This is a genomic window from Hymenobacter taeanensis, from assembly GCF_013137895.1.
Classification (GTDB): Bacteria; Bacteroidota; Bacteroidia; order Cytophagales; family Hymenobacteraceae; genus Hymenobacter; species Hymenobacter taeanensis.
In genome coordinates this window covers 419,588-477,258 of the sequence record NZ_CP053538.1, presented here as the reverse complement: position 1 = coordinate 477,258, position 57,671 = coordinate 419,588, and the positions used below count along the sequence as shown (strand labels likewise).

General features: G+C 54.2%; 45 protein-coding genes and 1 pseudogene (2 of these 46 running past the window's edge). 23 read left to right on the top strand and 23 right to left on the bottom strand.

Annotated features, from left to right (window positions below):
• On the top strand, window positions 1-1,321 hold the 3' portion of the coding sequence (locus HMJ29_RS02010) for a M14 family metallopeptidase (protein WP_171589913.1). Its footprint begins 1,283 nt before the window's first position; the window shows 1,321 of its 2,604 coding nt (coding positions 1,284-2,604); its start codon lies off the left edge, out of view; its stop codon occupies window positions 1,319-1,321.
• Window positions 1,322-1,387: 66 nt separating this feature from the next.
• Here the strand turns inward: HMJ29_RS02010 and HMJ29_RS02005 are convergent, their stop codons facing one another.
• The 3 genes from HMJ29_RS02005 to HMJ29_RS01995 all read right to left on the bottom strand — a co-directional run bounded on the left by HMJ29_RS02005 (window position 1,388) and on the right by HMJ29_RS01995 (window position 3,954).
• Window positions 1,388-1,741, bottom strand: a complete 354-nt coding sequence (locus HMJ29_RS02005; protein WP_171589912.1) for a hypothetical protein — start codon at window positions 1,739-1,741, stop codon at window positions 1,388-1,390.
• 127 nt (window positions 1,742-1,868) lie between these two features.
• Window positions 1,869-3,104, bottom strand: coding sequence for an S-adenosylmethionine:tRNA ribosyltransferase-isomerase (locus HMJ29_RS02000; RefSeq protein ID WP_171589911.1), 1,236 nt, complete (start codon window positions 3,102-3,104; stop codon window positions 1,869-1,871).
• Between the two features lie 70 nt (window positions 3,105-3,174).
• Window positions 3,175-3,954 carry a class I SAM-dependent methyltransferase gene (locus tag HMJ29_RS01995; RefSeq protein WP_171589910.1) on the bottom strand — a complete coding sequence of 260 codons (780 nt, stop codon included), beginning with the start codon at window positions 3,952-3,954 and terminating at the stop codon, window positions 3,175-3,177.
• A 215-nt stretch (window positions 3,955-4,169) separates the two neighbouring features.
• Here HMJ29_RS01995 and HMJ29_RS01990 point away from each other — a divergent pair, with 215 nt between their 5' ends.
• Together HMJ29_RS01990 and HMJ29_RS01985 are read left to right on the top strand one after the other, a co-directional pair.
• Window positions 4,170-4,745, top strand: a complete 576-nt coding sequence (locus tag HMJ29_RS01990; RefSeq protein ID WP_171589909.1) for a hypothetical protein — start codon at window positions 4,170-4,172, stop codon at window positions 4,743-4,745.
• A 115-nt stretch (window positions 4,746-4,860) separates the two neighbouring features.
• Entirely contained in the window at window positions 4,861-5,616 is a 756-nt protein-coding gene (locus tag HMJ29_RS01985) for a hypothetical protein (RefSeq protein WP_171589908.1), read from the top strand.
• A gap of 7 nt (window positions 5,617-5,623) precedes the next feature.
• Here the strand turns inward: HMJ29_RS01985 and priA are convergent, their stop codons facing one another.
• From priA to rpsF, 6 genes are all read right to left on the bottom strand, one after another.
• Window positions 5,624-8,167: a replication restart helicase PriA gene (priA, locus tag HMJ29_RS01980; RefSeq protein WP_171589907.1), complete on the bottom strand. Its 2,544-nt coding sequence runs from the start codon at window positions 8,165-8,167 to the stop codon at window positions 5,624-5,626.
• A 206-nt stretch (window positions 8,168-8,373) separates the two neighbouring features.
• On the bottom strand, window positions 8,374-10,416 hold the full coding sequence (locus HMJ29_RS01975; RefSeq protein ID WP_171589906.1) for a thioredoxin domain-containing protein: 2,043 nt from the start codon (window positions 10,414-10,416) through the stop codon (window positions 8,374-8,376).
• Between the two features lie 88 nt (window positions 10,417-10,504).
• Window positions 10,505-12,901 carry a GSCFA domain-containing protein gene (locus tag HMJ29_RS01970; RefSeq protein ID WP_171589905.1) on the bottom strand — a complete coding sequence of 799 codons (2,397 nt, stop codon included), beginning with the start codon at window positions 12,899-12,901 and terminating at the stop codon, window positions 10,505-10,507.
• A gap of 225 nt (window positions 12,902-13,126) precedes the next feature.
• Window positions 13,127-13,570, bottom strand: a complete 444-nt coding sequence (gene rplI, locus HMJ29_RS01965; protein WP_171589904.1) for a 50S ribosomal protein L9 — start codon at window positions 13,568-13,570, stop codon at window positions 13,127-13,129.
• 96 nt (window positions 13,571-13,666) lie between these two features.
• On the bottom strand, window positions 13,667-13,918 hold the full coding sequence (rpsR, locus tag HMJ29_RS01960) for a 30S ribosomal protein S18 (protein WP_045687822.1): 252 nt from the start codon (window positions 13,916-13,918) through the stop codon (window positions 13,667-13,669).
• A 9-nt stretch (window positions 13,919-13,927) separates the two neighbouring features.
• Window positions 13,928-14,302 carry a 30S ribosomal protein S6 gene (rpsF, locus tag HMJ29_RS01955; protein WP_135432176.1) on the bottom strand — a complete coding sequence of 125 codons (375 nt, stop codon included), beginning with the start codon at window positions 14,300-14,302 and terminating at the stop codon, window positions 13,928-13,930.
• Between the two features lie 414 nt (window positions 14,303-14,716).
• On the opposite strand from rpsF, the gene HMJ29_RS01950 reads away from it, so the two are divergent.
• The 18 genes from HMJ29_RS01950 to HMJ29_RS01865 all read left to right on the top strand — a co-directional run bounded on the left by HMJ29_RS01950 (window position 14,717) and on the right by HMJ29_RS01865 (window position 39,900).
• Window positions 14,717-16,060, top strand: coding sequence for a cytochrome c3 family protein (locus HMJ29_RS01950; protein WP_171589903.1), 1,344 nt, complete (start codon window positions 14,717-14,719; stop codon window positions 16,058-16,060).
• 159 nt (window positions 16,061-16,219) lie between these two features.
• Window positions 16,220-19,276, top strand: a complete 3,057-nt coding sequence (locus HMJ29_RS01945) for a TAT-variant-translocated molybdopterin oxidoreductase (RefSeq protein WP_171589902.1) — start codon at window positions 16,220-16,222, stop codon at window positions 19,274-19,276.
• 76 nt (window positions 19,277-19,352) lie between these two features.
• Window positions 19,353-20,813: an NrfD/PsrC family molybdoenzyme membrane anchor subunit gene (nrfD, locus tag HMJ29_RS01940; protein ID WP_244678711.1), complete on the top strand. Its 1,461-nt coding sequence runs from the start codon at window positions 19,353-19,355 to the stop codon at window positions 20,811-20,813.
• A complete protein-coding gene (locus tag HMJ29_RS01935) occupies window positions 20,806-21,330 on the top strand; it encodes a DUF3341 domain-containing protein (protein WP_171589901.1) in 525 nt (174 codons plus the stop codon). The genes nrfD and HMJ29_RS01935 overlap by 8 nt, the downstream gene beginning before the upstream one ends.
• Entirely contained in the window at window positions 21,330-22,064 is a 735-nt protein-coding gene (locus HMJ29_RS01930; RefSeq protein ID WP_171589900.1) for a c-type cytochrome, read from the top strand. The genes HMJ29_RS01935 and HMJ29_RS01930 overlap by 1 nt, the downstream gene beginning before the upstream one ends.
• A gap of 6 nt (window positions 22,065-22,070) precedes the next feature.
• Window positions 22,071-23,408, top strand: coding sequence for a quinol:cytochrome C oxidoreductase (locus HMJ29_RS01925; RefSeq protein ID WP_244678710.1), 1,338 nt, complete (start codon window positions 22,071-22,073; stop codon window positions 23,406-23,408).
• Window positions 23,409-23,710: 302 nt separating this feature from the next.
• Entirely contained in the window at window positions 23,711-24,568 is an 858-nt protein-coding gene (locus HMJ29_RS01920; RefSeq protein WP_317240821.1) for a cytochrome c oxidase subunit II, read from the top strand.
• A 25-nt stretch (window positions 24,569-24,593) separates the two neighbouring features.
• On the top strand, window positions 24,594-26,453 hold the full coding sequence (locus HMJ29_RS01915; RefSeq protein WP_244678709.1) for a cytochrome c oxidase subunit I: 1,860 nt from the start codon (window positions 24,594-24,596) through the stop codon (window positions 26,451-26,453).
• A gap of 122 nt (window positions 26,454-26,575) precedes the next feature.
• Window positions 26,576-27,694, top strand: a complete 1,119-nt coding sequence (locus tag HMJ29_RS01910; RefSeq protein WP_244678708.1) for a COX15/CtaA family protein — start codon at window positions 26,576-26,578, stop codon at window positions 27,692-27,694.
• Window positions 27,695-27,747: 53 nt separating this feature from the next.
• A complete protein-coding gene (cyoE, locus tag HMJ29_RS01905; protein ID WP_171589899.1) occupies window positions 27,748-28,599 on the top strand; it encodes a heme o synthase in 852 nt (283 codons plus the stop codon).
• 145 nt (window positions 28,600-28,744) lie between these two features.
• Window positions 28,745-29,332, top strand: coding sequence for a cytochrome c oxidase subunit 3 (locus HMJ29_RS01900; RefSeq protein ID WP_171589898.1), 588 nt, complete (start codon window positions 28,745-28,747; stop codon window positions 29,330-29,332).
• A 24-nt stretch (window positions 29,333-29,356) separates the two neighbouring features.
• On the top strand, window positions 29,357-30,130 hold the full coding sequence (locus HMJ29_RS01895; protein WP_171589897.1) for a cytochrome c oxidase subunit 3: 774 nt from the start codon (window positions 29,357-29,359) through the stop codon (window positions 30,128-30,130).
• Window positions 30,131-30,204: 74 nt separating this feature from the next.
• Complete coding sequence (locus tag HMJ29_RS01890; RefSeq protein ID WP_171589896.1) at window positions 30,205-30,546, top strand: cytochrome C oxidase subunit IV family protein; 342 nt, start codon at window positions 30,205-30,207, stop codon at window positions 30,544-30,546.
• 3 nt (window positions 30,547-30,549) lie between these two features.
• Window positions 30,550-31,212 (top strand): SCO family protein, encoded by a 663-nt coding sequence (locus tag HMJ29_RS01885; RefSeq protein WP_171589895.1) that lies wholly within the window; start codon window positions 30,550-30,552, stop codon window positions 31,210-31,212.
• Window positions 31,199-31,753: a DUF420 domain-containing protein gene (locus HMJ29_RS01880; RefSeq protein ID WP_171589894.1), complete on the top strand. Its 555-nt coding sequence runs from the start codon at window positions 31,199-31,201 to the stop codon at window positions 31,751-31,753. The genes HMJ29_RS01885 and HMJ29_RS01880 overlap by 14 nt, the downstream gene beginning before the upstream one ends.
• 109 nt (window positions 31,754-31,862) lie before the next feature.
• Window positions 31,863-32,123: a hypothetical protein gene (locus tag HMJ29_RS01875; RefSeq protein ID WP_171589893.1), complete on the top strand. Its 261-nt coding sequence runs from the start codon at window positions 31,863-31,865 to the stop codon at window positions 32,121-32,123.
• 288 nt (window positions 32,124-32,411) lie between these two features.
• Window positions 32,412-36,062, top strand: coding sequence for a sensor histidine kinase (locus tag HMJ29_RS01870; protein ID WP_171589892.1), 3,651 nt, complete (start codon window positions 32,412-32,414; stop codon window positions 36,060-36,062).
• 67 nt (window positions 36,063-36,129) lie between these two features.
• The gene (locus tag HMJ29_RS01865) at window positions 36,130-39,900 is read left to right on the top strand and encodes a DUF8818 domain-containing protein (RefSeq protein WP_171589891.1); all 3,771 of its coding nucleotides are present in this window, start codon (window positions 36,130-36,132) and stop codon (window positions 39,898-39,900) included.
• 20 nt (window positions 39,901-39,920) lie between these two features.
• On the opposite strand, the gene HMJ29_RS01860 is transcribed toward HMJ29_RS01865, so the two are convergent.
• On the bottom strand, window positions 39,921-40,787 hold the full coding sequence (locus HMJ29_RS01860; protein ID WP_171589890.1) for a hypothetical protein: 867 nt from the start codon (window positions 40,785-40,787) through the stop codon (window positions 39,921-39,923).
• A gap of 20 nt (window positions 40,788-40,807) precedes the next feature.
• Entirely contained in the window at window positions 40,808-42,928 is a 2,121-nt protein-coding gene (locus HMJ29_RS01855; protein ID WP_171589889.1) for a beta-N-acetylhexosaminidase, read from the bottom strand.
• Window positions 42,929-43,061: 133 nt separating this feature from the next.
• Here HMJ29_RS01855 and HMJ29_RS01850 point away from each other — a divergent pair, with 133 nt between their 5' ends.
• Window positions 43,062-44,861 carry a hypothetical protein gene (locus tag HMJ29_RS01850; protein ID WP_171589888.1) on the top strand — a complete coding sequence of 600 codons (1,800 nt, stop codon included), beginning with the start codon at window positions 43,062-43,064 and terminating at the stop codon, window positions 44,859-44,861.
• Window positions 44,862-45,015: 154 nt separating this feature from the next.
• Here the strand turns inward: HMJ29_RS01850 and HMJ29_RS01845 are convergent, their stop codons facing one another.
• The 8 genes and pseudogenes from HMJ29_RS01845 to HMJ29_RS01815 all read right to left on the bottom strand — a co-directional run bounded on the left by HMJ29_RS01845 (window position 45,016) and on the right by HMJ29_RS01815 (window position 52,478).
• On the bottom strand, window positions 45,016-46,371 hold the full coding sequence (locus HMJ29_RS01845; RefSeq protein WP_171589887.1) for a DUF58 domain-containing protein: 1,356 nt from the start codon (window positions 46,369-46,371) through the stop codon (window positions 45,016-45,018).
• On the bottom strand, window positions 46,368-46,919 hold the full coding sequence (ybiA, locus tag HMJ29_RS01840) for a riboflavin biosynthesis intermediates N-glycosidase (RefSeq protein WP_171589886.1): 552 nt from the start codon (window positions 46,917-46,919) through the stop codon (window positions 46,368-46,370). Before ybiA ends, HMJ29_RS01845 begins: the two co-directional genes overlap by 4 nt.
• The gene (locus HMJ29_RS01835; protein ID WP_171589885.1) at window positions 46,920-48,002 is read right to left on the bottom strand and encodes an AAA family ATPase; all 1,083 of its coding nucleotides are present in this window, start codon (window positions 48,000-48,002) and stop codon (window positions 46,920-46,922) included.
• Window positions 48,003-48,166: 164 nt separating this feature from the next.
• On the bottom strand, window positions 48,167-48,409 hold the full coding sequence (locus HMJ29_RS20800) for a DUF4350 family protein (protein WP_495524964.1): 243 nt from the start codon (window positions 48,407-48,409) through the stop codon (window positions 48,167-48,169).
• 334 nt (window positions 48,410-48,743) lie between these two features.
• Window positions 48,744-49,457, bottom strand: a pseudogene (locus HMJ29_RS20795) (hypothetical protein); the annotation flags it as partial.
• A 9-nt stretch (window positions 49,458-49,466) separates the two neighbouring features.
• Window positions 49,467-50,336, bottom strand: coding sequence for a DUF4129 domain-containing protein (locus HMJ29_RS01825; RefSeq protein ID WP_171589883.1), 870 nt, complete (start codon window positions 50,334-50,336; stop codon window positions 49,467-49,469).
• A gap of 64 nt (window positions 50,337-50,400) precedes the next feature.
• The gene (locus tag HMJ29_RS01820; RefSeq protein ID WP_171589882.1) at window positions 50,401-51,465 is read right to left on the bottom strand and encodes a hypothetical protein; all 1,065 of its coding nucleotides are present in this window, start codon (window positions 51,463-51,465) and stop codon (window positions 50,401-50,403) included.
• 44 nt (window positions 51,466-51,509) lie between these two features.
• Window positions 51,510-52,478 carry a stage II sporulation protein M gene (locus HMJ29_RS01815; protein WP_171589881.1) on the bottom strand — a complete coding sequence of 323 codons (969 nt, stop codon included), beginning with the start codon at window positions 52,476-52,478 and terminating at the stop codon, window positions 51,510-51,512.
• Between the two features lie 109 nt (window positions 52,479-52,587).
• Between HMJ29_RS01815 and HMJ29_RS01810 the strand changes: the two genes are divergently transcribed.
• A complete protein-coding gene (locus tag HMJ29_RS01810; RefSeq protein WP_171589880.1) occupies window positions 52,588-53,313 on the top strand; it encodes an RDD family protein in 726 nt (241 codons plus the stop codon).
• Window positions 53,314-53,380: 67 nt separating this feature from the next.
• Here the strand turns inward: HMJ29_RS01810 and HMJ29_RS01805 are convergent, their stop codons facing one another.
• The 4 genes from HMJ29_RS01805 to HMJ29_RS01790 form a co-directional block, all read right to left on the bottom strand.
• Window positions 53,381-55,366, bottom strand: coding sequence for a DUF4394 domain-containing protein (locus tag HMJ29_RS01805; protein ID WP_171589879.1), 1,986 nt, complete (start codon window positions 55,364-55,366; stop codon window positions 53,381-53,383).
• Between the two features lie 240 nt (window positions 55,367-55,606).
• Window positions 55,607-56,317: an SDR family oxidoreductase gene (locus HMJ29_RS01800; RefSeq protein ID WP_171589878.1), complete on the bottom strand. Its 711-nt coding sequence runs from the start codon at window positions 56,315-56,317 to the stop codon at window positions 55,607-55,609.
• Between the two features lie 74 nt (window positions 56,318-56,391).
• Complete coding sequence (locus HMJ29_RS01795) at window positions 56,392-57,102, bottom strand: energy transducer TonB (RefSeq protein WP_171589877.1); 711 nt, start codon at window positions 57,100-57,102, stop codon at window positions 56,392-56,394.
• Window positions 57,103-57,253: 151 nt separating this feature from the next.
• Window positions 57,254-57,671 carry the end of a bifunctional GNAT family N-acetyltransferase/carbon-nitrogen hydrolase family protein gene (locus tag HMJ29_RS01790; protein ID WP_244679348.1) on the bottom strand. The gene runs 1,205 nt beyond the window's last position, so 418 of the gene's 1,623 nt are visible here — the last part of the coding sequence; its start codon lies beyond the right edge, outside the window — the gene reads right to left on this strand; it ends in the stop codon at window positions 57,254-57,256.

Here is a 57,671-nt window from a genome sequence, read left to right as displayed (position 1 = left end):
CTTTGCCACTAAGCGCAGCAAACTCAAAGGCTTTGATTACACCACCGGCAAAACCGACAACGTGCAGATTGAGCCGCACGATGTAGTGGTGAGCATGTACCAGCCCAAATCAACGCTGGTAAAGGTGCTGTTTGAGCCAAAATCAGTACTCGAAGACTCCCTGACCTATGACCTCACGTCATGGTCCTTGCCCTATGCTTTTGGCTTGAAAGCTTACGCCCTGAAAAGCCGGGTTGAGGCAGCTGGCTCGCAGCCGTCGGCTGCAACCGTAAAGGGAAGCGCGGCTGCGCCCACAGAGCGCCCATACGCCTACCTGGCCCGCTGGAACAGCCTGCAGGACGTGCGTTTTCTGGGGCGTTTGCTGCAGCAGGGCGTGAAAGTTCGTGTGGCTGAAGAGCCGTTTGAAACCGAAGGCCAGAAGTATCAGCGGGGTACGGTTGTTATCACGCGTACCGGCAACGAGGGCCTCGGCGCCCGGTTCGACCAGCTAGTGCGGGCCCAGGCCGACTCTGCGGGAGTTGTGGTGCAAGCTGTGCAGTCGGGCTTCTCTACCAGCGGCGGCGACTTAGGCTCACGCTCAGTACGACCCATTAAGCAGGCAAATGTAGCTGTGCTTGCCGGCCCCGGCGTAGATGCCACAGCTTTTGGCGAAGTATGGCATTTCTTCGAGCAGCAACTGGGCTATCCCATTACGGTTATCGGAACAGACTACTTCAGCACCGTACCGTTGGCAAAATTCGACGTACTTATTCTGCCGGATGGTAGCTATGCCGATATTCTGGCGGAGCGTAACCTGGAAAACGTGAAAGCCTGGGTGCGGGCTGGTGGCAAGCTGGTAGCCCTGGAGGGGGCTTCACGCTTCCTGGCTGGCAAAAAAGATTTTCTCCTGAAAACAAAGCCCGCTGACTCTACAGCAGCCAAAAAGGCCAGCCCATACGCCGCACTGCGCAAATATGCCGATGCAGAGCGGGAGCAGATTGGTGAGCGGGTGCAGGGCAGCGTTTACCGCGTTCAGCTCGACAATACGCACCCCTTGGCTTTCGGCTACGGCGACACCTACTACGCTCTGCTACGTGATGTGCCCAATTACCGCTTCATGCCCACTGGAGGCTGGAACGTAGGCGTACTGAAGAAGAACAGCTATGCGGCTGGTTTTGCGGGCAGCAAAGCCCAGCGCGTGTTGAATGATACGTTTGTGCTTGGTACCCAGGATTTAGGCCGGGGCCAGGTAGTTTACCTCGGCGACAACCCTCTGTTCCGGGCCTTCTGGCAAGGGGGGAAGCTGCTCTTCGGCAATGCCATTTTCATGGTAGGCCAGTAAGGGCTCATCCAACACAAAAAAGCCCCGCTGCGTTGGCAGCGGGGCTTTTTTGTGCGCAGTTTAAGACTAGTCTACTACGTCTTCGGCTTTGTTTTTCACGGCTTTGGCGCCCTTCTTCACGGCGTGGCCGGTTTTCTCAGCGCCTCTTTTTACTACGTGGCCTGTTTTCTTGGCCCCACGCTTAACGGCGCTGCCAGTTTTCTCGCCTACATATTGAGCGTCTTCTTTCGTGTTGTGAATTTTTTCGCCAGCTTCCGTACGGCCCGTCTGCGATTCTACTTTCATAGTACCATTATCGCGGGTAGTAACGGTGGTTTTGGCACCAGTAGCATCATCTTTTGCTACGGTTTTGGTATCGCCCTGGGCGAAAGCTGCGGTAGAAAAGGCTACGGCAGCAACTATCATCAGTATCTTTTTCATGACAAAAAACAGGCTTGGTAAAATAAACCTGTGTCCTTATACGCTGCTCTGCGAATAAGTTGCTTTTGGAAAAAGGAGTGATGCAAACTGCCAAAGATAACCCTAGGCCACTCTAAGCTTGAGATGGTTAAGGAAGCAGCAAAGAACTGTCGCCGTAGCTCAGAAAGCGGTAGTTATTTTCCAAGGCATGGGCATACAAGTGCCGCCATTCAGGGCCAACTAGGGCGGCCACCAGTAGGAGCAGAGTGCTCTCCGGCTGATGGAAGTTGGTAATCAATCCTTTGATTAATCTGAATTGATAGCCGGGCGCAATTAGTAGCTGCGTAGTGGCGTGTAGCTCTTCTGCTTTTGTGCTTTCCAGATGCGTAAGCAAGGCCTGCAACGCGGCTTCGGCTGGAATGTCGGCAGTGCCTTCATAGGGTTGCCACTGGCCTACGTGCCAGGTAGGCGCTTGCTCTGGTTGCTGCACCAGTCGCGCGCCCAGCCAGTACAGGCTCTCCAGAGTTCGGAGGCTGGTAGTACCCACTGCCAGAATAGGCCTAGGCCAGTGCCCGAGCAGCTGACGGAGGGTGGCGGCAGTTACGCTAATGGGCTCACCGTGCATAGGGTGGCCTAGCATCTGGCTGGCTTTTACTGGCTGAAAGGTGCCCGCTCCCACGTGTAGCGTTACGCGCGCTGAGGCAATGTGGCGCGCTTGCAGCTCGTCCAGAACGGCATCAGAGAAATGTAGGCCAGCAGTAGGCGCGGCCACAGCACCTTCGTGGGCGGCGTAAACAGTTTGGTAGCGCACCGCGTCTACATCGGTATCTGGCCGGTTAAGGTACGGCGGCAGGGGGAGGTGCCCTGCTGCCCGCAGCACCTCAGCAAATGGCAGGCCAGCAGGCTCCCAGCTAAAACGAATAAAAGCAAATCCTTCGCCTTGCTCCAGCCGCTCCGCCGTGAGTAGCGCTGGTTGGCCGTCAACGGAAAATTCCAGCAACACAGGACCCGCTTTCCAGCGTTTACCGTTGCCCACCAGGCATTTCCAGACGCAGCTGCCCGTTTGCTGCATGGCGGGCTCGATGGCTTTGTGCGGAGCCACTGGTTCCAGGCAGAACAGCTCTACCAAGCCACCGGTAGGTTTGTGCGCAAACAAGCGGGCCCTCACCACTTTCGTGTCATTAAACACGAGTAGCGCATCAGTAGGCAGCAGGCTGGGTAGTTCCTGAAAACGGCGGTCTTCTATCTGGCCGGCGTTGTAGTAAAGCAGACGCGACTGGTCGCGGTTAGCCAACGGCTCGGGCGCAATTCGCTCAGGTGGCAGCTGGTACGTAAAGTCTTGGATGGAAAGCTGGCGAGGATCGGGGGCGGCAGAGGCAGACATGCCACAAAGGTAGGGCACCTAGGCCACTCCTGCTGGCAAAACGAACCAACTCACAACACGCCGGCCTAGCTTACTGCGCGCGGCGGAAAATCAGTAAGTGCTGCTGAGGCAGCGTCTCGATGGTATCAGCCAATACTAGGCCTATGGCAGCCATTTCGCGCTTAGCCTGCTCCACCGACATTTTATGAATGCGCTTGATGGGCACCTCCGGGTCTTCGGCCCGGTATTCTACCAGCGCCAGCCGGCCCGTAGGAGTGAGGGAGTTACGTACTGCGCGCATCATTTCCCGCGGGTGGTCAAACTCGTGGTACGCATCCACAATAAGCACCAGATCCACACTATTAGCGGGTAAATTAGGATTTTGAGTGGTGCCTAGCACTGGCTCTACATTTGGCGCATTAAACTTGGCCTTGTTGGCCTGCAGTGCCGTGAGCATCTCCGGCTGAATATCTACGGCCAGTACCTTGCCCTGCGGTACCAGGGGGCTCAGGCGGAACGTGAAATACCCAGTGCCGGCGCCTATGTCGGCCACTACATCAGTGGGCTTTAAGCGTAGCTCCCGCAACAAAATATCGGTGCCCTCTTCCTGCTGCCGGTCCGACCGTTCTAGCCAGTCAGAGCCCTCGTGCCCCATTACGTGCGCAATCTGGCGGCCCATATAATATTTGCTGATGCCGTTGAGGTCTTTGGGAGCCCGGCGCTCATACCCGCTACTGTCGGGGGCCACACTGGTTTGCAGCGGAGAGAGCTGAGCGGCAGTGCTTTCAGTAGGTGGTTGGGTACATGCTGCCGCAGATAGCAACAAACCAGTGGCACTTACACGCAAAAAAAACAGAAGGGAAACAGGCATACGCACAGCGCAATTAAATGGCGAATGGACTAACATCCTAATTCATTGAAGCGTTCGAATTGCCTTATGCAAGATGCGTCTCAGCAGTGCACATGTGAGAGCTATCCTCTTTAATTATGCAAAATGCCGAATATTTAATCTGGCTTTTTATGGCCAATTATTACTTTAGCCCGTAGAAAACGCGTTTGACACACATTCATCCAATTTCCTTTTCTATGAAACACCTATCCGGATTCCTTCACAAGCTGACTGCCGTAGCTGCCGTAGCCGTAGCTCTCACGAGCTGCAACCGTGCTGAATATGCTATGCTACCCAAGTCGTCTTCGGCTTACCACGGTACCCAGCGTGCTACTATCGTAACACCTGCACCCGCTACCACTCCTAGTGCAGAAGCAGCTGTTTCGAATGAGCCAGTAGCCGCCGTTACGCCCGAAGCACCAGTTACTGCTGTCGCTCCAACTACGCCTGCAACTCAGCGGGCTGCTGCAGCTTCTACTCCTGCCAAGGCTCCCGTTGCTGCCCCCAAGCTGAACGCAGTGCAGAAAGCACTGGTACAAAACATGGTGAAGAAAGCCGATAAGCTGGCTGCCAAGGCTCAGGTGATTAAGAAGTCGGAAGTTGCCTCTAAAAAAGACGCAAACGCGCTAAGCCGTAACATCAAGCTCGGTATTATTCTGCTGCTAGTTGGCATCCTGCTTGGCATCTTCGGCGGAATCCTTGCCGTGCTCGGAACCATCTTTGCCGTTATCGGTATCGTGTTGATCGTTCTAGGCCTACTCGACGAAGTTTAAGAGCTCCTGCTTACAAACAAGAAGCCCCGACTGCCAGCGCAGTCGGGGCTTCTTGTTTGTAACCTAACTTACTCTAGTTTAGAATATTATTTATTCGTCTGGATTACCTCAATTTATGCGCAGAAGACTGATCATTATTCTCTTATCTAGTCAGCTAATTGGCTGTCAATCTGCGAGAATCTTTAAACTGCCTGTTACTGCGCCTATGTATGACAGGAATGCTCTCGCTCAGCCAATACCAGTTGTTTCGCCTATACTAACCGCTGAGTTGCCTCCGGATGAAGTGACGGCTAGTACCCGAAAAGCGAAAATCAGCACTGATATCAAGCAAACTTCTTTAACCGTATTACCCCCTGATACCACTATAAAGCAACCTTCGGTAATGCCAACCATTACCGATTTCAAGGTTGATCCGGCTACTACTATTGTTAACGCTGTGGGAGGGGCTGTAGCGCTGACAGGGGCAGTATTGATGATCGACGGGGCTCTAAGTGACCCTCCACAAACCGAGTGGGGCGGCTTGACCCATGCGATTCAAGGTATAGCTGGGTTTTTTCTGTTCGGACTTGGAATAGCTTTAGTGTTTTTTCAGGGTAAAAATGGACGGCACCGTTTGTTGAAGCAGGCTCTGAAAACGGGAGTGATGCCTGATTCATTGCCATCGACTATGCCTGTAGCTGTTCAACCTGAAACAACCATTCCTGCAGTCAAACAACGGAATCGTAGTCGGAGAAGGGTAGGCATTAGTTTACTAGGTACTGGAGTTCTCTTGGCAATAGTGAGCTTATCGATCAATTTTGCTTTTATTCTTACGGCTATCCCAGTTGCTATAATTGGCGTGGCTTTGCTCCTTACAGCCAAAAAAACCTAAGGCACCTTTACATAGGGTCTACATCAGCCGCAATGCGGGCTTGTTTAAAGTCCTTATGATCACGCACTAGATTTATAGACTCCAGAATATCAGCCTTAGCTGACCGAAGCACCGTATGCTCACGGCTGAGCTTAATGGTGATTTCCTGAAGGTAAAAGTTTCGGATTCGGAAGATGTAAGGAGCTTCAGGACCCAGCACAGCCTCGCGGCCCAGCCTATCCACCAACTCCTGAGTTAGCATGATGGCGGCCCGCTCAGCCGCCACGGGGTCCATGTGTTTTACCGTGAGGCGAATTACCCGCATGAAAGGTGGGTAACCGTGCTCACGCCGTTGCAGAATCTCGTACTCGTAAAACTCCAGGTAATCATTCCGGATTACCTTATCAAAGATTACCTGTTGCGGGTCGCCGGTTTGAATAATTACCTTGCCCTTCTTGCCTTTACGGCCTGCCCGTCCGCTTACCTGCACAAACATCTGGAAAGCGCGTTCATGGGCCCGGAAATCGGGATAGTGAATGATGCTGTCGGCGTTGATGATACCTACCAAACTCACGTTGGCGAAGTCTAGGCCCTTTGTCACCATTTGGGTACCCACCAGCACGTTGGTGGTTTGCTTCTCGAAGTCAGAGATGATCTGCTGGTAAGAGTTCTTGGCGCGGGTGGTATCCAGGTCCATGCGCTGTACGCTGGCGGCCGGCAGCATAATCTTCAGGTCGTCCTCCAGCTTCTCAGTGCCAAAGCCCACTGTTTTAATGTTGCGCGAGCCACAGGCCGGGCATTCTATCGGCATGCGGTCGTGGTAGCCGCAGTAGTGGCAGCGCAACTCGTGGGCGTGCTTATGGTAACTGAGGCTCACGGCGCAGTTTTTACACTTCGGAATCCAGCCGCAGTCGAGGCAGTTAATGAAGGGCGCGTAGCCGCGGCGGTTTTGAAACAGGATTACCTGCTCCTTGGCGGCCAACTTGCGCTCCATCTCCTGCATCAGCTCCGGCGTGAAATGGTTGAGCATGGTCTTTTGCTCCCGCGATTTGCGGGTGTCCACTAATTCAATTTCCGGTAGACCAGCCTCCCCAAAGCGCTTGGTCAGCGACACCAGGCCGTAGCGCCCTGTACGGGTCTGGTAATAGGTCTCTACGGAAGGAGTGGCCGAGCCCAGTAGTGTTTTAGCTCCCTGAAAATTCGCCATCATCAGGGCTACCTCGCGGGCGTTGTAGCGCGGAGCCGGGTCGTACTGCTTGTAGCTCGATTCGTGCTCCTCATCTACAATCAGCAGCGCCAGATTATCGAAGGGCAAGAATACCGATGAGCGTACGCCCACCACTACCTGAAACCGCCCCGAAAGCACGCCATTCCATACTTCTACCCGCTCATTGTCGGAGAACTTGGAGTGATATACGCCTAGCCGTGAGCCAAACACGCGCATCAGGCGCGTTACAATCTGGGCAGTAAGGGCAATTTCGGGCAGCAGGTACAGCACCTGCCCGCCGCCTTCCAGTGCCTGTTGAATCAGATTGATATATATCTCGGTTTTGCCGGCACCCGTTACGCCGTGGAGCAGCACAATGTCTTGGGTCTGAAACTGCCGCATGATGTCGTCGTGTGCCTCCTGCTGGGCTTCACTCAGCGTGAAGTGCATATTAGCGGCCTCATCATCGTCCATTGGAAAGCGCGACACGATAACGTCGAACTGCTCAAGCACACCGTTCTTGATGAGCGTATTCACGGCAGAAGGGGAGAGGTGGGGCGCACTGGTTAGCGCAGCCTTCTCTAAGCCTTTGTGGTTAGCGTGCTCATTCTGGTATACCGGCACCCGCTGCAGGTACTGCATGAGCACATCAAGTTGCTTGGCTTTAGAAGCCAGCTGCGCAAATAGTTGCTCCAGGGCCGCCTCAGCCACATAATGATGCGCTAAGCGTACTTTCTTCACCACTTTAGGCGAGTACTTATCAGAGAGATGCTCGAAAAGGAATACCACATCCTTCTGCATCAGTGACTTGATGTACTTGTGGAAGGAGGCAATGCCCAACAGTTCACCAACCTCGGTGAACGTCATGGACTTGCCCTCTTCGCCAGTGCTCAGCGCCTCCACAATCTTCTGCTCCTGCTCGCTTAGTGGGTATGGGTTCGTTTCGGCTTCAAATGCCGGGTGAAGCTGTACCCGGCTCTCCGAGCTGAGTTTAAGCGCAGCCGGCAACGCGGCATTAATTACCTCACCTAGCGTACACAGGTAATAGTCGGCCATCCAGCGAAACAGCTTCAGCTGGGGCTGAGTCACTACGGGTGCATCATCAATAAACTCGAGGATGTACTTCGCCTGGTAGTTGGCAGGCGGCGTCTCGTGCACCGCGGCCACAATGCAACTCAGCGTTTTCTTGGCCCCAAACTGCACAATAACCCGGCCCCCAATCACCACCTGGTCGTTTAGCTCGAAGGGGACACGGTAGGTGTATAGTTTGGGCAGCGGCAACGGCAGAATTACGTCCGCAAACAGCGTAACGCGGTCGGCTGCCGGTTCCGGCTGCGGCTGAACAAAGTCAAACGTGAGGCTCAAAAGAAATCAGAAACAGAATGCGAATAGTAAAGATAGACGGCTAGCCTCAATGAAGTGACGAGCTATCTACGATTTGCGTAGGCCAGTTCTATATAGCTGGCCTACCATAAGTGCCCGCTAGGCCACTCTAAAAGCACTACGCTGACCAAGGTTGTGAAGTGGCCTGGCTCTGTTAAAAGTGCGTCTATAACTCCTGAAAAAACACACTAGGCCAGTTGAGCCAGCGCCTCGGCCACCGAGTGCACCGGCTGCTGACAAGTTCGGTTATAGCACACGTAAATGGTTGTGCTATTATGACGGGCCTCGCGGTTAGCAAGCAACGGTAGCTCACTAGAGCTGCTGGTGCCAGCCAGCACTACGTTAGGCAGGTAGTGCTGGCTCAGGTTCGCTCTGAACCGTGCGGCCTCCGGGCCCACAATGGCTACTTCTGCCGTGGGGCGTAGGCGAGCCGCATAGAGGGCTGCCCAGTTAGCAAGGTTGTGCGGTTCTTTCACCACCAGCTCGTGTACTTGTTGTAGTATAAGTCCGGCTAACTCGGTGTAGCGCTCTTTTTCTAGGTGGAGGCCTAGGCGGTGCAGGTTATGCGCCATCACGGAGTTAGACGCCGGAATAACATTGTCAAAAAGCTCCTTTTTGCGGGCTATTAGCGCTTCGCTCCGAGCGTTGGTATAGAAGAACTGGTTTTCAGTGGGGTCGAAGAAGTTTTCCAGTACGTAAGCCACTAACGCGTCGGCTTCATGCAGCCACTCCTCTGCAAACGTAGCCTCATAGAGGCTGATGTAGGCCTGTATCAGCAGGGCATAATCTTCCAGGAACGCATGAATGGTAGCATGCCCATTCTTATAGTTGCGGTATAGCTGGTTGCCTAGGCGTAGGTTCTGTTGCAGAAATGCGGCGTTTCGTAGGGCTAGTTTTAAAAACTTAGGCTCCTGAAAAGCGCGGTAGGCATCAATCAGCCCTTGTAGCATAAGCGCATTCCAGCCCGTCAGAATTTTATCGTCAAGGCCCGGGCGTAGGCGGCTTTCTCGCGCCTGGAGGAGTTTGTGCTTCCAACCAGAAACCAAGTCAGCCAGAACGCTGGGTGCAAGCTGATGATGTTGCGCAAAAGCCTTGTCAGACTCTTGGCGGTGCAAAATGTTACTGCCATGCTCCCAGTTGCCCAGGGCAGTGCAGCCATAATACTCGCTGGCCAACAGCTCCTCATCACCCAAAACTGCCTGTAGCTCCGCTCGGGTCCAGATGTAGAACTTGCCTTCCTCGCCCTCGCTGTCTGCATCAAGTGAAGAATAAAAACCACTATTGGGGCTCATCAGCTCACGCTCCACAAACCCAACTATACCGTAGGTCACTTGCCGGTAAAGCTCATCCTGCGTGTGTTGAAAGGCCTCTGCATACAGGCTAAGTAGTTGGCCATTGTCATAGAGCATCTTTTCAAAATGCGGCACCAGCCAATTTTCATCAACTGAATAACGAGCAAACCCGCCGCCTACCTGATCATGGATACCGCCCCAGGCCATTTCGCGCAATGTAAGGTGCAACTGCGCCAAAAGGGCATCGCTGTTGGTTAATGCGTGGGTGCGGAGCAGAAAACGCCAGATGCTGGGCATCGGGAATTTTGGCGCTCGATTAATTCCGCCTTTCTCATGGTCGAAGCGGGCGGCCAAGTTGTAGACGAGCAGCTTAAACTGGTCGTCGGAAAGACCAGCATTGGTAGCTGGCAGGCGGTACTTGTCCAGTTCACTTGCCTGAAGTACTTGCGCAAACTGATCTGCTGAAGCGTCCAGCTCGGCACGGTGCTCTCCGGCATAGCCCCGGCCAATACTTTCCAGCAGCTGCACCCAGTTACGGGGCTGAAAATACGTGCCGCCGTAGAAAGGTTTGGCCTCTGGGTTCAGAAAGACGTTCAGGGGCCAACCACCCGCCAGCCCCATAGCCTGCAGCGCATCCATGTATACTTGGTCTACATCGGGCCGCTCCTCCCTATCTACCTTTATGCAGATAAAATAGCGGTTCATTACCGCTGCTATCTGCGGGTTCTCAAACGACTCTCGCTCCATCACGTGGCACCAATGGCAGGCTGCATATCCAATGCTCACCAAAATCGGTTTTTGCTCTGCCTGTGCTCGTGTTAAAGCCTCTTCACCCCAAGGGTACCATTCTACAGGGTTATGGGCGTGCTGAAGCAAATACGGGCTGGTTTCCTGCGCCAAGCGGTTGCTGAAGCCAGGAGAAGAGATGGGTGTTGACATGCAGTTGAGGCAGGTTGATAAATAGAAAACCCGGCCACCAGGAGCCGGGTTTTATAATATCATGCATAAAGTCAGAGGCTAGGCCACTTTACTCGCTAGGCTCTGTTCCCGAGCCAGGAGTAGGTTTGCGGCGGGGTGGCCTAGCACGCTTGGGGGCCGGAGCCTTAGCTTCGGGAGTTGCCGCACCGGGTTCTGGCGCTGGGTTAGCGGCCTTTTTGCGGCTTCTTGAGGCCTTTGGCGCTGGCGCTACGTTTTCAGGAGCAGCCGCAACAACTGGTGGTTCCGGTGCTGGGGTAGCTTTGGCTTTCCGGGGGGGGCGCTTCTTGGGAGCAGGGGCGGCTTCTGGTGCTTGAGGCTCTGGGGTAATTGCCGCTGCAGGCTGGGTGCTTATTTCTGGCTGAGAAGTGGCTGTTGTTGCTGGCTTGCGCGGCGCCCGCTTCGGCCGTGGCTTTGGCGTGGTAGCTGAGGCAGGAGCGGGTGCTTCCGGCGCGGCACTAGGTTCTACCGCTTCACCCTGCGTATCAAGAGCAGGGGCTACGCTTTGTGGCGCCGCAGCGGCCGCAGACTCTGCCGCAGCGGCCACGCGGCTCTGGGCGGCGTTGCCACGGTTGCGGCTGGCACCTCCCCGGTTACGAGAGCGGCTTTTAAGCAAAGCCGATGATTCTTCAGCGCCGGGCATTTCCGAGGTAAGCGCGGGCAAAGGGGAGGGCGTAGGTTCTACAGCTACAGAAGGGCGTTGCTCCGCGGTAGGCGTCACTTCCGGATCAGTGGAGGCCGTATCCTCGGTATGAGGAACTGCATACAGCGCGGGACGGGTGCCCCGGCGTGGTTCTCGCTCCTGCTGCCGGCCTTTTCGCTGTGGTCTGTTACGACGGGAATTACGCCCACCTGACTCAGCCGCGTCTGGAGCTTCAGCATCAGCTGCCGGGGCCTCCTCAGTCGCGAGGGAGGGCTCCTCCTGCAAGGCAGGTTCTCCTACTTCAGCCGTGCTAGGCCTGTTCATCTTCCCAAATAACTCAGCCTCGGAGATGTAGGTAATGCCTTCTGTGAAGGGGGCCGGTTCTGAGTCGGGTTCCGTCTCTGTCGCCTGCTCAACAGTGGGTTGCTCAAGCGAGGCATCTATGGCCGTAACGGCGATACTGGCTTCAGCTTCGGCCGCCAAGCGTGCTGCCTTGCGCTTACTGCGCTTAGCTCCACCCCGCGACCGACGCTTTTTCTTGCGCACAGGAGTTTCACCATCCTGGGCAATGGCATCAGCTTCTTCCTCTGCTAGTTCTTCATCAGTGGCATACTCCAAGTCTACACCAGAGTAGGCCGATTCATAGGCCTCTTCTGAATCGGGCTCAGCTACTTCGAGCTCAGCCGCATCCTCTGCCTCAATGAGGAGGCCACTGCCTTGGCTGAGCAGCTCTGCCCGGGCAGTGTCGCCTTCCTCTAGCTGTTCTTCATCCTGGTACTCATCTTCGTCTTCTTCCTCCGGCTCTGGGGCTGGTGGGGGAGGGGGCAGGGGGAGAGCCGCTAGTTCTCTCTCAACGTGTAGCAGCTCCATCCGAACATCGGCCTGCGCGCTGAGGCGTTGCAGACGGGCGAGAGTGCTTTCTAAAAACTGCCTGTGCTCGGGTGCCGCAATGTGCAAGGGCCGGTGGGCTAGTGCCTGCCGGATACTTTCCCATTCTTTCTTGAACCGGCCGAAAGCTGTGTCAAGATAAGTGCGGGTAAACCGCTCCCAAATGTAGTTTTCTGCTACATCTGAAGGATGCAGCATATCCGAAGCATAGAACCGATAATCCCGCAGATCATCTACTAGCAACTCGTAAGCCGGGAAGTAAGAAACATCCGGTAACAGCTCGCTCAGATAGTGGCACGCTACACGCAGCATGGATTTGCTTACCGAGCTGAGAGGCAAGGTCTCCTTCAAGTGGCGCACTGGGCTAACCGTCAGGATAAAGCGCAAACGAGGATTTATGCGCCGCAAATACGCGTGTGTTTCCGCAATGGCCGCAATAATTTCATCGGCTGTCAGCAGCTCTTTATCAAATTTCTCGGCTGGTACCTTATGGCAGTTGCTGATAATTTCATCCGTTTCGCGCAGGCGGTAAGCGTAGGCCGTCCCCAATGTTAGCACTACGGCATCAGCCGTGGCCAGGAATACACCCGTATCACGCACTATGCTCTGGATGCGCTGCAACAGGTCAACCGGGGAGTCGGCACCCAGGGTCGCGTGCAAGTCGTAGCTCTGCCAGCGGCCACGCGCTTCCACGAGGTGCTGCTGCCAGTCCATGTCTTCGCCGGCGGCTGCCCGAAGCAACTTGCACGCTGACACCGGATTGAAAACAGTACCAAAAGGATTTACCAGTGTTGCCACCTTAAAATCTGCTAACCGATTTCCAATCGAATCTGAGAAGCACGAGCCTATCGTCAGTACCCGCGCAGAGTGCGGCAACTGTTGTGGATGAGGCGTAAGGGGTAATTCAGTACGAAACATTTCTCCTTGATACGGCCCTAAAACGGCCAACGGACAGGCAACCTACTTAACATCGTTCGTTCAACCAAAATCACGCAACTATACATGAGTACGTTGGTTAGGGAACAAACACCATTAAATAGAAATATTTGAAGCCCGATGAAGTAAACTCTCACAGCTTACCGGTGAGAAAAAAAAGCCCGGCTACTCAAGCAGCCGGGCTTTCTCAGATGTAAGCGGAATAGCTTATTCAGCTACTACGTTGAAGCGTACTTTGTGTTTTACTTCGCGGTGCAGATCAACTGAAGCGGTGTACTCACCAACTGCGCTGGGCTCCGAGTCAAACGAGAGACGCTTACGGTCTACATCGATGCCCTTAGCTTTCAGTGCGTCGGCCAACTGTAGCGTAGTGACCCGACCGAAGATACGGCCGCTTTCACCCACTTTAGCAGGAATGTCCAGTACCACATCACCGATTTTGTCAGCTACTGCTTGAGCATCAGCTTTCACTTTTTCAGCTTTGTGAGCAGCCTGACGTACGTTCTCGGCTACAATTTTCTTGTTGGTTTTGTCGGCTAGGATAGCCAGACCCTGCGGGAGCAGGTAGTTACGGCCGTAGCCAGGCTTTACAGTAACGGTGTCGTTCTTGTAGCCCAGACCTTTAACGTCGTCTTTCAGAATTACTTCCATGTCTTTATTGAGTTGCTAGCTGCAAATTGTTGGTTGTTGATCGACTGCAAAAAGCCCCGACCGGCAACTGACAACTGACAACTAAACACTGACAACTTATTTCAACGAGTCGGTTACGTAAGGCATCAGCGCCAGGTGACGGGCTTTAGCCACGGCCTGAGCTACTTTACGCTGGAACTTCAGGCTGGTGCCCGTGATGCGACGGGGCAGGATGCGGCCCTGCTCGTTCACGAACTTCAGCAGGAAGTTCGGGTCTTTGTAGTCTACGTACTTAATGCCATTTTTCTTGAAGCGGCAATATTTCTTGCGCGTATCCTGCTTGTGGATTTTTTCGTTGGCGAGGCTCATCTTTCTAACTTACTGGGCTACGGCTTCCGATTGTTTTGCTTTCTGCTGGTTCATCTCGCCCTTCCGACGACGCTCACCGTAAGCCACAGCGTGCTTATCCAGAACCGTAGTCAGGAAGCGAATTACACGCTCGTCGCGACGGAAAGCCAGCTCCAGCGTGTCTACGATGTTGCCCGAACCGGTGAACTCCACGAGGAAGTAGTAGCCAGTGGACTTCTTCTGAATTGGGTACGCCAGTTTCTTGAGGCCCCAAGCTTCAGTGTTGATAATGTCGGCGCTATTTTCCTTAAGCACCTGAGTGAACTTCTCGACCGTCTCTTGCACTTGGCTCTCGTTCAGTACGGGAGTCAAAATGAAGACCGTCTCGTAATTTCTTACTTCCATTACGACGGGGTGAAAATTGTGTGAAAAACTAAATGAGGGGGCAAAGGTAATGAGTTTTTGGGTCGTTACTATACTATTAAGGAGAAATAATTCCTTACCCTGCTTTCAGCAAACAATTGATACTCAACCGGCAAAACCTTCTGGCCAATTATTGAGTTGGAGTTTAAGTCCTTAATAAGGGGAGTAGCGCTAATTATATAGGAGTAGGAGAGAAGTTAGATTGGTCTAAGATGCAGAGGTGCAGAAGCAGTCAGTAGTGCTGGTCGGAACCGTGCTTATGCATCTTTTTAGATTAATTCTAGACAACTGCAAAGGGCGAAAATTAGCAGAAACGGGTTTGTTCTCTGCGTTTCCCGACCTACATTTGTGGCCTTGGAGCACCCCCGCGTTTCTTTTTTCCCGTCAAATTGTGCTATGAATAGCATCCGACTTCGTTCCCTTCCCCACCTCCTTCTTGCTCTGTTTCTGACGTTTGCTGCTTATGGTCAAGCCTTGGCACAAACGGTTGGTTCGGCTCCGGCCGTGAGTAAGGAAGGTGTAGCGCCCGACGCTACGGCTGGCGCAACTCCTGCTACAGCCACTGCCCCCGCCGCTGGTGGTGGCGATGCTGCCGCTATTGCGGCCGGCGATGCCCTGTTTAAAGGTAATTGCGCTCAGTGCCATGCCGTAAACGAGGTAGTAGTAGGTCCTGCTTTAGCGGGTATTACTAAGCGCCGTCCCATGTCCTGGATTATTCCATGGATTAAGAACTCCAGCAAAGTTGTTGCCAGCGGTGATGATTATGCTGTAAAGCTGTTCAACCAGTACGGTAAGCAGCAAATGCCTAGCTTCCAGCTTTCTGATCAGGAAATCACCTCTATCGTAGCGTGGGTAACCTCACAAGAAGGTGGTAAGCCCGGCGCTGTAGCAAACAATCAAGGTACTAATATCACGCCAGGTGATGGTGCCGAAACTCCTGGAGCAGATGGAGCTGGTGCTGGAAGCTACATGAACATATTACTTATTGTATTGGTAGTTGTTCTCATCGTACTGGTAGTAACGCTGGTTATCATTGCCAACATTATGAAGGACGTTCTTCGCGGTCGTAAAGACCTCGACGGCCGTGATGTTGAAGTGATTGAGCAGCGCTTTGATTACTCTAAGATTTACAAATCAACCGCCGTACGTGCTATCGTTGGTATTGTCTTCGTCTTAGCAGTCCTCTACGAATCAGTGCAGGGTGCTATGGGTGTAGGCCTGCAGCAAGGCTACCAGCCTACGCAGCCCATTGCCTTCTCGCACAAGCTGCACGCTGGCGAGAACCAGATCAACTGCGCATACTGCCACACTTCGGTTTACAAGAGCAAGTCAGCCAACATTCCTTCGGCTAACATCTGTATGAACTGCCACTCGCAGATCAAAACGGAGTCTCCCGAAATCAAAAAGATCTACCGCGCAATCGAGCGTAAGCAGCCAATTCAGTGGGTTCGTATTCATAACCTGCCTGACTTAGCTTACTTTAACCACTCTCAGCATACGCAAGTAGGTGGCATCGAGTGCCAGACCTGTCACGGTCCTATCCAGAATATGGAAGTAGTATATCAGTACTCTCCTCTGACTATGGGCTGGTGCATTAACTGCCATCGCGAAACTCCTTTGAACACGAAAGGCAATGCCTACTACGATAACCTCGTGAAGCTTCATGACGCCAAGAATGGTGCAGTCCCCTTCACCGTATCGTCAAATGGCGGCACCGAGTGCTCGAAGTGCCACTACTAACAGGTCAGTCAGGTCTCAAGAGCCTAGGTTGTTAACTACAATAGCCTAGGCTCTTGAATCAAGAAGCCTTAAGCCTTTAACTAAGCTTTAAACTTGCGGACTAAGCGGGGCAACAAAGCCGAAACCCCAAGTCCCCAAGACCCTAAGTCCCCTAAACAAATGCAAGAGTCGCCTAAGTACTGGAAGGGAATTGAGGAACTGGAGAACTCACCGGAGTTCATGAAGAATGCACTCACGGAGTTTGCAGACTTCCTGCCGGTGAAGGAAGCTCATGGTGCTTCGGATGCCACGGTGGCCCCCCGCCGCGACTTTCTTAAGCTCATGGGCTTCGGCATTGCCGCCGCTACCCTCGCCAGCTGCGAAACCCCCATCAGAAAGGCAATTCCGTACCTCAACAAACCAGAAGAGGTAGATCCAGGAATTGCAAACTTTTATGCTTCCACGTTTTTTATTGGCCAGGATTACAACAGCATCCTGGTGAAAACCCGTGAAGGCCGCCCAATCAAGTTTGAGGGCAACCCTGAATCCCCTATCACACGCGGCGGTTTGTCGGCACGCGCGCAGGCAGCTGTTTTGAGCCTATATGATGGTGGTCGTTTGCAGCACTTTGCCGTTAAAAAAGGCAATGAGCACGTAAAGACTGATCGTGATCAGGTTGATCAGGAAATCCGTGCTGCTCTCGCTAGCACCGCTGGTAAGATTGCCATTGTTTCCCCCACAATCATCAGCCCCTCTACCAAGAAGGTAATTGCTGAGTTTGCTTCCCGCTACCCAAGCACCGAGCATGTGATGTACGATGTAAATTCGGCATCGGGCTTAGTGCAGGCGAACGGTGGGGTATTGCCCTCTTATGATTTCAGCAAAGCGCGTGTAATTGTAAGCGTAGGCGCTGATTTCCTAGGTACTTGGCTTTCGCCAGTAGAGTACGCTCAGCAGTACATCACAAACCGTAAGGTTTCTAGTGAAAAGCGCGATATGTCGCGCCACTACCAGTTCGAGTCGGCTCTGACTCTAACGGGTTCTAACGCCGATGTGCGGGTGTCTGTGAAGCCTTCAATGCAAGGTGAAGTAGTGCTGGCATTGTACAACGCTATTGTGGGTGGAGGCTCTGCTTCCAGCTATAATGACAGTAGCAAGCAACTAGCTAAAGCCGCTCAGGAGCTAAAGAATGCTCGTGGTGCAGCGCTGGTGGTATCGGGCTCTAACGACCCGGCTGTTCAAACGCTTGTTGCTGCTATCAACCAGACTTTGGGCTCAACGGCTGTAGATGCTGCTAACCCTTCCATGATCCGTCAGGGAGATGATGCGCGTATGGCTCGTTTAGTACGCGAGATGAATGGTGGCCAAGTAGGCGCTGTTATCTTCTATAATGCCAACCCAGCCTATGACCATCCTCTGGCTGAACAGGTGGTTGCCGGTATCAAGAAAGTCAAGACTACCATTTCTCTAAACGACCGTTTAGATGAAACAGGTGTTTTGTGCACATACGCTGTGCCCGATCATAACTTCCTGGAGTCGTGGAACGACTACGAGCCAAAGCGCGGCTATTTGAGCTTAGCTCAGCCAGTGATAACGCCTTTGTTCGCTACTCGCCAAGCTCAGGATTCCCTCTTGGCTTGGGCCGGAAGCCCAACAACCTACTACAATTTCCTCCGCAATCAGTGGAAGGGCGTTCTAGGTGGTAACTTTCAAAAGGCATGGGATAAAGCTGTGCACGATGGCGTGGCTCTCGGTACAGCTTCACCAGCACCTGCTGCCCGAGTGGCACCAGCACTGGATGTAACTAGTGCTATTGCAGCTATTAAATCAGCTCCCAAGCCATCAGGCATTGAGCTTACTATCTACGAGAAAGTAGGTGTTGGTAGTGGTGCAAACATTTATGCTAACAACCCTTGGCTCCAAGAACTGCCTGATCCGGTATCAAAAGCTACTTGGGGCAACTACGTTGCAGTACCCCGCAAAATGGCGGTTGAACGTAAATGGGAGCAGGGTGATGTAGTGCAGGTTAGCGCTAACGGTAAAACTATCGAGCTGCCCGTATTAATTCAGCCAGGTCAGGCTGATGGTGCTGTAAGTATTGCCTTAGGTTATGGCCGTACCAATGCTGGCAAAGTAGCTGATGGGGTAGGTGCAAACGTACTGCCCCTCTCCGCTGTGCGTAACGATGTTATTCTCTACACAAATGGAGTTGACATTAAGGACACGGAAGCTAAATCACCAATTGCTCAGACCCAGACTCACCACACTATCATGGACCGTAAGGCTGTGGTACAAGAGGCTTCGCTGGCTGACTATATTAAAGATCCCAAGGACGTAACGGAGTACGAGACTATCTCTACTCCTGATGGGCCGCAAAAGCCCAACAAGGTTTCCTTGTGGCAAGATTACGAGTACAAGAACCACCACTGGGGGATGGTAATTGACCTGAACTCCTGCATTGGCTGCGGTTCCTGTGTAATCGGTTGCCAAGTGGAGAATAACGTTGCAGTTGTGGGTAAGCAAGAGGTGCTCAACCGGCGCGAAATGCACTGGATCCGTATCGACCGCTACTACAGCTCTGATGCCCACAAAGAGGATTTTGAGACCAAGGGCAAGTTGGATACTTACGAAGCCATGGAGCACCCTTCAGACAACCCGAAGGTGATTTTCCAGCCCATTATGTGTCAGCATTGTAACCACGCTCCCTGTGAAACGGTGTGCCCGGTACTAGCTACCACTCACAGCTCGGAAGGTCTCAACCAGATGACCTACAACCGTTGCGTTGGTACTCGTTACTGTGCTAACAACTGCCCATACAAGGTTCGTCGCTTCAACTGGTTCTCGTACTACTCTAATGAGAAGTTCGAAACAGTGAACGGTCACATGTTCACTGACCTCGGCCGGATGGTGCTGAACCCCGATGTAACAGTACGCGCTCGTGGTGTAATGGAGAAGTGCTCTTTCTGCGTACAGCGGATTCAGCTTGGTAAGCTGGAGGCCAAGAAGCAAAAGCGTCGTCCTCAGGATGGTGAGATTGTTTCGGCTTGTGCTCAGTCCTGCCCCACCCAAGCCATTGTATTCGGTGACATGCGTGATCCTAACTCCCGCATTGCGCAAATCATGCGTCGTGAAGATGGAGAGCGTGCTTTCCACGTGCTTGATTCGATCAATGTTCAGCCAAACGTCACGTATCTGACGAAGATTCGTAACACGGAATCAGAAGTTCGTAACGCCTAGAAACAGAGCCATAGGGGAGGGCCAGGTGGCCTAGTGCTAGATAGCCCTTCCCGTTTACTCCTTTAAGTCTAAACATATGCAGCACGTATCGCCTGTACGGGAGCCGCTCGTAACCGGGGGGAAAACGTACCATGACGTCACCCAGGACGTGTGTCGCCAGGTTGAAGCCGCCCCCAATATCCGGTGGATGGCCGCCCTGAGCGTCGCCCTTGTTCTTCTCGGCGTATTCTTCTACTCCGTATATCGTACCCTTTGGTATGGTATCGGTGAATGGGGACTCAATAAAACTGTTGGCTGGGCCTGGGACATCACCAACTTCGTGTGGTGGGTAGGTATTGGTCACGCTGGTACCCTCATTTCAGCAGTATTGCTGCTGTTCCGTCAAAAGTGGCGGACTTCTATCAACCGCGCTGCAGAAGCTATGACGATCTTCGCCGTAATCTGCGCCGCTATGTTCCCAGTATTGCACATGGGCCGTCCGTGGCTTGCTTACTGGGTGTTCCCTCTTCAGAACACATTTGGTTCGCTGTGGGTAAACTTCAACTCACCGCTGCTGTGGGACGTGTTTGCCATCTCAACCTATTTCACCGTATCGCTGGTATTTTGGTACACGGGTCTGGTTCCTGACTTCGCTACCATCCGCGACCGTGCTAAGGGTCCAATTGCTAAAGTGGCCTACTCGCTACTGAGCATGGGCTGGAAAGGCTCCGCTAAGCATTGGTCACGTTACGAAACCGTTTCGCTGATCCTGGCTGGTGTGTCTACGCCACTGGTACTTTCGGTACACACTATCGTATCGATGGACTTTGCAACCTCAGTGGTTCCAGGTTGGCACACGACTATCTTTCCTCCCTACTTCGTAGCAGGTGCTATCTTCTCGGGCTTTGCTATGGTACTTACCCTGATGCTTATCACTAGGGTAGTATTCAAACTGGAAGACTATATAACCATTGAGCACATTGCCCTCATGAATAAGATCATGATGGTAACAGGTTCTATCGTAGGTGTGGCCTACATCACCGAGTTCTTTATTGCTTGGTATTCTCAGGTTGAATTTGAGCAGTACGCTTTCATTAACCGTGCCACCGGTCCTTACTGGTGGGCTTACTGGTCGATGATGACCTGTAACGTAATTACGCCGCAGCTGGTGTGGATTCGTCGGGTGCGCTACAGCATTCCACTGACCTTCATCCTGTCGATCATTGTGAACATTGGTATGTGGTTCGAGCGCTTTGTAATTATCGTGACCTCGCTGCACCGCGACTACCTGCCATCGAGCTGGGCAATGTTCTCGCCTACTATCATCGATATTGGCATCTATGTGGGTACGATAGGCCTGTTCTTCACCTTGTTCCTGTTGTTTGCCAAGTTCTTCCCGGTAATCAACATGGCAGAAGTGAAGTCGGTGCTGAAGTACACAGTGGATAATGGCCCAACTTATACTGGCCATGATCCTCATCATGCTCCCACGACACATCAAACCTCCACCCACGGGGTTCCGGCTTCGGCTCCTGTAAACTACGATAAGCATGACTAAGCGCTTCGCCCTCGGCATCTTCGACGACGAAGACGTGCTGTTGCACGCTGTTGAGAACGTCCGTGAAGCGGGCGTCAAAATCTACGAGGTCTTTACCCCGTTCCCCATCCACGGCATCGATGATGCTCTTGGTATCGAACGTTCGCGGTTACCAATTGCGGCTTTCTTTTTCGGCCTGACTGGTTTGTGCTTCGCCCTGTGGCTACAGATTTATACACTGGGCTTTGACTGGCCAATGATCATTGGCGGTAAACCACACATTGCGTTACCCGCTTTCATCCCTGTATCCTTTGAGCTAACGGTACTTTTTTGCTGCCATGGTATGGTAATTACCTTTTATACCATCAGCAAGCTGTATCCACGTTGGAAAACACCAGTACTGGACGTACGCTCAACTGACGACAAATTTGTGATGGCCATTGAAGTGAATGAAAACACTGACATGACTAAACTGTCTCAGCTGCTGCGTGACAATGGTGCTTCGGAGGTGAACCAAAAAGAAATGTCTAAGTTCTAATGACGCATTCGCTGAAAATAACTCTGCAAGCGTCGGCGGTACTGCTGGCATCGGTGTTCACCACCGCTTGCAACCGCGCCGATGATCCAGGAGTGGAATACGCTCCGGAGATGTACTACTCAATTCCTTACGAGCCGCTGAAGCAGGAAAGCGCCAATAAGGTGAACCCAATGGGCCTGAACATGCGGACTCCTGCCATCGGTACAGTGCCCCGCGGTAAGCTCAACTATTTCACGCATATCGGTAAGGATAGCATTGGTATAGCTGAGAAGGTTCTGAACGAGCCTTTTGCTTACACTAAAGCTAATTTGGCAGAAGGCCAGACTCTTTATACTCGTAACTGCCAACATTGCCATGGTGAACAAGGTGATGGTCAGGGTCCAGTTGGAGTAAAGTTCAAGGGGGTGCCTAACTACTCGACGGGTGCTTACAAAACCATGAACGAGGGCCACATCTACCATGTAATTCAGTGGGGCAAGGGCCGTATGATGCCACATGGTTCTCAGGTAAACCCAGAAGAACGCTGGAAGATTGCCATGTATGTACGTGTACTACAACTCGGCAAAGGTCCTGATGGGCTAACTGACTTTCTGGCTTCTAAAGGCGCTTCGGCTACTGACACAGCACAAACCACTGAGCCTTTAAATCAAAGCCCAGTAGGTGAGGCTCAAGCCGGTAAGGCTTCTACTACTCCTGCTCAAGGTGACAAGGCACGTAACGGAACGGCGAACTAACTCAATATGGCAACTCTGACCCATCACGAAAACGTGACGGCTGAATACCTGGAGGTTTCGCCGAATGCACGTAAACGATTTATTACCATCATCGTAGCCGGCGTAGTGTTGCTGGCTATTGGGTTGATTGTAGCTGCTTTAGGCATTGGTGCAGAACACCATGAAGGTGCGGTGTCCGCTCATGCTGCAGCTGGCGGGCATAGCACGGCAGGTCATGAAGGCACAGCCCATCATGGTAGCCCTGTCTGGTTGAAACGTTTCATTGTCAGCCTGTGGCACAATAACGTTTTCTTCACAGGAGTATCTGTGATTGGAACCGTGTTTATGGCCATCCAATATGTGGCCTACGCTGGCTGGTCTGTTTTAATTAAGCGGATCAACGAAGCCCTCAGCGCTTGGGTACTGCCCGGTGGTATTCTGATGGTTGTAATCTTTTTCATAGGATTATTTAACCACGATATCTTCCATTGGACTCTGCCAGGTATCATGGAAAAGGGTAATGCTAACTATGATGCTATCATCGCAGGCAAGTCTGGCTTCCTTAGCATACCTTTTTACCTGATTCGTACGATTTCGTACATCATCATCTGGGTAGTATTTACTAATAAGCTGCGCAACCTGTCTCTAGAAGAAGATTTGAATGGCGGCACTGAGTACTTCCATAAGAGCATTACAGCTTCGGCTTTATTCTTAGTGCTTTTCGCAGTGTCTTCTTCTATGTCGGCCTGGGACTGGGTAATGTCAATTGACACTCACTGGTTCTCAACCATGTTCGGCTGGTACGTGTTTGCATCCTGGTGGGTATCGGGAATTGCTGCAACTACACTGTGCGTAATATTCCTGAAGCAGGCTGGGTATATGCCCTATATCAAAGAAAGCCATCTGCATGACTTAGGTAAGTTTATGTTCGGCTTCAGCATCTTCTGGACCTACGTGTGGTTCTCGCAGTTCATGCTGATTTGGTACGCCAACCTTCCTGAAGAGGCTGTTTACTACAATCAGCGTCTGGGCGGCTTCAATGGTCAGTACACGTGGATCTTCTTTTTTAACTTATTCATCAACTTCGCTTTCCCTTTCCTTGTTCTTATGACACGGGATGCGAAGCGTCAGATGATCATGTTAAAGATCGTCTGTGTTGCCATTCTGATTGGCCACTGGTTTGACTTTTATTTAATGATCATGCCAGCAACTATGCAGGCTGAGAATGGGTTTATCATAGAGATTGGAACAGCCTTGGTATTCCTAGGTTCCTTCTTACTCTTGATGACCAAACGCCTATCACAGGCCTCTTTGGTGCCAGTTCACCATCCATTCTTGGATGAAAGTGTGCACCATACGACCTAATCATAGACATGAGTAGTGAGAGGAGGGGAGCAGGGAATTCAAAGTCCTGTTTCCCTCTTCAAATCTCTAACAGTTTCAGCTTACCCCTTTCTCATGACTGCACTTGGTATTCTTCTGGTATTGGCGCTGCTGCTAGTCGTTTTCGGCTTGCTGTTCCGTCTCCAGATTCTGACCTCCATCTTCTCGGGTAGCACAACGCGCGAAGTAGGAGTAAGTAACCGTGTTAACGCTATCCTCTTTCTTCTCTTTTTGGTAGGGGGGGAGCGGCTTTCATTTGGTCTTTTGTTGACAACTTCGACAAGATGAACCCTCCGATTGCCTCCGTACACGGTCATGCCACAGAGCGGATGTTCTGGACGACTATGATCATCCTGGGCATCGTGTTTGCTCTCACGCATATCCTGCTGTTTGTGTACTCTTATAAGTACCAGCACAAAGAAGGTCGCCGTGCGTTCTTCTTCCCGCATAACAACAAAATTGAAATCATTTGGACGCTGATTCCCGCCATTGTAATGGCAGGCCTAGTATTCGCTGGTTGGAAAGAGTGGTCTCGTATTATGGGTCCAGCTCCTAAGGATGCAGTCGTACTAGAGGTAATGGGTAAGCAGTTCAACTGGCTGGTTCGTTACCCTGGTCGCGACCAAAAGCTGGGTGTGGTAAATTATCGTCTGATTGATGCTACCAACGAGTTTGGTTTTGACCTGAGCGACCAGAGTGGCCTAGATGACTTTGTTGCTCCCGAGATTCACGTACCTAAAGGCCACCCCGTGCTGCTGCGCATTCGTTCACGCGATGTATTGCACGCTGTTTACATGCCACACTTCCGTGTGCAGATGTATGCAGTTCCTGGTATGCCTACCAAGTTTTGGTTTACTCCAACCAAGACTACGGATGAGATGCGTGCTCAAACGGGTAATCCGAAATTCAACTATGAACTGGCTTGCAACCAGATCTGCGGTCGGGGACACTTCGCCATGAAACTAAACATTGTAGTAGACGAACCAGATGACTACGTTGCATGGTTCTCTCAGCAGAAGTCTTTCTCGGAGCAGAACCCAGATATTCTGGCTAGCTTTAAGCAAAAGACGAATAAGTTAGCTAGCAAAGCAGCGGCAATTCCTGCCGCCGCAGTAGTACCTGCTGCTAATGCTTCGCTTTAATTTTCTCTAAACGCACGCTTCTCATATGGCTGCTAATCTTTCTAATCAAGCTCAAGTGCAGGGTGGGGCCGGTGTAACCGAGCCTGGTATCTCGCACAATGAGCACACGCACCACGACGAGCACCACGAGCAAGGTTTTCTGTCGAAGTACGTATTTAGCACCGACCACAAGACCATTGCCAAACAGTTCCTGATTACGGGTATGCTGTGGGCAATTATCGGTGGTACGCTTTCAAGCTTGTTCCGCTTACAGCTAGGCTGGCCTGAATCCACATTTGAGTGGCTTCAGCCTGTACTTGGCAAGTGGATTGAAGCTGGTAAGCTGAATCCTGAGTTCTACTTGGCTTTGGTGACGATGCACGGTACCATCATGGTATTCTTTGTGCTGACGGCCGGCTTATCGGGTACGTTCTCCAACTTCCTGATTCCGCTGCAGATTGGTGCCCGCGATATGGCCTCGGGCTTCATGAACATGCTCTCGTACTGGTTCTTCTTTATTTCCAGCGTAATCATGTTTGTTTCCCTGTTCATTGAGACAGGACCTGCTGCTGCTGGCTGGACAATCTACCCTCCACTGAGTGCATTGCCCCAGGCAATTCCCGGTTCGGGAGCTGGTATGACCCTATGGTTGGTTTCGATGGCACTGTTTATCGTGTCGCAGCTGCTAGGTGGTGTAAACTACATCACTACAGTTATTAACCTGCGTACCCAGGGTATGAGCATGAGCAAGTTGCCCCTTACTATTTGGGCTTTCTTTCTCACTGCTATTCTAGGCCTGCTGGCCTTCCCCGTGCTGTTCTCAGCAGCGCTGCTACTGATCTTTGACCGTTCGTTCGGTACTTCGTTCTTCCTTTCGGATATCTACATTGCTGGTCAGGCATTGCCTAACACGGGTGGTTCGCCTATCCTGTTCCAGCACTTGTTCTGGTTCCTGGGTCACCCTGAGGTGTACATCGTAATTATGCCTGCCATGGGTATGGTTTCGGAAATTCTGGCAACCAATTCGCGTAAGCCAATTTTTGGCTACCGCGCAATGATTGGCTCCCTGATCGGTATCTCTCTGCTGTCGTTCGTTGTGTGGGCTCACCACATGTTTGTGACTGGCATGAATCCCTTCCTTGGGTCGGTGTTTATGTTCCTGACGCTGATCATCGCAGTACCATCGGCTGTAAAGACTTTCAACTGGTTGGCCACTCTGTGGCGCGGTAACATCCGTTTCACGTCGGCTATGCTGTTCTCTATTGGCTTTGTATCGCTGTTCATTGCTGGTGGCCTGACAGGTATTGTTCTTGGTAACGCTGCCCTCGATATTCAGATGCACAACACTTACTTCGTGGTAGCTCACTTCCACTTGGTAATGGGTAGCTCAGCCTTCTTTGGTTTGTTTGCCGGTGTATATCACTGGTTCCCTAAGATGTTCGGTCGCCACCTAGACGAGAAGCTAGGGTACATTCACTTCTGGCTGACGTTCCTCGGGGTATACCTCGTTTTCCTGCCGATGCACTATGTAGGTATTGCTGGTTTCCCCCGCCGTTATTATGCTTGGACTGGTTTTGACACTTTCAGCCAGTTTGCCAACCTGAACAAATTCATCTCGGTGGCGGCCATTCTGGCATTCTTCGCCCAGTTTGTGTTTGTCTTCAACTTCTTCTACAGCATCTTCCGGGGGCGTCGTGCTAGCGAGAATCCATGGAACTCCACTACGCTGGAGTGGACTACACCAGTAGTTCCTGGCCACGGCAACTGGCCTGGTGCTATCCCAGCCGTTCACCGTTGGCCCTATGATTATAGCAAGCCTGGTGCTGCTGAGGATTTCATTCCGCAAAACGTTCCTTACTCACAAACGCAGTCTTCGAACTTGCCTTACGAGAAGGAGATGGAGTAGTAGCCGAATGGCACTAGTTTAAGAAATGGGCCGCCGTACCTACAGCGGCCCATTTCTTTTTAAAGGCCGGCCCCGACTAGTCGGAGCTGGCTTTTTTTTCGTCTGGTGAAGCAAATGATGGAGTGAGATTGTTTGCTAAGTATAAATTGATCCTCTTCAAAATGCCTGATTTAGATTACGTTCGTCGTTTTCGTTTTGTAGGAATCTTGACTGTGGTGGCAGTCTATGTGCTAATTCTAGTTGGTGGAATAGTACGTAGTACTGGTTCTGGGATGGGCTGCCCAGACTGGCCTAAATGCTTTGGCACGTGGGTGCCCCCAACAGATGTCAGTCAGCTCCCCGCAAACTATAAAGAGGTATATACTGCGCAGCGAGTAGAGAAAAACAAAAAGCTAGCAAATAAGCTGGAGCGCCTGGGCTTCCATCAGGTGGCAGGTGATATTTTTGTCCATCCTACCCAATACATCGAAACGGATTTTAACCCAGTCAAAACCTGGATTGAATATATTAACCGGTTAGTAGGAGCGCTGATTGGTGTTTTTGTATTTCTGACGGTGCTGTTTGCGGCGCCCTATTGGAACCGAGACAGGGCGGTGTTTTGGCTAGCCTTCGCATCCTTTATTCTTACGGGTGTACAAGGCTGGCTAGGCTCGTTGGTAGTGTCAACGAATCTACTGCCCATCATGGTAACCATTCACATGGGCTTGGCGCTGTTGATTGTAGCGTTGTTAATCTATGCGGTTGACCGTTCGCAAAGAGCCCAGGAACTATTACAGCCAGTACGCCCCGTGCCTGGGCTCACGGCTTGGCTATGGGTGGCAATACTGCTCACCTTCGGGCAAATTGTGCTGGGGACTCAGGTACGTGAGCAAATTGATATGGTGGCCTTCAGCAATAACTATCTGAACCGGGCAGAGTGGGTGAGCCAGCTTGGTGGTACCTTTCGTTTCCATCGCACGTTTTCAGCCCTTCTGCTACTTGTAAATGTTTACCTGGCCTACCGGTTGTACTTATTGCCTTCGCGTAGGCTACACGTACTTGCTACGGCTGTGCTGGCTTGCATTGGATTAGAGATTGTAGCTGGAGTTACGTTAGCATACTTTTCTTTCCCTGCTATAGTGCAGCCAGTACATCTTACAATTGCCACATTGTTATTTGGGGCGCAGTTTGTTGCGCTTATTGACTACCGACGGGCTACTAAATTGCAGCAGCAGACCGCTATTCCGGCCGTTGTTGCGTAACTTTGCGGCCCCGTTCCGGGTGCATTTTGCCCGGCCACTTGTTTGTACAGTTGATGAGTAAAGCCAGGGCGTTTTTTCAGTTAATCAAGTTCCGGCTAGCGCTGACAGTAGCCTTTTCAAGCGCTATCGGGTATTTGCTGGGAGCCCATGAGCTTGATTGGGGTAAGGCCCTGCTGGTTATGGTGGGTGGCCTAGCAGTGACAGGGTCTGCTAACACAATCAATCAGATTTTTGAGATTGAGCTTGATAAGCAGATGAAGCGTACGGCAAAACGACCCTTACCCATGGGCGTACTGTCGGTTACGGAAGCTTGGGTTTTTACCGTGGTGTTGGGAGTGATAGGCCTAGGGCTGCTAGCGTATTTCTTTAATCCGTTGGCAGCGGCCCTGTCACTGGTTTCACTGATTCTGTACGGCTTTATTTATACACCACTCAAAACTATTTCCCCCATTTGCGTAGCAGTAGGAGCTATTCCAGGTGGGCTGCCACCTTTGATAGGCTGGGTAGCGGCTACGGGATACTTGGGGGTGGAAGGCTGGATTCTGTTTGGCATTCAGTTTATGTGGCAATTTCCCCATTTCTGGGCTATTGCCTGGGTATTAGACGACGACTACAAGAAAGCAGGCTTCAAAATGCTGCCTACGCCAGGAAAGAAGGACTTACGGACTGCTTTTCAGATCATGACATACACGCTGGTTCTGATACCGTTGAGCCTGCTGCCGTTTTATTTCGGCATGACGAATACAACGTATCCGATGGTAGCTGCCATTTGTGGAGTGTTGTTCCTGATGCAAACGTTTTACCTGATGCGTACAGTCAGCAAAAAAGCGGCTATGAGTATCATGTTTGGCTCTTTTTTGTATTTACCCATTGTACAGATTGCGCTCGTTCTGGATAGGATATAGCCTGTGGCCATGAGCGTAAGCAATACGAAATAAAGCCAGCGACAACGTGCTGAATGTGCACAAAACCAAGCGGCTATTTGTTCTCAAATAGCAGGCCTAGAGACCTACTAGGCTCCTCTTTGGTACTTTCTAACACAACAACCTTATGCATCCTGCAGAAGCTTTAACTAGTAAGCAGCCCGCCACTGGAGTTCATCCGCTGCGGTTCCTGCTTTGGCTCATGATGGTGAGCATTACCATGATCTTCGCTGCTTATACCAGTGCTTATATTGTTCGCCGCGAGGAGGGCAATTGGCTGGAATTTGATTTGCCGGCGGGTTTCCTGATTACTACCTGCATCATTGTGGTAAGCTCGGCTACTATGCAGTGGGCTTGGTTTGCCGCCCGCAAAGACGAAATTACCCAGGCTCGTACGGGGCTGCTGCTGACTTTCCTGCTTGGAATAGCGTTTTTGGCTGGTCAGTGGGCAATGTGGGGACAACTTGTGGATAACCGGATATTTTTTGGGGGCACTGATGCCAACCCTTCCGGCTCTTTTCTGTATGTATTAACCGGTGTACACGGATTTCACTTGATTACGGGCCTCATCTTTTTACTGGTGGTGCTGCGTAAAAGCTTTAATTATCAGGTGCATTCCCGTCAAATGCTCTCTATTGGCAACGTGACCATTTACTGGCACTTCCTTGGGGCGCTTTGGTTGTACCTGTATTTGTTCCTACTTTTGAACCACTAGATTTTCGTCAACCCCCCGCACGCTATGTCCACCATTTCCACGACGCAGACGATTCCTGATTCCGCCCTGGATAAGCCGCGCACCGGCACCTGGGACGGAGGGAACGAGCCCTTCAAAGCCAGCTATGGCAAGCTGATGATGTGGTTCTTCCTGCTGTCGGACGCTTTCACGTTCGCCGCCTTCCTGACCACTTATGGCCTGATCCGTCACCGCTATGCTGCGTTTGACGAAAAGATTCACGGCGCATTTAAGTTCTCCACTGACTATTGGCCAGTTCCAGATCAGGTGTTTAACGCTTTCCCTGGCCTGCATGGTATGGATGTTCCTCTGGGCTTTGTAGCCTTGATGACCATGATCCTGATCTTTAGCTCGGTGACGATGGTACTAGCCGTAGAGGCTGGCCACCGTATGGATAAGGCTGATGTGCAGAAATGGTTGCTCTGGACTATTTTGTTTGGGGCTACTTTCCTCAGCTCACAGGCGTGGGAGTGGAGCCACTTCATTGGTGGTCATGAGGAGCCTACTATTATGGCCGATGGCACGCGTTTCTTCGGTGCTAACTTAGCCATGAACCAGTATGGCCCCGTGCTGTTCGCTGACCTGTTCTTCTTTATTACGGGCTTCCATGGCACTCACGTATTCTCAGGTGTTTGCCTGTTAGTATACTGCTTCATTGCCACCACCAATGGTACCTTTGAAAAGCGTGGCCACTATGAAATGGTGGAGAAAGTAGGCTTGTACTGGCACTTCGTAGACTTGGTGTGGGTATTCGTATTCACCTTCTTCTACCTCGTTTAATTTTCATGTATTCCCAGGTAAGTATTGACTTGCGGGTCGGATAGTTACCTGGGTTTTTGATTTTCCTTACCACAATGGCTAATCACGTAAACACAGCTCCCGCGCACGTTGGAGAAATTCCGAAGCCTAACACGGGCTGGATCTGGAAGACGTTCTTTGTTTTGGTTGGTATCACGGCACTTGAATTCGTATTCGTGTTTGCCATGGACCCCAGCACGCTGCGCAACTCGATCTTCATCATCCTGACGATCTTTAAGGCCTTTTTCATTGTGGCCGAATTCATGCACCTGAAGCATGAGACCAAGGGCTTGATCTGGACCATTCTGATTCCGATGGCTTTGTTGATTTGGCTGCTGGTAGCACTCGTTACAGAAGGTAATGCTATTGGTGCTGCCGTCGATAATATCGTTTCATAAAGAATGAGGCCCAGACAGACACTGGTATTGGGCCTTATTCTGCTGGTTCCGGTTCTGGCTTTTTTGTTTCTAAAAAGCTTCGGAACTAACCGTTACGCGCTGCCGACTTACCTGCCCGACCACGTGGATTCCACGCAGGTGGAAGGTACGTGGCAGCGCGATACTGTTTTTCACCAAATCGGTGACTTCCGTTTACCGGCACAATCTGGGCGGGAAGTTTCGCAGGCGGAGCTGGCAGATAAGGGCCTTTACGTGGCAAGCTTCTTTGAGACCAGCAGCGCCGATTATCAGCGTCTCAACACGCAACTGATGCGCGTGCAGGAAAAGTTTAGGCGTGAGCCTCGCGTACGAATGGCGTCATTCAGCATTAATCCGACGCAGGATTCGGTGGCAGCACTCTCGCGTTATGCTGAACAGTACGGGGCTATTGCCGGGAAATGGTTCTTTCTGACGGGCGACAAAACGAGCTTGAACAAACTGGCTACGCAGGAGTTTAGATTAACGCCTGCAGCTGACGCGAGTAGCCAATTACCACACAGTCAGCGGGTATTTCTGGTTGATAAAGATTACCGCGTACGGGGCATCTACGATGGCACCAGCGAGAAGGAAATCAATCGGCTGATGACCGAAATTGAAGTGTTGCTTTACACCTATGACCACGAATAATTCAGCCGTTAATCCCGGCAATTTCACTAAGTACAAGGTTATGGCGGCGGTACTGGGGGCAGTAATCCCGGTGGCAGTAGCAGTGCTGTACTTCTTCCCGGAGGTGTTTCGGATTGAGGGCGCTCAAGTGAAGGCCTTGCCCAAAGTGAATGCTGTGCTGAATTCTTTGACAGCGGTATTCCTGATGATTGGCTACTACTTTATTCGGCGTAAAGATGTAGCCAAGCACCGCGCCATGATGGGAATAGCATTTCTGCTGGGCTCTTTGTTTCTGGTATCCTATGTGGCCTACCATTCTCAGGTCGCCAGTACCAAGTTTGGCGGCGAAGGCCTTGTCAAAGGTATTTACTACTTCATCCTGCTCACCCACATTGTACTGGCTGCCATTACGGTAGGCCTGGTACTGTTTACCCTGTACTTCGCTCTGACGGAGCAGTTTCAGAAGCACCGACGTATTGCCCGCTGGACCTACCCCATTTGGTTGTACGTTTCGGTAACGGGGGTAATAGTTTATTTCATGATAGCGCCGTACTATACCTAATGGTGGGGAATTGTTTAGCCGCCGGGTTGTTGTGGTAGAAGCGGGCCAAGTACTGAAAGCACAGTTCCAATGAGGCCTGATTAATCTCTTTTCGAAAGTTTTATACAGGATGAAAAAGACCCTTTTTGCCGGAGCATTAGCCGTATTACTGGGGGTGCTGCTAAGTGTATTGCCACTGCATGTGCAAGCCCAGTGCATCATGTGTAAAGCCCAGGTGCAGTCTACGCAGAGCGAAAAAGACGGCTATGATACCACCGGACTCAATAAAGGTATTTTGTACCTGATGACCGTTCCGTATGTACTAATGGGCACCGTAGGCTATTTCTGGTACCGGAACAGCAAGAAGAAAAAAGTAGCGAATGACCGCTAGGCCTTATTGAAGGCAACGCTTGCTATTGATGCATGGCCGCAGTACTGCCTCATTTTGAAGTAACAGGCACTGCAAGGGCCGTTTAGGTTTATCAGTAGTAGGCGCATAGCAGAGGTAAAATTGCATAGTTAGGAAATGCCGCCCAAGGGCGGCATTTTTGTTGCTTGTTATCAGCGCTTAAACCCAACCGGGTAGGCCACTCGCTATCTACGCTGAACCTTGAAGCTAACACGTCTCTCGCCTGTACCATTATTGCTGCTGGCGGCTTTATGCTTTATTGGAGCCTATGTGAGCAACCGGTACAGCCGGGCGCCAGAGGTGGTACTGCGTTTAGCTGCCTCCCGCTTGCAGCAGCAGGTATTATCAGCGGAAGAAACAGCCAACCAGGAAGCTGCAGCCTTAGCGCAGGAAGTAGCCGCTAATACCATCAGCTTTCGGTCATTGGTAGGCCATACCACGTACCCAACGTTTATTTTTCGGGGAGAGAAGCTGCTCTATTGGTCAGACCACATTGTGCGGCCTGGACCCGAGTATGCTACCCAAGTATATGAGGATAAGGTAGTAGAAACGAGGTTTGGCAAATTCCTGACCATACGTCACGTGGCCGGGCCTTACGTAATTCTGACGTACGTACCCCTGGAAATGGGGTACGGCATCAGCAACCGATATCTACGGGAAGGCTCAGAGCGGGCTCTGTTCCGTGACCTGATGGTGCAGATTGTGCAAGAGACTGCAACCACCAAACTTCCGCGCATCTACTCCGAGAATGGAAAGTACCTGTTCTCCATAGAAAGCCTGCAGTCAGACCCTATTACGGGCCGTTACTTACCGCTAGGCTTGTTGCTAGTGGGGTTTGGGCTTTACTTGGCGGCTTGCCTGCAACTGGCCCGTAGGTTCTTTAACCAAGGGCGCGTGGTAGAAGGCGCCGCTACGGTTGTCCTGTCGTTGGCCTTGTTCAGAGCGGTTATGCTGTATCTGGGCCTGCCGTTTTCCTTTATTGAGTTGCGGCTCTTCGACCCGCGCGTGTATGCAGCTTCCTGGTTGTCGCCTTCTCTGGGCGACCTGTTGCTGAATGCCATGCTATTTGTGGTGGCCGCCTACTATACGCTGCTGCTGTTTCGGCGCTACGGTGTACTACGCTGGACTCAGCACGCCGCAGGCACGCCGCGCTGGATAGTGGGTGGGGTAGCGGTGTTAACCTTCTTTGGACTGCTGGAGCTCCTTTTTGATTTTTATACCAGCAGCTTCAACAACTCTCTGCTGGTGCTCGATATCACCCAGAGCATTCAGTTCAGCTCCATTAAAGCCCTGCTGTGCCTGGCCATTGTGCTGCACACCGTAGGATACCTGATTGGCTTTTATCTGCTTTCGCTGGTATTTGTGAGCATTATGCGGCCCAGTACACGGCGCTTGGGTATTACGCTCCTGCTCTTTGCCTCAGTACTGATTTTACCGTTCGGGCTGGTTTTTGAGCAGATAGATCTGATTCTTCTGGGGGTAACGCTGCTGTTTTTCCTGGTGCTGCGTATTACTGGGCTTAAAACCAGAGGGGCAGTATTACCCTATCAGGTATATCTGTTCATCTTTCTTATGCTGGGGGTGAGCTCGGCCGTAGGGGCACTAGCCCTGTATGAGCACTTTGATCAACAGCTGCTGCTAAACAAGCAAACCATTGCCAATAACCTGCTGGTGGATAATGACCTGCAAGGAGAGTATTTGCTGGCAGAGCGAGCAGTTGACATGGCCCACGACCCTGGCCTACGCACCATGTTGGCTAGCCCCTTCATCAACCTGGATCTTATTCGGCAGAAAGTTGCCAAATATTACCTGCGGGGATATTTTGATAAGTATGAGGTGAACATAACGCTTTTCGGGCCTAATGACCTGGCCGTAGGGATGCCCGGCAGCCTCCAGCAAATGCGTGAATTTCTGCTGCAGCAAGCCGTTCCCACTGATCATCCCAACATCTATCTGCTACGCGGTACCACCTCGTTTGTGAGCCGGAGGTATGCGGCCTTTTTGCCCGTGCCCATGGCCGAGGGCGACACTAGCCATGTGGTGCTGGAGTTGTCATTGAAAAAGCTCACGGCCAATAGTGTGGTGCCTGAGCTGCTTATGGACCAGAAATATTTTCAGCCTGGCCTAGGAGCCGAGTTGAGCTATGCCGGCTACGAAAACAACCGGCTGGTGTACAGTGAGGGCAACTTCGACTATATAAACCAGCTGCCAAGTACCTTACTTCGGGACCCACGGCTTTACAGCACGGGGCTCTCAATTGACGGGTTTCAGCACCTGGGGGTGCGCGGCCCCAAGGGGCAAAACCGTGTGGTGGTGGTTACCACGGCCACCTATTCCTTTGCTGATTGGCTAGCCAACTTCTCTTTTTTATTCCTGCTATTCACCTGTTTCTGGGTGGTGGCCCTGGGTGGCTATCTACTGGTGCGGGGGCAATACGTAGAGCTGCTGCGCACCAACTTCAGCACCAAGATTCAGCTCTTTCTGAATTTAGGCATTCTCGTGCCGCTGCTGGTAGTTAGCATTGCCACGGCCAGTCAGGTAACTAACTCCTATAAGCGCGACCTGCGGCGCCTATACCAGCGGCGGGCCCAAGCCGTGCAGGATAACCTGCTGAAGAACCGCGACCTGCTGGCTGACTCCGCCAGCCGGGTAGATCTGGTAGAGCTGGCGGAGAACGTTTCGGGGCTGACCGAGACCGACCTGAACCTTTATAATGCGCAGGGTGAGCTGCTGGTGAGTAGTCAGCCGCTGATTTTTGAGTCGGGGTTGTTGAGTACGCTCATTAACCCGCATGCAGTGGCTGAGCTTCGGGAAGGGGGTAAGCCACGGGTCCTCCTCACGGAGCAAGCCGGCTCGCTGTCTTTCAATGCGTTGTACCTGCCGCTACGCGCTACTGCTACAGCGCCGGGGCGGCCGGGGGCGGTGCTGGGCTACGTGGGCATTCCCTTCTTCGACTCTGAAAAGGACCTGGATAACAAGCTTACCGAGCTGATTTCCACTATCCTGAACATCTTCACCGTGATGTTCATCCTGTTTCTGGTGCTGGCCTTTCTGGCCTCTCGCATCCTGACAAATCCGCTGAAGCTCATTACCGAAAAGCTCCGACAAACGACCCTGACGGGACAGAACGAACGACTGGCCTACGAGTCAGAGGATGAGATAGGCCTGTTGGTGCGCGAGTACAACCACATGTTGGTGAAGCTGGAAGACAGCAAGAAAGAGCTGGCTACCCAGGAAAAAGAGGCGGCATGGCGCGAAATGGCCCGCCAGGTGGCACACGAAATCAAGAACCCGCTTACCCCCATGAAGCTAAGCCTGCAGTTTCTGCAGAAGGCCATTCAGGAGCAGCGCCCTAATACGGAGGAGCTAATAGGTAAGATTTCTCAGACGCTCATCACCCAGATTGATGTGCTCTCGGACATTGCCACATCGTTTAGCACCTTTACCAACCTGCCCGCCATGAAGCCGGAGCGCCTGGACGTAGCCACCGTACTGCGCCGTTGCGTGGCCTTGCACCAGGGCGGGGGTAACCGTAAAATAGAAGTAAGGCTGCCGCCAGATGCTGAAGAAGGCCGCTACGTGGTTTACGCCGACGAAAACCTGCTCGTACGCACCTTCAATAACCTGCTGATTAACGCCGTGCAGGCCGTACCCGCTGATAGAATGGCGCACATAGTAGCCAGTCTGGAGCTACTGGCTGGTGATAAGGTGCGGATCTGCATTCAGGACAACGGGAGCGGCATTCCGGATGAAGTGAAGGAGAAAATCTTTGTCCCCAACTTCACTACCAAGGAAAAAGGCTCTGGTATAGGCCTAGCGGTAGCACGGCGTGGTATTGAAAGTGCTGGGGGAGCTATCTGGTTTGAGACGAAGGTGGATGAAGGCACTACCTTCTGCATTGACCTCCCCCTGGCCGGGTAAGTGGCACGAATTAGAGGGGCTTTAACGTTGTGTTAGCTGCAAACTATCGGCCTTGTATTTTTACTGAATGAGTAGCAGCTTTCCGCACCTTTTCCTGCGCTTTTGGCTGTTGCTCATTCTGTTGGCGGGAGTGGGTGCCGGGGCCAGCGCCCAGCAGATAGCTGCCGTAAATACCCGCCGTTGCACCTGGGTACGCCTGCTACCAACTCGAGATACTACCGACTTCGTTTTGCAGGATACACTCACCATTGTACCTGCCTCGGTGGCAATTGATGGGCGGTCAGTGGCCTACGACAGCCGGCGTGGGCGGTACCGGTATATTCGGCCTTCCCAGCGGTTTCCGTCGCCTGAAGCGGGCCAGCCAGATATTGTGCTGCCCGGCGGCATAGACTCAGTGCTGGTGTGTTACCGGGTGCTGCCGGTGCAGTTATCGGCGGCGCGCTATCTGCGGCCGCGGCGCCTGATGGATAGCCTGGAGTTTCTGCGGCGGCCGTTTGGGCTGGAGGACTTCACCGCCAAGGAGCAGATTCTTAGCACGCCGGGTATCAACAAAACCGGAAACCTCTCGCGGGGCATTTCCTTTGGCAACACCCAAAACGTATTCGTAAACTCGTCATTGAACCTGCAGCTGGAGGGGCAACTGACCGACCAAATAACTCTTACAGCGGCTATTTCTGACCAAAATGTGCCCTTCCAACCCGAAGGCAACACCCAGCAGCTGCAGGAGTTTGACCGCATCTATATTACGCTTACGCACCCCCGCTGGAACCTGACCGCCGGCGACGTAGTACTGCGCAATAAGCCCGACTACTTTCTGCGGTTTTATAAGAACATTCAGGGCGCGGCCATAGAGGCTAACTTCGGGCAGCTGCCCCTAGGTGGTTTTGGGGGCGGCGCCATTGGGCCTGGGGTTAGCAATACGCAGCTTTTTCAGTACCCAAATGCCTCGGGTACCAGCACCGGCACCTTTGTAACTGCTCCACCCACAGTGCCCGTGAACCCGCCGGTGGCCGGAACGCCGCTACCTGGCAATAGCCAAACCGTCACTACCGTAATGCCCGGTGGGGGAGTGGGAGCCAGCGGGGCACCGCGTAGGCCAGTGTTTGCCACTACTACTGCGGCGGCAGGCGTAGCCAAGGGTAAGTTTGCCAGCATTGATGTGGCACCCCTGGAAAACGTGCAGGGCCCCTACCGTCTGCGTGGGCCCAACGGAGAGCAATTTATCATTGTGCTGGCCAACTCCGAGCGGGTGTACCTGGATGGACGGCTGATGGTGCGAGGTTTCGATTTCGACTACATTATTGACTACAACCAGGCCGAGGTGACTTTCTCACCCCGCCACCTTATCACCCGCAACTCGCGCATCAAGATTGACTTCGAATATTCCGACTTCAACTACGCCCGCTCGCTGCTGCAGGTAAGCCACTACCAGCAGCTGGGCCGACTGCAGGTGCACGCCAACTTTTACCGCGAGTCTGATAATCCTGATAATTCGCCTAACCTGGTATTGTCGGAGGCTGATAAGAGCCTGTTGCGTAACATTGGCGACAACGTGAGCCGGGCTGTAACACCCGGTGCCGAGCTACAGGCCTACGACCGGCGCCAGGTACAGTACAACCTCAACGAGGTAAACGGTGTGCCCGTGTACGTGTATACTGACCCACCAGACTCTACGCGGGCCGTGTACAACGTGCGCTTTACCAACGTAGGGTCTGCCCAGGGGAGCTACAACCTCAGCTCTCGGTTTGTAAACGCCAACGGCCGCGTGTATGAGTACGTGGGCGAGGGCAAAGGCAACTACGCACCCGTGCGGGTGCTGCCCACGCCCATCCAGAAGCAGTTGGCTACGCTGGGGGCCAGCTACCGCATTGATTCCACCAGTACCGTTTTTGTGGATCTGGCTTCATCAGATCTGGACCTCAACCGGTTCTCACCCGAATCAGCGAAGGGCCAGGCTATGCGCGTAGGCTACACCATTCAGGACCGACCAGTGCAGCTCCCTGGCCTGGCCGGCTACAAGCTGCGCAGCTCCCTTGATTATGAGTATACCAGCCACCGCTTTTCGCCCATTGACCGGTACCGCGATATTGAATTTGACCGCAACTGGAGCGCATCTACTTCCACCACTACCACCATCAATGGCAACGCCCCAACTCCCAAGGAGGAGAATATTCTAAACTTTGCGCTGGGCGTGGTGAAGAACGCCGATAATGCCATTGGTTACCGCCTAAGTAGGCGCTACCGGGCGGGGGAGGTAAGTGGCCTACAGCATTGGGTAGATGTGGCGCACCAGACCGGCAACGTACAACTGCGCGGCAGCTTGTTTGTGCTCAACTCCGAGGCTGGGCGGCGGCATTCCAGCTGGGCGCGGGGCGAGGCCACAGCGCGCTACGTGGGTGGCCCCGTGGTGCCCGGTTACGCGTACCGCTTCGATAAAAACCGGGTGGCCCTGCCCAATGGGGATTCCCTAACCTCGGCCAACTACTTTGATGAGCATGCCTTGTTTGTGCAAAGCCGCGACTCGGCCCGCACCCGTTTTCGCTTAGACTACAGCTACCGCCGCGACCAGGCTCCTAACCCAGAGCGAACCGCCCTGCGTGAGCGGGGCCGGGCCCAGACCTGGCAGGGTACTATGGCCACGCGGCTGGGCAGCACACAGGAGCTTTCCCTGCTGGCTACGTACCGCGACCTGGCCTCAGTAGATAGTGCCCGCCAGCGCACGGTACTCAGCAAGCTAGACTGGAACGCCACCTTTTTTCATAACGTGCTGCGCTCAGAGTTGAGCTACGCCGTGGCTACGGGCCGTGAGCTAAAGCGGGATTATGCCTTTATTGCCGTGCCCAATGGGCAGGGCACCCACTATTACGGCGGCGACACCAACCCCAAAAATGGTCGCGAAGACAAAGAGGAGTTCTTTGAAGCCCAAACCCTCGATGCGCAATACCGCACCCACATCAAAGTATACCTACCCACCGACGAGTACATTCTGGCTTTTACCAACCGCTTCAGCTACCGGCTAACTACTACTGCGCCGCGTGGCTGGCAGGAGCAACCTGGCCTACGCAGCATCCTCGGGCGGTTCTCGGCCATAACCACTGTTACCCTCGACCGCAAGACGACGGAAAAAGAACTGGGCTCACGCCTGAATCCGTTTGCCTTTCAGACGGAAGATAGCCTGCTCCTGAGCCTAAATAAGCTGCTGCGCAATACGCTGTACTTCAACCGCTCTAATCCTATTTTTGGGGCTGAGCTGACCGTACAGCAGGCCCAGCAAAAAGTATTGCTCACGCAGGGTTCAGACATCCGGAACTTAGCCAGCCAAAGCCTTTTGCTGCGCAGAACGCTGGCGCAGTCGCTCACGGGGCGTATTACCACTAGTCGCACTATCCGGCAGAATGCCTCAAACTACCTGGTGAACCGCAACTTCCGGCTGTTGCAGTATGAAATTGCCCCTGAGCTTAGTTACCAGCCCACGCAGGCGTTGCGCTTCACTGGCACCTACCTGCGCACCACTAAGCAGAATACCGCTGGTCCTGAGCTTGATACACGGGGCACATTTGATGAGCTGGGCGTAGAAACGCGCGTGAGCCAAGTGGGTAAGCGGACGCTCTCGGCCACTACGCGCTACGTGCGGGTGGGCTTTGAGGGTGAGCAAGCCTCGCTGGTGGGGCTAGAAATTCTGAATGCCCTGCGCCCCGGCAGTAACTTCACCTGGAACCTGAACTTGGAGCAGCGCCTCAGCAACGGCCTCAACATCACCCTGGCCTACGATGGCCGTAAGGCCAATGGGCTAGGGGCTGTGCACACGGGCCGCATGCAGGTGGCCGTACTGTTTTAAGCCGGCCAAGAGTGAGTGGCCTAGTGTACCCGCACCAAGGTGTACTGCAGCGGGCCGCGCAGCAAATCAGGCTCAGCTACGCGGGCGGCGTATAACCGCACTGTGTCCTGGCTGATTGTGTACACATAGTCCTGCTGCCGCTTGGTGCCGATATCGAAAATGATGTTGTCGAGGTTATTTTCTACGGTCACTACAAAATCAGTAGCGAGGTAATACTGCCGGAACCCGCCCAGGCCCTCTACCTGGCCGGTAGGGGAGAACCGCACTTGTTTTTTACTACCCTTAGCGTCAGTAGCTGTGTAGGTGCCTGCCAGTAACTGCCGGTTTACGCTGTACTGTAACGCATCAGAGGGAGCCGTTTCGGAGAAGGGCACACCCGGAACGCGAGAGAACAGTACCGAGTGCAGCAAGCGTTTATGCTCGTTGTACTTATTGAGGAGTACTATCGTATCCTGGGCAACTAGGCGGTAGCTGAGCTCATAAAAATTGGTAGGGTGCTCGTAATCAGGCCAAGTAGTAGGCAGGGAAGTGAGTTGCAGCCCCTGGCGCAATATGGCGTTGAAAGCAGCTCCCTCGTGGTTATTGAGGCTCGCCCCAATAGTTAAACTATCGCCGGTTACCTGCTGCGGATCAATGGACAAGGCCACAATACCAGTAAGGTTGCTGGAGGCCGCGTAAGGTGACCGGGTGCGCTTGATGGCGGCCAGGTAGTCAGACTTCACCCACACGCCCCGCAGGAAAGGCGCAACGCGCTTTAAGGTGCTGGCAGCGGCCGGGCTGGTAGCGGTAGGTAAAGCCTCCGCGGAGCGAGCCGGATCGGCAGATTCAGGCTGTGGCCGTTGGCAGGCCGCCAGCAGAAGGAGAGCAGCCAGGCAGGAGCGCTTCATAAGAGGAGAGAGTTGATCTGTTACTTCGCTTCTACGAGCCGGCGCACTGCCGGGACGATGGCCAGCTCCGTTTGCCCTGCCGGAGCCTTGGCAGCATCTAGCTGCTTGAGCGCGGCGGTTTGCCACGCGGCGCTCGGGGCCTGCCCTTTTTCCAGCTGAGTCAGGCGCTCTAATGAAAGGGTAGCCAACATTTTCAGGTGGGTGGAATGCGACGCGTATTCTGTTAAAGTAGAATTAGCCTGCAGCACGGGCTGAACCAGAGCATCATTGGCCTGCCAGCGCAGCAGTGTAGCTCGCAGCATGGCTAGGGTAGTGCGCGCATCAAGGGTAGCTGCAATTGGGCTGGCAGGGGTAGCTCGGTGAACCAGCAAAGCATCTACGGCGGTGCTAAACTCCCGCGCCGCATCTGACTCGGGCAAAGACGCATCTACCAGCCGGTTGAGCGGGGTAAGCGTAGTGTACTTAAATCCCTGAAAATGACGCTTATATTCTTTCACAGGCTCCAACACGCTTGCCAGCGTACGAAGCGGCTCTACCGGCTTGCCCTGCGCCAGTTGGAGCAGCAATTGCTCTGGCGCTTTCCTGTGTTGCAGGCCTAGAGCTTCCAACTCCTGACTCACGAGGGCCAGCCGGCGGTACATATCGGGCACTGAGGTAACCGAGCTGCTGCTCCAGAATCGCTCAGCCACGGCCGCAGCGCGGGGCCAGATCCGGGAATCTACAATTACGGAGTCGACAAACTCAGCCCACATAGTCGCCTCTCCACCTAGTACCAGTTTCCGCTGCTCAGGCGTAAGCGGAGCATCCTGCGGTAGCGGGTCAACGGCGTAGTGGGAGGCCGCGCTGTAGTTCAGATCAATATAATACCCGTTGGAGAGGAGCGTTGCGTGCCCCGCCTTGGCGGCATCATACAGACCCTTGCGGCCGCGCCAGCTCTGAATTACGGCATCAGCCGGCAGGTCGGGGCCCAGAATCTCGTCCCACCCCACCATTTTCTTGTTGTACTGCGTGACCATCTGCAGAATGCGCCGGTTGAAATACATCTGCAGGGCATGCTTGTCGGGCTGGCCTTTGTCGGTCACCATTTTGTTGTCGCGCATAAACTGCACAATGCGCGGATTACGCTTCCATTGACGGCCATCGTTTTCATCACCCCCAATATGGAAATAGGGGTCCGGGAACAGCGCCGTCATTTCGGCCAGCAGCTTATCCAGCAGTTGGTAGGTAGTTTCCTTGGTGGGGTCGAGGGCAATATTCAGCACGCCCCAGCGCGGAGAAGGAGCGTAGGTTGAATCGTTGGAGGCCAGCTCGGGGTAGCCCGCCAGCCAGGCGGTGGTGTGGCCGGGCATGTCAAACTCAGGCATCACTCGTATGCCGCGCTGAGCAGCGTAGGCCACTATTTCGCGCACTTGCGCATGGGTATAAAATTGCCCATTGCTGCCCTGCTCGTGTAGCCGCGGCAGGGCCAGGCTCTGCACCCGGAAGCCTTGGTCGTCGGAGAGGTGCCAGTGCATCACGTTGAGCTTAGTGGCCCACATGCCATCGAGGTTGCGCTTGAGGGTGGGCAGAGGCATGAAATGGCGCGCGGCATCAATCAGCAGGCCGCGCCAGGGGAAACGGGGCGAGTCTACAATGTCAACTTCCGGCAGCCAACGGTTTTTCTTGTCTTTCTGCACCAGCTGCCGGAGCGTGGCCAGGCCACGCAGAACGCCCAAATGGGTGGGGGCATTCAGGGCCACGCCCATGGGCGTAACCCGCAAGGTATATGACTCATCTTCTCCCAGCGCCAGCAGGTTGCCGGGGCGGCCATACTGGATTACCAAGTTGGCCGAGGGCACTTGGGAGCTGATGCGGGCTTGCCGGATGGCATCAGAGGAAGGGAGGATAGGAAGCAGGGCCGGCAGCAGAAAGTGGCCTACAACCTCCGCCACCGCAGAGTCGGCGGCGCTGGCGGTAGGGCCAGGAGCTGGGGTAAAGGCCTGCCAGGTGAAATGGGTTCTGGCTTGGTAGCGGCCCTGGCCCCAGGTGGCCTGGGTCGGGACGGGCATCAGGCTGCGGGTATCAGTGGGCTGGGCAACCCCCGTGCTAGCAACAAAAATTAGCAGCAGGAAAACAGAGCGCAGGTGCAGGAAGTGAGGCATACAGAAAGGCGGGTGGTTGCCCGAAAGTACACAAGCATCGGGCCGGTACCGGAACCTGCGGCTTTTTTTCTCATTTTGCGCCCGAATTACGCGCGTTTTTTCTCTGAATTATTATTTGCCGCTCATCTACTGCATGAAGTCGCCCTCTCGTTTGGCCTGGCTGTTCTGCTCGGTATTTATTGTATTGGTATCCTTCTGGTACTATCCAAAGTGGAAAAACACGCAAACCGAAGCCGTTATCAGCTGGGATGCCTCCGGCTACTACATGTACCTGCCGGCCATTTTCGTATACCACGACCTGAAAGAGCTGAAGTTTCGCGACTATGTGGTGACCAAATACCAGCCCGCGCCCGGCTTCGATCAGGCTTTTCTGCACCCCCAAAGTGGTCATTATGTAATGAAGTACTCCTCGGGGCTGGCCCTGCAGGAGTTGCCCTTCTTCCTGGTGGCGCATGCCCTGGCTAAGCCGCTGGGCTACCCTGCCGATGGCTTTTCAATTCCATACCAACTGGGGTTGCAACTCGCCAATACGCTGGTGGCTATACTGGCGCTGTGGCTGGTCCGGCGGGCACTGCTGCCGCGGTTTGGTGAGTGGCCTACGGTGCTTGCTCTGCTGGTATTGGTGCTAGGGACTAACTACTTGGATTATTCTGCCATCAATGGTGCCATGACCCACAATTGGCTGTTTTTGTGGTACGCGGTCCTGATGTTGCTAACTCCGGCCTTCTACCAGCGCCCTACGCTGGGCCGGGCCATAGCTATTGGAGCCGTTATTGGCCTGATGACGCTGACCAGACCCACCGAACTTCTGGCCGTATTGATTCCGCTTGGGTGGGGGCTGCGGCTAAGTTGGGCTTCTGTGCGCGAGCGGCTGGCATTCTGGCAGGGCCACCTAGGCCACTTGCTAGGTGCCGCCGTAGCAGGCGCAGCCTTAATCAGCATTCAGCCCCTGTACTGGCACTACGTGAGCGGCGACTGGATTGTGTATAGCTACCAGGACCAAGGATTCAGCTGGCTGAAGCCGCACCTATGGGATGGTATTTTTAGCTTCCGTAGTGGCTGGCTGCTGTATTCGCCCTTGCTTATCACAGCATTGCTGGGCTTTGGCGCCTTGTACCGGCGAGAGCCGCAAGGGTTCTGGGCTATTTTGCTGTTTATGTCGGCGTTTATTTACGTCACGTTTGCCTGGGACATCTGGTGGTACGGGGGCTCGTTGGGGCAGCGCGCCATGGTGCAGAGCTACGCCGTGCTGGCCTGGCCATTGGCGGCCTCTTTAAGCTGGATACTGGCGCGGCCCCGCTGGCTGATGGCGTATGCAGTTTTCTTTGTGGTGGGAGTATACTACAATCTGTGGCTGACGCACCAAGCCCACAGAGGTGGCCTACTGGCCGCCGGTGATATGAACCGGGCGTACTGGCTGCGGATAATTGGGCGGTATGATGTGCCTAAAGAAGCACGCCTGCTGCTGGATAGCAACGGCTGGTACACAGGCCCCACTGATAAGGCCAAGGTGCTACTAAATGAAGGCTTTGAGACGCAGGAAGGAGCCGTATGCAGCCAGCCGGCCCTGACCGGGCGGTGCTCTTTATTGCTTGATTTCGAGCACCAAAACACCCCTGAGTACAGCGTACCACTGAAACCCGGTAACTATACCTGGCTGCGCGCCACCGTGCAGGCCCAGGCGGCTGAACCCCAGTGGGATATGTGGGCAATGACGCTATTTGTTGTGCAGTTCCAGAAGAACAGCAAGGTAGTGAAGGAGAGCTTTGTGCGGTTGGAGCGTGCACTAGAGCCCGGCCAAACCACCACGGTGCCGATTGACGTGCATACCCCTCGCCGTGAAGACTACGATAGGGTAGTAGTAAAGCTCTGGCACCCCGGCAAAACCCATCTGCTAATAGACAACCTGCAGCTAGTGGGCTTCCCCGATTAGTAGGGCACGCTAGGCCACTATTGGGGTAAGCACAACCTATCTACCCAAAAAAGGACAGCGCACGGATACATATCTGTGCGCTGTCCTTTTTTATGCAATACCTCTCACGTGCGCTACGCATTACTTAGGTGGCCTAGGAGTAGTGTCACCCCGTTTATATCAACCCCCGCGCCTTAAACTCCAGGTATTTGTTGATGGTATTAGCCGTGAGCTGCTGGGGCGGCGTCAGGAGGGAGTAGATGCCGTAGCGGTTAAGCTCCAGCACAATCTGGCGCTTCTCCTGCGCAAATTTCTCGGCAATGGTCTGGTTGTACACGTCTTCGGTGGTGGCGGCCGGGGTTTCCAGGTACTGCCGTAGCTCCGTGTTTTCAAAGAACACCACCAGCAGCAAGTGCGACTTAGCCAGGCGGCGCAGATAAGGCAATTGGCGCTGCATGGCGCTCAGCGTCTCGAAATTGGTAAACAAAATCAACAGGCTGCGCTGCCGGATGTGGGTTCTAACCTGGGTGTAGAGCGCCTGAAAGTCAGTTTCGAGGTATTTGGTGCGTTGCTTATAGAGCACCTCCAGCAGTTTGCCCAAGTGGCCGCTGCGGCGGTCGGCGGGCACCAGGCGCTCCGGCTTTTCGGCGAAGGTGAGCAGGCCGGCCTTGTCGTGTTTGATCAGGGCAATGTTGCTTACCACCAGCGTGGCATTGATGGCGTAATCAAGCAGGCTGAGGCCATCGAAGGGCATGCGCATCACCCGGCCTTTATCAATGAGGCAGTACACTTGCTGGGCGCGCTCATCCTGGTAGTGGTTGACCACCAGCGCGTCGGCGGCCTCGGGGGTGGTGGCGCGCCGGGCGGTAGCTTTCCAGTTGAGGCTACGAGAGTCGTCGCCGGGTACATAGGGCCTGATCTGCTCAAACTCCATGCTGTGGCCTACGCGCCGGATGCGCTTCACGCCCACATCGGTAAGGCGGTTGTGAATGGCCAGCAGCTCAAACTGGCGCATCTGCAGGAACGAGGGGTACACGGGCACCATCTGGTCTTGCGCAAACCTGAACCGCCGCCGCACTAGGCCTATGGGAGATGCTACCAGCACATTTAAGGCCCCAAACTGGTACTCGCCGCGCTTGGTGGGCCGCAGCTGGTACCGAATTATATGGGTCTGGCCGCTCTCAATTTCTGCTTCAAACAGCACATCGCGCCGCTGAAACTGGTGCGGAATCTCATCAATAATTTCGGCCGAGACAGGAAACCGGTAATGGCTCTCAATGTAGAGCGCCACCTCATTATCGGAGCCATTGGCCAGCTTGTCGCCCAGCACCCGCCGGCCGAACAAGGGCAACCGTTTTTGCCCTTGGCCAGGAGCGTACAGCAGGGCAATATCAATTAATGACAGCAGCAGCAGGGCGGCCAGCAGCACCTGCAGCGGAACCAAAAGCCCCGGCACCAGAAAGGCCACCACAAACCCCACTACCAGTAGGCCTAGCACTACAAAGAAACGGGGTGTCAGGAAAAAGCTCATGCGTTGCGTAGCTGGTCTCGTACTTCCATTAGGGCAAAGCCAAGCAGGTTCTCGCCCTGCCAGCGCTCCGGGTGCTCGGCATCGGGAGCATCGGCGGCCAGGCCTATTCCCCAGATGCTGTCCACGGGGCTAGCCTCCACCAGCACCCGATCATGGGTAGCCAGCAGGAAGGCCTTCAGGTTAGGGTGCTGACTGAACTTGTGCAGGTTGCCGGCTTTCACAATGTTGTATTTATGCTCATCCCACACCTGCGGCACAAAGCCAGCAATCTGGCGGCCTAGCTTCTTGGCTTCTGCGGGGCTGGGCGCTGCCAGAATCCTGGCCAGTAGCTGCGTGTCATGAAATAAGCGTGCTTTCTCGGCCATCATCCAGTGCTCAGTTGAGCGGTAGGTAATGCCGGCCACCTCAACCTCAGCCAGCCACCATTGGCTAAAGCAGGACTTGGTTACTTCACCTGACTTACTGGGCTGATTGCCCCAGAAAAACAGATATTTCACCCGATGGCCCTGCGTGAGCTGATCAAGAAGCCAGGTAATTGAGTAGTTCATTTACCGGGGCACCTCAAGCTGCTGAATAATCTGCTTCACAATATCGTCGGGGGTGCCGCCTTCCATTTCACGCTCAGGAGTGAGCTGAATGCGGTGGCGCAGCACGGCTGGGGCCAGATACTGAATGTCTTCGGGCGTTACGAAGTCGCGGCCCCGGAGGGCACCTAGGGCTTTGGCACCGTTGAGCAGGGCAATGGAAGCGCGTGGTGAGGCCCCTAAGTATAGGCCTTTGTGGGCCCGGGTCTGGCCTACGAGGCGGGCAATGTACTCCAGTAGCTTAGGCTCTACGTGCTGCCGGCGCACCAGCTGGCGCATCTCGGCCAGTTGAGCGGCCGTGAGCACAGGCTGCACGGCATCGGTTGTAGTGCCCCCAAAGCCGCTGTGGTGGCCTAGCAGAATGCGTACTTCTTCCTCCATGGTGGGGTAGCCTACATGCAGCTTGAATAGGAAGCGGTCGAGTTGGGCCTCGGGTAGGCGGTAGGTGCCTTCCTGCTCAATGGGGTTTTGCGTAGCCAGCACCAGAAATGGCTCAGGCATGGCGTAGGTGGTGCCGTCTTGGGTTACGTGGCGTTCCTCCATCACCTCAAACAGCGCCGACTGCGTTTTGGCCGGTGCCCGGTTGATTTCGTCAATCAGCACAACGCTGGCAAAAATGGGGCCCGGCCGAAACTCAAACTCTCCGCGCTGCGGTCGGAATACGGAGGTGCCCAGCACATCGGAGGGCATCAGGTCGGGGGTGAACTGCAGGCGGCTGAAGGGCACGTCAAGGGTGCGCGAGAGCAGCTTAGCTGTGAGAGTTTTGGCAACGCCTGGTACGCCTTCCAGCAGCACGTGACCATCGGCAAGAAGGGCCGTCAGCAGCAGCTCGGCCAGATCCTGCTGACCAACAATAATTTTGGCTAGCTCCCGGCGAATAGCCCCCACGCGGGTAGTAAGCTCGGTGAAGTCGGTGCGGGAGGCTAGCGGCTCTGCAACAGAGGCTTCTGCAGAGGAAGTGGCAGGAGCATCGGCTGTTGGCTCCTGCCGTGCGGTATCTTCTGGCAAGCTAGGGTCGAGGTCCGAAGAAAACGGTGAATTTTCCATATGTTGGTTAAGTCGAAATCGAAAGAGGAGACGCTTAAATGAGAGTGTATTAGTTATAATATGCCAAGCATTATATTCGGTTTAAATACCTGTATAGACCTTAATAGCAAGCAAATTGATATAGTGCAATTCGTGATAAACCATATTTACTGGATGTGTACAATTTAAAAAGCAGCTTTTCTGAAAGTAGTTAGTGCCCTGCTGAGGCGCAGCAAGTCAGCGGCTGAAACCTGGGGGGCTGTTTCCACTCTGTGAATGAGCTTTATCAAATCATCAACCTGAGCGCGCGGAACGCCGGCTTTTTGAGCAATCCGCTCCCGGGTTGGGCCATCGTTTAGGTCGAGGGCTGGCTCCTGGAGGCGGTACCGTAATTGCTCCCGGAACAGCCCAATTTTTTTTCTCGGCAATAAGCGCGTGGTTGGTTCCTTGGCGGTACAGGGCCGCCACGGTACGAGTGAAGAGCAGCGTGGTATTGGGCAAAGGCTTCAGCACCGGAATAATGCGCTGCCGACGCCGCGCCTCGAAGAACGCAAACAAAACCAAGCCGGCTAGGCCAGTATACAGCGCCCACCGCAGGGCCGTGTTCTGCTTCAGCACGCGCAGCAATGATTGCTCGCCCAGGGAGCCTTGCTTCTGGTACTCATCCCAGAAAACGGACTGTGTAGCTGGCAGCAACGACATGGCTGCGAAGGCATAGTTGGGGGAGTGCGGGCGGAGCAGCGTGTAGTTGCTGAAGACGGCCGGGGTAGAGCTGAGCACCAGAGCACCCTGGCCTAGCGGTACTCGTAGCAGCACAGGCCGCCGTTTGGCATCAATAGCCAGCACCGTAGCTCGGCAGCCGGGGTAGGCTTCAAAGTGCCACTGCACATCATCAATCGGGAAACGGTACTGGCTGGCGGCGCCGCGTGGGGGCGCCAGCAGCGTTAGGGCCGTTTGCTTGGCGGCAGGTGCTAGGTTGCCCTGGGTGCGGCGGATACGGCGGCTCATCAAGCTATCCAGGCCAATGTAAGGCTTGGTATCAAAGTGCAGCGTGTCCTGCAATAAGTTATCAAACTGCTCGGCGGCAATGAAGGCCGTATTGCCGGCCGCCACGTAGCGCAGTAACGCGTCGCGGTCGAGGCGGGAGCAATAGAAGTCGGAGTTGATAAAGATGTAGGAAGCCGACTGGCCTAGCAGCGGCGGCTGGGCCTGAGGCGCCAGCACCGAGTCGGGGTTAATGTCGCCATCCAGGGTGGGCAGCAGCTGGTTGGCAATGGGCTGGCGCACGGTGCTGACAGACTGGCCCGGAAACAAGCGCGGCAATGCGTCGAACAGCACATAGGTGCCGTAGGGGATTTTGTCGCGGTTGATAAACGTGGGACTCCAGTTGGTGGGGGTAGGCCGGAAATACTCCACCAGCACGAAGGCCACGAATAGCAGTACCAACCCCAGATAGAAAGCACGAAAGCGGGTCATAGGATAGGCCTAGGCAGCCACGTGGCTGAGTTGGTGAAGAAACTGCTGCCGGCTCTCGCGCAGGGCGGGGTAGGCCTCTGGCGTAATGGGCAACTCACCATACCACACGTATTCAAACTGCCGGGTGAGGGTGGCAAAATCAGGTGCCCAACGGGTGCCGGCCAGCTCCTGCAGGTAATGGTGGTTGGTTTTTTCGGGCTGCCAATCAATCAAGTGGTGCTCAGCCAAGTGACGCAGTACCTGCAGGTAACCCAGGCGCACTGCCAAGCGGTAGTTGGCAGCTGCTTCGGCCTCGGCAAGCGCGGCCGTGAAGTCTACCGCATGAATATCCTCAATAACCGACTCATACGGCAGCGGCACCGACTGGGTCCGCCGTCCCAAGAGGTTAGTGAAATCAAGGCGAAGCAGGCGCACCAGCACATACAGGAAGGCCGCCCCGAATAGCGCGTACACGGCGTAACGCCCCCCGTTCTCATAGCCCGGCCCCGAAAACAGCTTCCGGAACCACTCCGATAACCGCCACCAGATCAACGACCACATGCTGGGGTCTTTGGGCTCTTCATCGGGCTTCTCGTACTGAAACGCGCGCTGGCTACGCAGGTCCTGCAAGCGTTTCTCAGGGGGGCGCCGCAACGTAACGGGAGCCTGCTGATCAACAGGCAGGGAAATAAGGCCTTGCCGGCCGGCCACAGTATCCCGTTGTAGGTTCTCAATGGGCAGGATGGGCGACTTAGGTAGCCGCTGAGAAGGCTGTGCGCTGGGCACAGAGGCCGTACCGGCATGCGCTGCCAACAGCAGGCAAAGCAGAAGGCCAGGCCCCACGCGCAGAGAACATTTCCGCAGTAGAGAAAGAGAAAACAGAAAGGAAGAAGGCAACACGCGGGGCGGTAAAAATGAGCTGCGGGGCGGCCAGGCCAGTACCCTCGCGAATAGATAGGCCTAGTTAGTACTCGCCTTCGTCGTCGGGGCGGAGTGCCTGGGGCGCAGCCTCTGGTGCTGGCTGGCCGATGGCATCTACCAGGTAATGCAGGCTCTCGCCCTCTTTGCGCTCTACCAGGTTGAAATACTGGAACGCCAGGGCTAACAGTATCAGTGGGTAAATGACCAGGCTGGCCATGGAGCGGAGCGTGGTTGCCACCAGGAAACTAAGCCGCGCGGCCCCTTCCAGGCCATCAGTACCAGCAGTAGCTGCGGCAAAAGGAGAGCTGATAAGTGAAGTGAGGAGGGTAATGGCCAGAATGATGACACCGGAAATGATCAGCATTACTATCAGCAGCCCAAACGTAGACCACCACTTACCCCAAATCAGTTTAAAGCTGCGGCTAATGGTGGCAAGGAAGCCTAACCTTTCTCGTACCCAGATAATTAAAAACAGGCTTAGCGCTATTGATATGTACGCGAATGCGCCAAACACCAAGCTCATTACCAACACAACCGCAACGCCAATCATAAACCGGCTGCCACCGCTTCCGCCAATCAGCAAGGCGCTCAGCACACCGGCTACCATGGAGACGAGGAAAAACACGATCATACTTCCTACTCCCAAACCAATCAGCGCCCCTACCGTGCCCAGGAAGCGCTGCCGAACCAGCCGCCACACCGCCGATACGGTTATTTCCTGCTCAGGCGCGGTTTCTAAGCGCAGCGTAACATAGCCATACACCGTCAGAATGAGCATGGTAGTGAGAATCAGGCCACCAAAGACGATAGTTAGGTACGCCGGAGAAAAAAACATTTTGGAAAAGACATTGCTGATGCCAGGCCAGGGGTTAGTCTTGTCGACTGTAGCGGCTGAGCCTTGCAGGCCTTTCAGGTTGTTGATCCATTCCAGCGTCATCAGGGCCGTTGCTAGGCCAATAACCAAAGCGGCCGGCAGCACAATCATGAGCAGCGCCCTGCCCAGCGGCTTAAAATGGGCCCGGATAAAATCAAACGAAGCCTCAATTTTCTGCCCGAAGTCGCGCTCCTTCAGAAAGTGAGAAGCATGGGTGAATGGCAGGTAACGCATACGAGTAGAAGTGAGGGAATAAGAAGAATAGGTAAGTGGTAGAACTAGAAAGCAGTTGGCTCTGGCAGGTGCACACCCCGCCGGTACAGCCACCACGGATACACCACAAAGTAGCCCAGAATAAAAGCCGCCGAGGTGCCGATAATGGTTAGGCTGGCCCACATGGGCATTTCGGTGTGGCGGGTAACGAAGCCCTCCAGGAAGCCTGCGACTATAAAAATGGGTACCAGGCCCATCACCAGCTTCATGCCATCGCGGGCGCCCAGGCGCAGGGCATCGCGGCGGGAGTAGGTGCCCGGAAACAGCAGGCTGCGGGCCATGATGAGGCCCGCCCCGCCCGCCAGAATAATAGCCGAAATTTCCAGGGTGCCGTGTATCCAGATGGTAAGCACGGAGGGCAGCAGCACCCCTTTCTGGTGGAAGAAGTACTGGAAAGAACCCAGCATTACGCCATTATGAAACAGCATGTACCCGGTAAGCAAGCCACCCGTGATACCCCCCGCAAACGCATACAACGACACCTTCACGTTGTTGAGGGTAATCTGTAGAAACATCAGGGTTTCATCAGAGCCCTTGTAAACGGCCATAGGGTCGCCTTTCTGAATATTGGCCAGCGTTTGGTTTACGTACCCATCACCCAGCACCACGCGCACGAAGGTGTCATCGAGGGCGGCGGAGAGAGCCCCGATGGCGGTGCACAACAGGAAGAACACCAAGGTACCTAGCAGCGCGCCCCGGTGGCGCACCACCAACAGGGGCAGCTCCAGGCGCCAAAACCGACCGAACCGGCTGGCATCCTCGGTTTTGTTTTTGTACAGGGCCTGGTGTAGCTTGCTTGCCAGCCCATTGAGGTAAGCGGTGGTAGTTGAGTTCGGATAAAATGTTCGGGCATACGACAGGTCGTCGGTCAGCTCAATAAACCGCTGGGCCAGGTCATCGGGTCCGGTAGGCGGCTGGGTTTCATAGTGGTGCCAGCGCTCCTGGTTCTGGCGTAGAAATACGGCTTCGCGCATAAGTGGTGCCGCCAATAAAACAGCTAATAATACCATTGCCCACAAGGGCAGTGTTCAAATATACAGGTTTCGGGCTGGCACCCATCGGGCTGGTTTTTTTTCTTTTTACATGAGTACCATTCGCATTCAAACCGCCCAAAATGTAGTGGTGGAGTACGACACCGCCAGCGTGGGCGACCGGATAGTAGCCCAGCTGATTGATTGGTTGGTGATGGGCCTCTGGACCCTGGGGGTAGGTTTTCTGCTTGACAAAGCACTGAGTTATGGTACGCTAAAAAGCTCGTTATTCTACGTGCTGGTATTAGCTCCCACGTTGGTGTACCATCCGGTTTGTGAGGTGTTCTTCAACGGGCAAAGCCTGGGGAAGCAGGTGCGGCGCATTAAGGTCACGCGCCTGGATGGTACCCGCCCCAGCCTCGGCGACTACCTGCTGCGCTGGCTGATTGGGCTGTTTGAAATTCAGATTACCGCAGGCACCGTGGCCCTGCTGGCAGCCCTTATCAACGGCCGCGGGCAGCGCCTCGGCGACCTGGTTGCGGGTACTACGGTAGTGAGCCTGCGCCAACCCCAGCACAATGATTTTGAGCTGACCCTGGTGCCGCCTGGCTATCAAATCATCTTTCCCCAAGTGGCAGTACTGACTGACCACGACATGGCCCTGATCCGGCGCTTATATCAGCAGGCCGTGGCCCGCCACAACTACACGCTGCTCAATGACGTCGCCAATAAAGTCAAAACCTTAACCGGCATCCAGACGGCTCTGCACGACGAGCCTTTCCTGCGCACTATCCTGCGTGACCATGCCGCTTTCCTGCAGGAAGAAACCGCTCGCTAGGCCACTTCACACAACAAAAAAGCCGGCTCACGCAATGTGAGCCGGCTTTTTTGTTGTGTGAAGTATGCTACTGAACTACTACGCGTTGGGTGCCCGCGGGCTGCCCATCTAGCTGCAGGCTCAGGAAGTACATACCGGCTTTACGCGAGGCCGAGTTCCAGCGCAGCGTTTGAGCGCCCGCCCCAAGCTGGCCCGGCTGGGCTTCCTCTACGGTGCGGCCAAGGGCATCAGTTATCCGCAGCGTGACTTGGCCGGAGCGGGGGAGGGTAAAGGCTACTGTGGCCTCACGGGTAACGGGGTTGGGGAACAGCGAAAGCCCGGTAGCCACTTCAGCGGCTGGGCGGGTGCCCGTCACTACGCCGGCCGGGCCAGCAATAGCAATGTCGCGCACGGTGCTGCCATTCCCGATGGTGCCCACCAGTGTAGCCGCGCCGGTGGCCAGGTTGAGGGTATAGAAGCCGCTGTTGAGCGAGGTGCCCACGTTGGCCACCAGGTAGGCCATATTCATGCCCGCCCCGGTGCTATAGATATCCATGTCTACGTTGGGAGCGGTAGTATTTACTGTAATGCCCGAGGCGCCTACGGTGGTGAGCTGCCCATCGGCGGGTGGGTTGGCGGTGCTCTGGGTGTTGAGCACGTTCAGGGCCTGGTCGTAGTTGTAAAGCATGGTGCCCGAAGTGGCATCGGCGCCCATGAAGCTGTTAGTGTAGGCCACTGCGCCAATAGTGGGCGTGTTGGTGCCGGTAGTGTAGGCCACCTGCCCGTCGGTAGCCGCTACAGTACCCGTCACGGGGTTGAGACGGTAGTTGTTGCGGTTGGCACCTACCACCCGAATGCGGTCAACGGTGGGGTTGAAGTCGAAGCTGATGTCGCCGGTGCCGAGGGTCATGGCCAGGGGGCCGCTGATGGAAGTGGCGGCACCGGTAGTGGCATTGAGCGCGTACAGCTGACCGGTTTGGGCAGTAGCGTTGTAGCCCAGAATGTACAGGGCATTGTTGAGCGGGCGTATATCCATGCCCACTACCGTTTGGGCGGCATCAACCCCCGTAATACCCACCGAAGTGCGAATGGTGCCGGGGGCCGATGTATCGAAGCTCAGCAAATTGGTGCCGGCCAGCGCGTAGGCCAGTTGGCCCGTAAGCACCGGCAGGGTCACGGGGCGGTTGATGGCAAAGGCAATATCTGTGACCAGCGTACCTGCAGGGCCCACATTGCCCACGGCCGTGAGGCTGGCACCGGTCAGGAAGTTGAGCGTGTACAGCTGCGTGCTCGGAGCCGCCGCAGTACCGGTGGCAATGGTCAGGTAGGCGTTGTTAGTGCTGGTAGTCGGGTTAAAGTAAATGTCCAGATCGGTGGCCAGGGCCGCAGCCGTGGATACGGTGAGCTGCTCGCGGCTATTCAGAATGCCGTCGTTGGGTGGGCTCTGAGTGGTGTAGCGGCTGTTGGTTTCGTCGATGTCGTAGAGCACCGTGGTAGTAGCCCCAATGTAAGAGTTGCCGTAGGCCACTGACCCGATGCCGGGCGTTTGGGCCGCATTAGCATCGGTGGCCGCGTAGGCTAGGTTGCCATCGGTGGCAGCCAGGGCGCCGTTGTTGGGGTTGAGCCGGAAGTTGGTAAGGTTGCTGCCCGTCACCCGAATGCGGTCAACGGTAGGGTTAAAATCAAAGCCAATGCGGGAGGTAGTGGTACCCAGGTTCAGCGTCAGCGCCGCGCCTACAGTAGTAGCCGCGCCCGTGAGGCGGTTAATGGTATACAGCTGGGCCTGCGTGCCGGTGGGGTTGTAGCCGAGGGCAAACAGCTCCCCTGTATTCGGCCGCGAATCTAGGCCCACCAGCGTTTGGCCAGTGCCCAGGCCGGTAATGGGTACCGTAGCCGTAAACGTGCCTGGCGTAGCGGCATCAAACGTTACAAGGCTTACCACTGAGGTAGCGCCACTAGTAGAGAGGCCGTAAACCGTTTGGGCCTGGGCGGCGCTAACAGATAGGCCTAGAGCCGCTAACCCAAGCAGTGCTTTTGGCAAAGCCGATAATCGTGAAGTAAAGGTTGAGTTCATCTTGAAAAGAATAGAAAAGAGTTGATACCGGCTAATTCCGAAACCCGGCAGTAGCCTTACGAGAAAATATAGGAATATGGATTGCTTTTAATGTATTTTTAATGTACTGTGAATGAGTGTTTTGTGTGATGATTTGAGTGTAATTCTGCTCTAATTGCCCAAGTGAGCTTCCAGCCATAGAAAAGGGCAGCCTTCTGAGGAAAGCTGCCCTAGGCTGATGCACCAAATGTTATACCTGGCCTACCAGGGTACTGGCTGCCCCTGCCACGTTACAAAGCTGCCGTTTTCCTCGGCGTGCAACTGATCAGTGAGGCGGATGATGCCCTTGGCAGAGTCGGCGGCCGGAATGGCGGCGTTGGAGCCGCCCATGCCCGTCCGGATCCAGCCCGGATCTACCAGCACCGAAATCAGGCCGTAGGTGCCTACTTCAGCAGCCAGCGCGCGCATGTACATATTCAGGGCCGCTTTGCTGGCCGAGTAGTGATACGGTTCGCCGGAGGCCTTCCAGGTCAGAGAGCCTTGGCCCGAAGAAAGGCTGATGATGCGAGGTTTGTTGCCGGCTTTCAGGAGCTCCAAAAACGCCTGCGCCACCAGCATGGGTCCTACCGCATTTACCTTAAAAACGGTCAGGGCATTATCTGAGGTGAGGTTGCCGAGGTTCTGCTTGGCGGGGTCTTCGGGACCGGCCCCGGGAAAAATACCGGCGTTATTGATGAGAATATCCAACGCCGCAGTGTGGCGGCGTACCGCTTTTTGGGCTTGGGCAATGGAGTCTTCGCTCGTCAGGTCAAGCTGAATGAGGTGTAGGCGGGTAGTGCCCAACGCCTTCAGGTCAGTAGCAGCATCGGGGTTGCGGCAGGCGGCATATACCGTATCGCCACGCTCCAGGTATTGGCGGGTGAGTTCGAGGCCCAGGCCCCGGTTGGCCCCGGTGATTAGTACGCGTCTCATAAGGGGAGGTGAAAGAATGAAAGATGGCGTTAGGGGGCCGCAGTTTACATCAAAAAACCAGCGGGCCAAAACTCTCACCGGATATAGGTCTGCTTACTAATCTGTCCGTTGACTATCAACTCGTCTACAAAGTGGTTGCCGGCAGGGGCTATTGGTGGTAAACCAGCAATTAGTCCTCCCTGCTTCAGGCTGCCTGGGCTAAGCTCCGATGACAGTCTGAAGTGCACAACCACATAAAACCTGGCGGCGACCAGTTGGCCCTGATAAACAGCAGGTATCCAATTGTCGGGCAAATCTTTCACCACCCGCCACACTTCCTGGTCGCACTCGGGGCTAACGCTGTTCTCAATAATATAATCTTTGGTATGGCCATCTGTGTCAACCGTAAATGACATAACCAGTCTGCCCTGTTGCTGTTGCCTCATGGCCACAACAGGGTACCGTAGTTTAGTGGCGATATCAATAGCCCGTTGCCTTGAGCTGCCTATAAGGCGCGGGGCACGAGTGGGGTGTTGCAGTTCCCACTGGCTGCCTACACGCACCAGGTAACGGGTGGTATCAGCGGGCCGATAAGTAATGCGGCTGGAGTCATAATCAAAGGTGAGTTCCAGCTCGTCGTTATTGCCGTAGAAGTACCACTTCCCAACTCTGCGGCCATCTTTTGCCGTGGCTCCCTGCTCAGTCTGGCCTTTTTTATGCTTAACAGGCGTTGCCGACTTCTCTTGTGCCTGACTGCGCCCCGAGAACATGAGTATCGCCAGCAGGGCAATATAAAAACACTTCATAAAGCGTGATGATAGAAAGGAAGCAAAATAAAATAGCCGCTAAAGTACAGGTAGCATTCGCTAGGCCTAGCCACCAGCCATAAAGCAAGAGCGCCCTCCATAAGTATTATGGAAGGCGCTCTTTGGGTAGTAGCTGCTCTACGGCCAGGTATTAACTGGACGCCAGCGTTTTGCGGCGGGTAGGCGCTTTAGGAGCACGCTCCTCTCCTTGGGCCAGCAATTCATCATCGCGCTCGGTCTTCTTCACCCAGCTCACTGAGTACAAGTCTCTGCGACGGTCGCGGAGGTTACGCACGGCGCCGCTGGTGTTCAGGTCTTTGAGCAAGTCTAGGTCGAGGTCGGCAATCAGCGTCATCTCGGTGTTGGGCGTGGCCTCGGCCACAATGGCGTCGTGGGGGAAAGCGAAGTCTGAGGGGCTAAATACCGCCGACTGCGAGTACTGAATGTCCATGTTCTCAACGCGAGGCAGGTTGCCCACTGAGCCGGTAATGGCCACGTAGCACTCGTTCTCAATGGCTCGGGCCTGGGCACACAGACGCACACGCTGGTAGGCGTTCTTGGTATCCGTC

Excerpts from the sequence above, each read along its gene's own strand:
- HMJ29_RS01895 (WP_171589897.1), top strand. The coding sequence starts at position 29,357 with ATGTCCACCATTTCCACGACGCAGACGATTCCTGATTCCGCCCTGGAT.
- HMJ29_RS01880 (WP_171589894.1), top strand. The coding sequence starts at position 31,199 with ATGACCACGAATAATTCAGCCGTTAATCCCGGCAATTTCACTAAGTAC.
- HMJ29_RS01795 (WP_171589877.1), bottom strand. The coding sequence starts at position 57,102 with ATGAAGTGTTTTTATATTGCCCTGCTGGCGATACTCATGTTCTCGGGG.
- rpsF (WP_135432176.1), bottom strand. The coding sequence starts at position 14,302 with ATGGAAGTAAGAAATTACGAGACGGTCTTCATTTTGACTCCCGTACTG.
- HMJ29_RS01945 (WP_171589902.1), top strand. The coding sequence starts at position 16,220 with ATGCAAGAGTCGCCTAAGTACTGGAAGGGAATTGAGGAACTGGAGAAC.
- HMJ29_RS01855 (WP_171589889.1), bottom strand. The coding sequence starts at position 42,928 with ATGCCTCACTTCCTGCACCTGCGCTCTGTTTTCCTGCTGCTAATTTTT.
- HMJ29_RS01990 (WP_171589909.1), top strand. The coding sequence starts at position 4,170 with ATGAAACACCTATCCGGATTCCTTCACAAGCTGACTGCCGTAGCTGCC.
- HMJ29_RS01860 (WP_171589890.1), bottom strand. The coding sequence starts at position 40,787 with ATGAAGCGCTCCTGCCTGGCTGCTCTCCTTCTGCTGGCGGCCTGCCAA.
- HMJ29_RS01950 (WP_171589903.1), top strand. The coding sequence starts at position 14,717 with ATGAATAGCATCCGACTTCGTTCCCTTCCCCACCTCCTTCTTGCTCTG.
- HMJ29_RS01875 (WP_171589893.1), top strand. The coding sequence starts at position 31,863 with ATGAAAAAGACCCTTTTTGCCGGAGCATTAGCCGTATTACTGGGGGTG.
- HMJ29_RS01935 (WP_171589901.1), top strand. The coding sequence starts at position 20,806 with ATGACTAAGCGCTTCGCCCTCGGCATCTTCGACGACGAAGACGTGCTG.
- HMJ29_RS01890 (WP_171589896.1), top strand. The coding sequence starts at position 30,205 with ATGGCTAATCACGTAAACACAGCTCCCGCGCACGTTGGAGAAATTCCG.
- HMJ29_RS01975 (WP_171589906.1), bottom strand. The coding sequence starts at position 10,416 with ATGTCAACACCCATCTCTTCTCCTGGCTTCAGCAACCGCTTGGCGCAG.
- HMJ29_RS01985 (WP_171589908.1), top strand. The coding sequence starts at position 4,861 with ATGCGCAGAAGACTGATCATTATTCTCTTATCTAGTCAGCTAATTGGC.
- HMJ29_RS01850 (WP_171589888.1), top strand. The coding sequence starts at position 43,062 with ATGAAGTCGCCCTCTCGTTTGGCCTGGCTGTTCTGCTCGGTATTTATT.
- HMJ29_RS02000 (WP_171589911.1), bottom strand. The coding sequence starts at position 3,104 with ATGTCTGCCTCTGCCGCCCCCGATCCTCGCCAGCTTTCCATCCAAGAC.
- HMJ29_RS01810 (WP_171589880.1), top strand. The coding sequence starts at position 52,588 with ATGAGTACCATTCGCATTCAAACCGCCCAAAATGTAGTGGTGGAGTAC.
- HMJ29_RS01885 (WP_171589895.1), top strand. The coding sequence starts at position 30,550 with ATGAGGCCCAGACAGACACTGGTATTGGGCCTTATTCTGCTGGTTCCG.
- rpsR (WP_045687822.1), bottom strand. The coding sequence starts at position 13,918 with ATGAGCCTCGCCAACGAAAAAATCCACAAGCAGGATACGCGCAAGAAA.
- HMJ29_RS01820 (WP_171589882.1), bottom strand. The coding sequence starts at position 51,465 with ATGCGTTACCTGCCATTCACCCATGCTTCTCACTTTCTGAAGGAGCGC.
- HMJ29_RS01915 (WP_244678709.1), top strand. The coding sequence starts at position 24,594 with ATGGCTGCTAATCTTTCTAATCAAGCTCAAGTGCAGGGTGGGGCCGGT.
- HMJ29_RS01920 (WP_317240821.1), top strand. The coding sequence starts at position 23,711 with ATGAACCCTCCGATTGCCTCCGTACACGGTCATGCCACAGAGCGGATG.
- rplI (WP_171589904.1), bottom strand. The coding sequence starts at position 13,570 with ATGGAAGTAATTCTGAAAGACGACGTTAAAGGTCTGGGCTACAAGAAC.
- nrfD (WP_244678711.1), top strand. The coding sequence starts at position 19,353 with ATGCAGCACGTATCGCCTGTACGGGAGCCGCTCGTAACCGGGGGGAAA.
- HMJ29_RS01900 (WP_171589898.1), top strand. The coding sequence starts at position 28,745 with ATGCATCCTGCAGAAGCTTTAACTAGTAAGCAGCCCGCCACTGGAGTT.
- HMJ29_RS01845 (WP_171589887.1), bottom strand. The coding sequence starts at position 46,371 with ATGAGCTTTTTCCTGACACCCCGTTTCTTTGTAGTGCTAGGCCTACTG.
- HMJ29_RS02005 (WP_171589912.1), bottom strand. The coding sequence starts at position 1,741 with ATGAAAAAGATACTGATGATAGTTGCTGCCGTAGCCTTTTCTACCGCA.
- HMJ29_RS01925 (WP_244678710.1), top strand. The coding sequence starts at position 22,071 with ATGGCAACTCTGACCCATCACGAAAACGTGACGGCTGAATACCTGGAG.
- ybiA (WP_171589886.1), bottom strand. The coding sequence starts at position 46,919 with ATGAACTACTCAATTACCTGGCTTCTTGATCAGCTCACGCAGGGCCAT.
- HMJ29_RS01970 (WP_171589905.1), bottom strand. The coding sequence starts at position 12,901 with ATGTTTCGTACTGAATTACCCCTTACGCCTCATCCACAACAGTTGCCG.
- HMJ29_RS01805 (WP_171589879.1), bottom strand. The coding sequence starts at position 55,366 with ATGAACTCAACCTTTACTTCACGATTATCGGCTTTGCCAAAAGCACTG.
- cyoE (WP_171589899.1), top strand. The coding sequence starts at position 27,748 with ATGAGTAAAGCCAGGGCGTTTTTTCAGTTAATCAAGTTCCGGCTAGCG.
- HMJ29_RS01815 (WP_171589881.1), bottom strand. The coding sequence starts at position 52,478 with ATGCGCGAAGCCGTATTTCTACGCCAGAACCAGGAGCGCTGGCACCAC.
- HMJ29_RS01835 (WP_171589885.1), bottom strand. The coding sequence starts at position 48,002 with ATGGAAAATTCACCGTTTTCTTCGGACCTCGACCCTAGCTTGCCAGAA.
- HMJ29_RS01800 (WP_171589878.1), bottom strand. The coding sequence starts at position 56,317 with ATGAGACGCGTACTAATCACCGGGGCCAACCGGGGCCTGGGCCTCGAA.
- HMJ29_RS01995 (WP_171589910.1), bottom strand. The coding sequence starts at position 3,954 with ATGCCTGTTTCCCTTCTGTTTTTTTTGCGTGTAAGTGCCACTGGTTTG.
- HMJ29_RS01865 (WP_171589891.1), top strand. The coding sequence starts at position 36,130 with ATGAGTAGCAGCTTTCCGCACCTTTTCCTGCGCTTTTGGCTGTTGCTC.
- HMJ29_RS01930 (WP_171589900.1), top strand. The coding sequence starts at position 21,330 with ATGACGCATTCGCTGAAAATAACTCTGCAAGCGTCGGCGGTACTGCTG.